The organism is Marinilabilia salmonicolor (assembly GCF_003003035.1).
GTDB lineage: Bacteria > Bacteroidota > Bacteroidia > Bacteroidales > Marinilabiliaceae > Marinilabilia > Marinilabilia salmonicolor_A.
On record NZ_PVTS01000020.1, the window covers coordinates 1 to 57671 of the forward strand.

At 40.7% G+C, this 57671-nt stretch carries 43 protein-coding genes and 1 rRNA gene (1 of these 44 running past the window's edge); 39 read left to right on the top strand and 5 right to left on the bottom strand.

Going from position 1 to position 57671, the window contains the following annotated elements:
• The first annotated feature begins 1 nt into the window (after window position 1).
• The 6 genes from rrf to BY457_RS16310 all read left to right on the top strand — a co-directional run bounded on the left by rrf (window position 2) and on the right by BY457_RS16310 (window position 8941).
• Window positions 2-112: ribosomal RNA gene (gene rrf, locus BY457_RS16285) — 5S ribosomal RNA — on the top strand.
• Between the two features lie 322 nt (window positions 113-434).
• Window positions 435-1322, top strand: coding sequence for a class I SAM-dependent methyltransferase (locus BY457_RS16290; protein ID WP_181256512.1), 888 nt, complete (start codon window positions 435-437; stop codon window positions 1320-1322).
• Between the two features lie 273 nt (window positions 1323-1595).
• Window positions 1596-2300, top strand: coding sequence for a DUF5020 family protein (locus BY457_RS16295; RefSeq protein ID WP_106154395.1), 705 nt, complete (start codon window positions 1596-1598; stop codon window positions 2298-2300).
• Window positions 2301-2320: 20 nt separating this feature from the next.
• A complete protein-coding gene (locus BY457_RS16300) occupies window positions 2321-3613 on the top strand; it encodes an NCS2 family permease (protein WP_106154396.1) in 1293 nt (430 codons plus the stop codon).
• Window positions 3614-4485: 872 nt separating this feature from the next.
• On the top strand, window positions 4486-8442 hold the full coding sequence (ileS, locus tag BY457_RS16305) for an isoleucine--tRNA ligase (protein WP_106154397.1): 3957 nt from the start codon (window positions 4486-4488) through the stop codon (window positions 8440-8442).
• Window positions 8443-8563: 121 nt separating this feature from the next.
• Window positions 8564-8941, top strand: coding sequence for a TraR/DksA family transcriptional regulator (locus BY457_RS16310; protein WP_010664259.1), 378 nt, complete (start codon window positions 8564-8566; stop codon window positions 8939-8941).
• On the opposite strand, the gene BY457_RS19070 is transcribed toward BY457_RS16310, so the two are convergent.
• The gene (locus BY457_RS19070; protein ID WP_181256513.1) at window positions 8932-9093 is read right to left on the bottom strand and encodes a hypothetical protein; all 162 of its coding nucleotides are present in this window, start codon (window positions 9091-9093) and stop codon (window positions 8932-8934) included. The two genes, BY457_RS16310 and BY457_RS19070, sit on opposite strands and share 10 nt — an antisense overlap.
• 301 nt (window positions 9094-9394) lie before the next feature.
• Between BY457_RS19070 and BY457_RS16315 the strand changes: the two genes are divergently transcribed.
• The 20 genes from BY457_RS16315 to BY457_RS16410 all read left to right on the top strand — a co-directional run bounded on the left by BY457_RS16315 (window position 9395) and on the right by BY457_RS16410 (window position 32044).
• Complete coding sequence (locus BY457_RS16315; protein ID WP_106154398.1) at window positions 9395-10012, top strand: lipoprotein signal peptidase; 618 nt, start codon at window positions 9395-9397, stop codon at window positions 10010-10012.
• A gap of 673 nt (window positions 10013-10685) precedes the next feature.
• Window positions 10686-13091, top strand: coding sequence for an SLBB domain-containing protein (locus BY457_RS16320; protein ID WP_181256514.1), 2406 nt, complete (start codon window positions 10686-10688; stop codon window positions 13089-13091).
• A 960-nt stretch (window positions 13092-14051) separates the two neighbouring features.
• Window positions 14052-14285, top strand: coding sequence for a DUF4160 domain-containing protein (locus tag BY457_RS16325; RefSeq protein WP_106154400.1), 234 nt, complete (start codon window positions 14052-14054; stop codon window positions 14283-14285).
• Entirely contained in the window at window positions 14266-14499 is a 234-nt protein-coding gene (locus BY457_RS16330) for a DUF2442 domain-containing protein (RefSeq protein ID WP_106154401.1), read from the top strand. Before BY457_RS16325 ends, BY457_RS16330 begins: the two co-directional genes overlap by 20 nt.
• 582 nt (window positions 14500-15081) lie before the next feature.
• On the top strand, window positions 15082-16215 hold the full coding sequence (locus tag BY457_RS16335; protein WP_106154402.1) for a Wzz/FepE/Etk N-terminal domain-containing protein: 1134 nt from the start codon (window positions 15082-15084) through the stop codon (window positions 16213-16215).
• 49 nt (window positions 16216-16264) lie between these two features.
• Window positions 16265-17248 (top strand): NAD-dependent 4,6-dehydratase LegB, encoded by a 984-nt coding sequence (locus BY457_RS16340; RefSeq protein WP_106154403.1) that lies wholly within the window; start codon window positions 16265-16267, stop codon window positions 17246-17248.
• A gap of 6 nt (window positions 17249-17254) precedes the next feature.
• Window positions 17255-18436 (top strand): LegC family aminotransferase, encoded by a 1182-nt coding sequence (locus tag BY457_RS16345; protein WP_106154404.1) that lies wholly within the window; start codon window positions 17255-17257, stop codon window positions 18434-18436.
• Window positions 18437-18472: 36 nt separating this feature from the next.
• Window positions 18473-19084, top strand: a complete 612-nt coding sequence (locus BY457_RS16350) for a NeuD/PglB/VioB family sugar acetyltransferase (protein ID WP_106154405.1) — start codon at window positions 18473-18475, stop codon at window positions 19082-19084.
• A gap of 46 nt (window positions 19085-19130) precedes the next feature.
• Window positions 19131-20138 (top strand): N-acetylneuraminate synthase, encoded by a 1008-nt coding sequence (gene neuB, locus BY457_RS16355; RefSeq protein WP_106154406.1) that lies wholly within the window; start codon window positions 19131-19133, stop codon window positions 20136-20138.
• A gap of 92 nt (window positions 20139-20230) precedes the next feature.
• Window positions 20231-21394 carry a UDP-N-acetylglucosamine 2-epimerase gene (gene neuC, locus BY457_RS16360; RefSeq protein ID WP_106154407.1) on the top strand — a complete coding sequence of 388 codons (1164 nt, stop codon included), beginning with the start codon at window positions 20231-20233 and terminating at the stop codon, window positions 21392-21394.
• Window positions 21395-21457: 63 nt separating this feature from the next.
• A complete protein-coding gene (locus BY457_RS16365; RefSeq protein WP_106154408.1) occupies window positions 21458-22501 on the top strand; it encodes a nucleotidyltransferase family protein in 1044 nt (347 codons plus the stop codon).
• 5 nt (window positions 22502-22506) lie between these two features.
• Complete coding sequence (locus tag BY457_RS16370; protein WP_106154409.1) at window positions 22507-23208, top strand: acylneuraminate cytidylyltransferase family protein; 702 nt, start codon at window positions 22507-22509, stop codon at window positions 23206-23208.
• A gap of 103 nt (window positions 23209-23311) precedes the next feature.
• Window positions 23312-24733, top strand: a complete 1422-nt coding sequence (locus tag BY457_RS16375; RefSeq protein ID WP_106154410.1) for a lipopolysaccharide biosynthesis protein — start codon at window positions 23312-23314, stop codon at window positions 24731-24733.
• A 1-nt stretch (window position 24734) separates the two neighbouring features.
• Window positions 24735-25292 carry an acyltransferase gene (locus BY457_RS19295; protein ID WP_106154411.1) on the top strand — a complete coding sequence of 186 codons (558 nt, stop codon included), beginning with the start codon at window positions 24735-24737 and terminating at the stop codon, window positions 25290-25292.
• On the top strand, window positions 25292-26332 hold the full coding sequence (locus BY457_RS16385; protein ID WP_106154412.1) for a hypothetical protein: 1041 nt from the start codon (window positions 25292-25294) through the stop codon (window positions 26330-26332). Before BY457_RS19295 ends, BY457_RS16385 begins: the two co-directional genes overlap by 1 nt.
• 91 nt (window positions 26333-26423) lie before the next feature.
• A complete protein-coding gene (locus BY457_RS16390) occupies window positions 26424-27422 on the top strand; it encodes a glycosyltransferase family 2 protein (protein ID WP_219885176.1) in 999 nt (332 codons plus the stop codon).
• A gap of 50 nt (window positions 27423-27472) precedes the next feature.
• On the top strand, window positions 27473-28657 hold the full coding sequence (locus BY457_RS16395; protein WP_106154413.1) for a glycosyltransferase family 4 protein: 1185 nt from the start codon (window positions 27473-27475) through the stop codon (window positions 28655-28657).
• Window positions 28658-28717: 60 nt separating this feature from the next.
• Window positions 28718-29896: a hypothetical protein gene (locus BY457_RS16400; protein ID WP_181256516.1), complete on the top strand. Its 1179-nt coding sequence runs from the start codon at window positions 28718-28720 to the stop codon at window positions 29894-29896.
• Complete coding sequence (locus BY457_RS16405) at window positions 29874-30929, top strand: glycosyltransferase family 4 protein (protein WP_106154415.1); 1056 nt, start codon at window positions 29874-29876, stop codon at window positions 30927-30929. Before BY457_RS16400 ends, BY457_RS16405 begins: the two co-directional genes overlap by 23 nt.
• Window positions 30926-32044, top strand: coding sequence for a glycosyltransferase (locus BY457_RS16410; RefSeq protein WP_106154416.1), 1119 nt, complete (start codon window positions 30926-30928; stop codon window positions 32042-32044). The genes BY457_RS16405 and BY457_RS16410 overlap by 4 nt, the downstream gene beginning before the upstream one ends.
• 212 nt (window positions 32045-32256) lie before the next feature.
• Here BY457_RS16410 and BY457_RS19370 read toward each other — a convergent pair whose 3' ends face one another.
• A complete protein-coding gene (locus BY457_RS19370; RefSeq protein WP_374956700.1) occupies window positions 32257-32424 on the bottom strand; it encodes an ATP-binding protein in 168 nt (55 codons plus the stop codon).
• Window positions 32425-32594: 170 nt separating this feature from the next.
• On the opposite strand from BY457_RS19370, the gene BY457_RS16425 reads away from it, so the two are divergent.
• On the top strand, window positions 32595-34130 hold the full coding sequence (locus BY457_RS16425; RefSeq protein ID WP_106154417.1) for a Fic family protein: 1536 nt from the start codon (window positions 32595-32597) through the stop codon (window positions 34128-34130).
• A 133-nt stretch (window positions 34131-34263) separates the two neighbouring features.
• Here BY457_RS16425 and BY457_RS19275 read toward each other — a convergent pair whose 3' ends face one another.
• Entirely contained in the window at window positions 34264-34392 is a 129-nt protein-coding gene (locus BY457_RS19275) for a hypothetical protein (RefSeq protein WP_258176773.1), read from the bottom strand.
• 146 nt (window positions 34393-34538) lie between these two features.
• On the opposite strand from BY457_RS19275, the gene BY457_RS16430 reads away from it, so the two are divergent.
• The 12 genes from BY457_RS16430 (at window position 34539) to BY457_RS16505 (ending at window position 55734) form a co-directional block, all read left to right on the top strand.
• Window positions 34539-35681, top strand: a complete 1143-nt coding sequence (locus tag BY457_RS16430; RefSeq protein WP_106154418.1) for an ATP-binding protein — start codon at window positions 34539-34541, stop codon at window positions 35679-35681.
• Between the two features lie 236 nt (window positions 35682-35917).
• Window positions 35918-37162, top strand: a complete 1245-nt coding sequence (locus BY457_RS16435) for an ABC transporter permease (protein ID WP_106154419.1) — start codon at window positions 35918-35920, stop codon at window positions 37160-37162.
• 1066 nt (window positions 37163-38228) lie between these two features.
• Window positions 38229-39878 carry a capsule assembly Wzi family protein gene (locus tag BY457_RS16445; RefSeq protein ID WP_106154420.1) on the top strand — a complete coding sequence of 550 codons (1650 nt, stop codon included), beginning with the start codon at window positions 38229-38231 and terminating at the stop codon, window positions 39876-39878.
• A gap of 690 nt (window positions 39879-40568) precedes the next feature.
• A complete protein-coding gene (locus BY457_RS16455) occupies window positions 40569-42035 on the top strand; it encodes a sugar transferase (RefSeq protein WP_258176774.1) in 1467 nt (488 codons plus the stop codon).
• Between the two features lie 472 nt (window positions 42036-42507).
• Window positions 42508-43623 carry a non-hydrolyzing UDP-N-acetylglucosamine 2-epimerase gene (gene wecB / locus BY457_RS16460; RefSeq protein ID WP_106154422.1) on the top strand — a complete coding sequence of 372 codons (1116 nt, stop codon included), beginning with the start codon at window positions 42508-42510 and terminating at the stop codon, window positions 43621-43623.
• A 616-nt stretch (window positions 43624-44239) separates the two neighbouring features.
• Window positions 44240-45100: a DUF4296 domain-containing protein gene (locus BY457_RS16465; RefSeq protein ID WP_106154423.1), complete on the top strand. Its 861-nt coding sequence runs from the start codon at window positions 44240-44242 to the stop codon at window positions 45098-45100.
• On the top strand, window positions 45090-45704 hold the full coding sequence (locus BY457_RS16470) for a hypothetical protein (protein ID WP_106154424.1): 615 nt from the start codon (window positions 45090-45092) through the stop codon (window positions 45702-45704). Before BY457_RS16465 ends, BY457_RS16470 begins: the two co-directional genes overlap by 11 nt.
• A 271-nt stretch (window positions 45705-45975) precedes the next feature.
• Complete coding sequence (locus BY457_RS16475) at window positions 45976-47235, top strand: phosphoglycerate kinase (protein ID WP_106154425.1); 1260 nt, start codon at window positions 45976-45978, stop codon at window positions 47233-47235.
• 692 nt (window positions 47236-47927) lie between these two features.
• Window positions 47928-49172 (top strand): 3-deoxy-D-manno-octulosonic acid transferase, encoded by a 1245-nt coding sequence (locus tag BY457_RS16485; RefSeq protein ID WP_106154427.1) that lies wholly within the window; start codon window positions 47928-47930, stop codon window positions 49170-49172.
• A 1013-nt stretch (window positions 49173-50185) separates the two neighbouring features.
• On the top strand, window positions 50186-52744 hold the full coding sequence (locus BY457_RS16490) for an adenosylcobalamin-dependent ribonucleoside-diphosphate reductase (protein WP_106154428.1): 2559 nt from the start codon (window positions 50186-50188) through the stop codon (window positions 52742-52744).
• Window positions 52745-53457: 713 nt separating this feature from the next.
• On the top strand, window positions 53458-54990 hold the full coding sequence (gene gltX, locus BY457_RS16500) for a glutamate--tRNA ligase (RefSeq protein ID WP_106154430.1): 1533 nt from the start codon (window positions 53458-53460) through the stop codon (window positions 54988-54990).
• A gap of 129 nt (window positions 54991-55119) precedes the next feature.
• Window positions 55120-55734 carry an NUDIX hydrolase gene (locus BY457_RS16505; protein WP_106154431.1) on the top strand — a complete coding sequence of 205 codons (615 nt, stop codon included), beginning with the start codon at window positions 55120-55122 and terminating at the stop codon, window positions 55732-55734.
• 218 nt (window positions 55735-55952) lie between these two features.
• Here the strand turns inward: BY457_RS16505 and BY457_RS16510 are convergent, their stop codons facing one another.
• Both BY457_RS16510 and BY457_RS16515 read right to left on the bottom strand, forming a co-directional pair.
• Window positions 55953-57380 (bottom strand): MltF family protein, encoded by a 1428-nt coding sequence (locus tag BY457_RS16510; protein WP_106154432.1) that lies wholly within the window; start codon window positions 57378-57380, stop codon window positions 55953-55955.
• 122 nt (window positions 57381-57502) lie between these two features.
• Window positions 57503-57671, bottom strand: the 3' portion of a protein-coding gene (locus BY457_RS16515) for a putative porin (protein ID WP_106154433.1). Its footprint extends 1910 nt past the window's final position; only the last 169 of its 2079 coding nucleotides appear in the window; its start codon lies beyond the right edge, outside the window; the stop codon is at window positions 57503-57505.

The following is a 57671-nucleotide window of genomic DNA, read 5'->3' on the forward strand; positions in this document are numbered from 1 at the left end:
TTAAGGTGGTTTTAGCAACAGGGTTCCACCTCTTCCCATTCCGAACAGAGAAGTTAAGCCTGTTAGCGCCGATGGTACTGCGTAAAAGCGGGAGAGTAGGTCGCCGCCGACCTTTAAAACAGAAAGCCGTTCCAATATATTGGAGCGGCTTTTTTTTGTTATAAGGAGGTGCGAATTCCATTTCGCACCATTTTTTGAAAGTGGCAAAGCCGAAAAACGGCTCTTTAAAACTTCCACAAGCTATTACCGTGTGGATTTGGAAATCCACACGAACAGGCAGTGTAGTCTTTAAAAGTATGTATCATAATAATAGAATAGGTTTTTTTGTTTTTAATCTTAATGTATGAGGTCTGTGAATTTGAATGTTTTTTAATCTTATTCGGTCAAAAAATCTTACCTTAGTCAACATTATTTCTTTTGAGATATTTGCCGTGATGTCAGACTTCAAAGAGCTTAGTTACAATTCCCATAAAGAACATTATAAAGATAATCCCGATATTCTGGGACGCCTGAAACGTAAAAGCAGCATTGATTATTGGCGCCATGAACGAATGTATCGTCTTTTGACACCTCTTTTGAATAGAAAGGGCGCCAAATGGCTGACTGTTGGAGACGGGTTGGGAACAGATGCCAACTGGTTACAGGGGAATGGCCAGAGTGTTGTGGCTTCCGATATCTCTGAATATGGTCTGAAAGCTGCAGCAGAAGGAGGTTATATTCAGGATTACAAGCTGGTCAATGCAGAATCAATTGATTTTGTCGATGATAGCTTTGACTATGTCTTCTGTAAAGAGGCCTATCATCACTTTCCCCGGCCATACTTGGCGGTTTATGAAATGTTGCGGGTGGCTTCAAGAGCTGTAGTTTTAATTGAACCAGTGGATATTGGCATTCAATTTCCGCTGATGGTTTTTTTGAAAAACCTTTTGGAGAAAGTTGCTCCGGGCATGGTGAACAAAGTTTGGAAAAATCGTTTTTCCTTTGAAACAGTTGGCAATTATGTATATAAGATTTCCGAACGGGAAATTGAAAAAGTAGCAATGGGGATTGGTCTTCCCATGGTTGCTTTTAAAGGCATTAATGATTTTTACACAACAAAATTCGATTTAAAGTCTTCAACCGGGAATAAAAAGCTCTTCCGTAAAGTCAAAGGAAGAATCAAACTGAAAGATTTCCTGAGTCGCCTGGGGGTAATTCCGTATGAACTGGAGGCTTGCGTTATATTTAAGAAACAACCTTCACCTGAGGTTGTTGCCAATATGAAAGAACAGGGATTTAAAGTTCTTTCTCTTCCTGAAAATCCATACCTGGAAGGGAAATAAGAGGGGAGATTGAGGCTAAGGTTAAGGCTAAGGTTAAGAGAATCTTGTTTAATGAAGCCATCTTATTTTCCAAATTATTATTTGAATAACCGGGTTACAAAGAAACATTCAGTGCACCTGCTCCTCTCAGCTTCAACCTCAATCTCTCCTTTTTTCAACTCTTTTCTTCCTTATTTAGGAGCATTCTTCCCTTAAATAAGCCGACTTCTTTAAAAAAATTCTATTTTTGCGGTTTAAAAAATAAGACCTGTTTTAATTTTAAACCACTTCAAAATGAAAAGATTTTTTACTGCTTTAGTAATTGGAATCATTTCCGTGTCCTCTTTTTCACAAAACCTTCAGGTTCACTACGACATGGGTGAAGACCGTGGATATGCCACTACTACCCTTGAAATGTTTAAACCCGATGAATGGGGTAGCACCTTTTTCTTTGTCGACTTCGATTATGATACCGAAGTTGGTGAGAGCGTTTCAATGGCTTATATGGAAATAGCCAGAGGTTTGAAGTTCTGGGACAACCCTTTTGAAATTCATGTGGAATATAATGGCGGATTTGGACAATTTGCGCCGGGCCTTGCTTATCAAATCAATGATGCCTGGCTGTTTGGTGGAAATTACACCTGGAACAGTCCTGATTTTAACCGGATTTTTACCCTTCAGGCTATGTATAAAGCTATTCGGGGCTATGATGATGCTTCTTTTCAGCTGACCGGGGTTTGGACTGTCAATTTTGCTGGAGGTAAGATGACCTTTTCAGGATTTGCTGATTTGTGGAAAGAGGAAAAAGTCTTTCAGGAATTTAACGGAGGTGGATTACCAGATATTATTGAAACAAATTATGTTTTCCTGACTGAACCTCAGCTTTGGTATAATGCTACTGATCATCTTTCGCTGGGTACAGAAATTGAAGTGGCCAGCAACTTCACAGTTGAAGGGTTTAAAGTATGCCCTACAGCTGCCGTTAAATGGAATTTCTAAGCTTATAAAAAACGAAAGTTATGTTTGAAAAGTTTTTCAATCTAAAGGCCAATAATACCAATGTGCGTACCGAAATCATTGCTGGTATTACCACATTTATGACCATGGCCTATATCCTGGCGGTCAATCCTGATATTCTTTCAGTAACCGGAATGGATAAAAGTGCTGTTTTTTCAGCAACTACACTTTCAGCCATAGTAGGAACCCTAGTGATGGCTTTGTGGGCTAAGTTACCCTTTGCTTTGGCACCCGGAATGGGGCTGAACGCCTTTTTTGCTTTTACCGTGGTGCTGGGGATGGGCTACAGCTGGCAATTTGCTTTAACTGCAGTATTTCTGGAAGGAATTATATTTCTGATTCTTACCGCTTTCAATGTGCGTGAACTTATTGTCAATGCAATTCCCATGAACCTCAAACATGCCATATCTGCAGGTATTGGTTTGTTTATTGCCTTTATCGGAATGCAGAATACTGGGCTGATTGTATCAAATGATGCCACGCTGGTTGCATTGGGAGATATGAGTTCTCATTCGGTTTGGATTACTTTATTTGGTCTGGTTTTGATTGGTGTATTGCTTGCCCTCAAAGTAAGAGGGGCTCTCCTGATTGGTATTTTTGCAGCCACCGTTGTTGGTATTCCTTTAGGCGTAACTCATTTGCCGGAAGGTTCATGGCTTACTCTGCCGCCGTCTATTGAGCCCATTGCTTTCAAATTTGAATTTTCCAGTATTTTCACAATCGATATGATGATTGTGCTGTTCACTTTCCTTTTTGTGGATATGTTTGACACAGTGGGTACTTTGATCGGAGTTTCATCGAAAGCCAATATGATAAAGGAAGATGGTTCTTTGCCTCGTGCCAAACAAGCTCTTTTTGCTGATGCCATTGGTACTACTGTGGGATCTTTACTTGGAACTTCCACTGTTACCACCTATGTGGAAAGTGCATCCGGAGTAGCAGAAGGAGGCCGTACCGGACTGACTTCGCTGTCAACTGCTGGTATGTTTTTATTGGCGCTGTTCTTCGCACCTATTTTCCTGATGGTTCCCGGAGCAGCCACAGCGCCGGCACTTATTTTGGTAGGATCCTTTATGTTGTCACCTGTTCTCAAAATTAATTTTGATGATTATACCGAATCTATTCCTGCGTTCCTTACCATTGTAATGATGCCTCTGGCATACAGTATTGCTGAAGGGATTGTTTTCGGGATGTTGTCGTTTGTTGCGCTGAAGTTATTGTCAGGAAAAACAAAAGACTTATCATGGATTATGTATGTGCTGACAGTCCTCTTCTTATTGAAGTTTTTTATGTAGAGATGATTTAGACTGTAGTTTATAGCCAGTAGTCAATAGAATGAACAAATGTCGATAATTCTGTCGGATTATAGGTTGTTTAGGCAATTGTACTTTTTAGCTGGCATCTGATAATATTAATTTCTTTTAGGGAGGCAGTTTTCGTTCATTCGGAAATTGCCTCTTTTTAATTCTTCCATAATTGGTAAAAAATAGTCTGACAACCAGTTTTTATCCGTACTTTTTACTGTTGCCGTACTCGTCCTGTTTCTGCATTTACATCTTTCTCATTTTTTTGCCAGATATGCCTTTAATGACTCCCTGTTCTGATTTAACCTGCATTATTCACAAATAATCTATTCCGATGTCCAACTACCTGTAAAATCCAACCGTCCTCAATAAAATGGATTTGAAAATAATCCATTATTTCCTGCATCCATTTTATCTGCGGTTGATTGTATTTCTTGATATTTGAACATCTCATAACGAAAACTCATGAATAAAGCCGGTTAAATGTTGCGATGCCAAAGACTTGCCTGTTCGCTATTGATACTTACGACTGACTACCGAATTAAGATTCTTTGAAGGTACAGAATGACACAATCTCTTTTTCTCAACCTCAGCCTCAATCAGAGTCCGATAAAGCTAAGTCTGAGGTTAAGGTTAAGGGAAGTTTTCTTATTTTAGTATTCTTTCCCTCTCAGTTTAAGTCTGATAAGAAAGTAACAAAGGATGAATTAATAAATCTGTTCCGCTCAACCTCAGCCTTAACCTCAATCTCAACCTTTCACCTCAATTTTCTCCCCCACTATCGTCATTTTCCATTTGCTTTTGTTTCAGTCAAGCGATATATTTGTAAACTTTTTAAAACTGAGGCAAAAATTTACATATAAATGAGCAAAAAATTTCCTGAATACAAAGGGTTAAACCTCGCTGATGTGAATCGGGAGGTTTTGAAAGAGTGGGAAGCCAATAAAACATTTGATAAGAGTCTGTCCAGCAGGGAGGGACGTCCGTCTTTTGTTTTTTACGAGGGACCGCCGTCGGCCAACGGAATGCCGGGCATTCACCACGTGATGGCGCGTACCATTAAGGATATTTTTTGCCGTTTTAAAACACAGCAGGGCTATCAGGTGCATCGTAAAGCCGGATGGGATACACACGGACTCCCGGTGGAACTTGGTGTGGAAAAGACCCTCGGAATTACCAAAGAGGATATCGGAAAATCCATCTCGGTGGCAGAATACAACGAAGCCTGTCGGAAGGATGTGATGAAATATACCGATATGTGGGAAGATTTGACCCACAAAATGGGATACTGGGTGGATATGGACCATCCTTACATCACCTACGACAACCGATACATAGAGACATTGTGGTGGATGCTTAAAGAGCTCTACAAAAAGGGACTGCTTTACAAGGGATATACCATTCAGCCATTTTCTCCTGCTGCAGGAACCGGATTGAGTACACATGAGCTGAATCAGCCCGGCTGTTACCGTGATGTGAAGGATACCACTTGTACCGGTCAGTTCAAAGTCGTTAAAAATAACGAGTCGGAATTTTTATTCAAAGATGCCGATGCGGATGTTTTCTTCCTGGCATGGACTACAACCCCGTGGACATTTCCTTCTAATACTGCGCTTGCCGTTGGTTCCAGTATAAAATATGTGCGTGTAAGGTCTTTTAATCCCTACACCGGTGAGCCATTAATCGCTGTAGTTGCCAAAGATCTCGTCAACTCATTCTTTAATCCTAAAAATGCAGAGTTGTCACTTGCTGACTATACTCCGGGTGATAAGAAAATACCATTTGAAATTTTGGATGAGTTCGACGGACAAAAACTTATCGGACTACGCTATGAGCAGTTAATCCCCTGGGTTAAACCTGACGGTGATGCATTTCGTGTCATTGCCGGAGATTTTGTGACCACCGAAGATGGTACAGGTATTGTGCATATCGCGCCTACTTTTGGTGCGGATGACAACCGGGTAGGAAAAGAGGCAGGAATTGCGCCCCTGCTATTGCTCGATAAGGACGGAAAGCAGCAACCGATGGTCGATCGCACCGGAAAATTCTTCCTGATAAAGGACCTGGATCCTTCATTTGTGAAAAATAATGTGGACATTGATACTTACAGTGAATTTTCCGGTAGATTCGTTAAGAACGGATACGATGAGAAGCTGACGGATGATGACCCCTCACTGGATGTGGACATCGCTGTTATGCTCAAAAAGGAAAATAAAGCCTTCAAGGTTGAGAAATACGAACACAGTTATCCGCATTGCTGGAGAACTGACAAGCCTGTGCTTTATTATCCGCTCGATAGCTGGTTTATCAAGACCACGGCAGTTAGGGATAAAATGATGGAACTTAACAATACCATCAACTGGAAACCTCAATCCACAGGGACCGGAAGGTTTGGTAAATGGCTGGAAAATTTGGTGGACTGGAACCTTAGCCGATCACGTTACTGGGGAACGCCCTTACCGATCTGGCGAACTGAAGACGGCTCTGAGGAGAAATGCATCGGATCGGTGGAAGAGCTGGTCAATGAAATCGACCGCTCGGTAAAGGCCGGTTTTATGGATAAGAATCCATTCGGCAGTTTTAATCCGGGTGATTTCAGTGATAGCAACTACAATAAGATAGATCTCCACAGACCTTATGTGGATGATGTGATACTGGTTTCAGAAACCGGGAAACGCATGGTTCGCGAAACCGACCTGATTGATGTTTGGTTCGATTCCGGGGCTATGCCTTATGCACAAATGCATTACCCGTTTGAGGGCCTCCCCCTAGCCCCCTCCCAAGGAGGGGGAACAAGGACAGAAACCCCCAATGATTCGGGAGAGGAAAGACCTGCCTATGAAACAGGACGACCTTCTACTTACAATGGATTAGCTGGCAAAATGAAGGAGATGCGCAAAGAGCCAACTGAAGCTGAGAATGTATTGTGGCAACAATTGCGTAATAAACAAGTTGACGAATGCAAGTTTAGAAGACAGCATGCTATAGACCAGTTTATTGTGGACTTTGTTTGTCTGTCAAAAATGGTAATTGTTGAAGTTGATGGAGGTTACCATGAAAAGGCAGATGTGAAGAAAGCTGATGAACAAAGGACAAAGATTTTAGAAAACTTAGGTTACAAAGTAATCCGTTTCTCCAATGAAGAAGTCATTGGCAATACAGGATCAGTTATTGAGAGAATTAAAAATGTTTTAAATACCAGAAAAGACTTCTCTGATAAAAGTACCCCATCTTCCCCCCTTGGGGGGGATTTGAGGGGGGCTGGACTTCCCCCCTTGGGGGGGATCGAGGGGGGCTCCCTTCCTTTTCCTGCTGACTTCATAGCCGAAGGCGTGGATCAGACCCGTGGATGGTTCTTTACCCTGCATACACTGGCAACAATGCTATTTGATAGTGTAGCCTTTAAAAATATCATCTCCAACGGACTTGTGTTAGATAAAAACGGCAACAAAATGTCTAAACGACTGGGCAATGCCGTTGATCCGTTCAAAACCATTGAGGAACATGGTTCCGATCCGTTGCGCTGGTATATGATTACCAATGCCCAGCCATGGGACAATCTGAAGTTTGATCTCTCGGGTGTGGATGAAGTGAAAAGAAAATTCTTCGGAACACTTTACAATACCTATTCTTTCTTTGCTCTTTATGCAAATATCGACGGTTTTGCCGGAAGTGAAGCCGAAGTACCTGTCGGTGAGCGTCCGGAAATTGATCGCTGGATTATTTCCCTGCTTAATACGCTGACCAAAGAGGTTACCGATGCACTGGAGAATTATGAACCAACCCGTGCGGGTCGGGCCATACAGAATTTTGTGACCGAAAATCTCAGTAACTGGTATGTGCGCTTGAATCGCAAGCGTTTCTGGGGTGGCGAAATGAGCCGTGATAAACTAGCTGCTTACCAAACGCTTTATCAGGCGCTGGAAACTGTCGCTATGCTGGCAGCACCCATTGCTCCGTTTTATGCAGACCGGTTGTTTACCGACCTGAATAAACTATCAGGTCGTCATTCGGAAGAATCTGTTCATTTAGCTGAATTCCCTGTGTTTGATGAAGCGATGATCGATAAGGCACTGGAAGAACGCATGGAGTATGCTCAGCAGATTTCATCCATGGTACTTGCGCTTCGTCGAAAAGTGAACATCAAGGTTCGTCAGCCGTTACAGAAGATAATGCTGCCTGTTTACGATGCCCATTTTGAAGAGCAGATTGAGGCAGTAAAAGATTTGGTGCTGACGGAGGTTAATATCAAGGAAATTGAGTATCTTAAGGATGCCTCAGGCGTTTTGGTAAAGAAAATCAAACCCAATTTTAAAACACTTGGACCTCGTTACGGAAAAATGATGAAAGCCATCAGTAAAGCTTTTGCCGAGATGTCACAGGAAGACATTGCCAAGTTTGAACAGGAGAATAATTTCACTCTGGTGCTTGATGGTGAAACAGTGGAACTGAATCGGGAGGATGCCGAAATTATAAGTGAGGATATTCCCGGTATGCTGGTGGCCAATGAAGGACGGATAACCGTGGCATTGGATATTACCCTTACACCTGAACTGAAGGCCGAGGGTGTTGCCCGGGAGCTGATCAACAGGATTCAAAACCTTAGAAAAGACAGTGGTTTTGAGGTGACCGATAAGATTGTGGTAAGTATTCAAAAAAACAGTGCCACGGATGTGGCCGTTGAACAACATAAAGAGTATATCGCCACACAAACGCTGGCAAATGAAATAAATCTGGTTGAATCATGTAACAGCAACGATGCTCTTTCCGTAGAGTTGGAGGAAGATGTGATTTTGTTGTTGGAGATTAAAAAAGTATAACCTTACCAAGCCTGTTTTATTGATTGCGTCGAATTTCGATTCATGAATAATCGCAATAGATGATGTGTGAATAAATCAGGATAGGTGTTTCACTCATTTTACACTAATAAATTTTGTCATTATGGCAGAAAAGACCCGATATTCAGATGAAGAGTTGAAAGAATTTAAAGACATAATTCTTGCCAAGCTCGAAAAAGCAAAACGTGATTACGAATTGCTTAGAAATACCATAACCCTCGAAGATGGTAATGATACCCAGGATACCTCGCCCACATTTAAGGTTTTGGAAGAGGGAGCTGCTGTTCTTTCCAAAGAAGAGGCCGGGAAACTGGCACAGCGTCAGCAAAAATTCATTCAGCATTTGCAGGCTGCTTTGGTGCGCATTGAGAATAAAACCTATGGTATTTGCCGTGAGACCGGAAAACTAATTGCCAAAGAACGGTTGAGAGCGGTCCCACATGCAACCTTGAGTATCGAAGCAAAGAAAGCTCAGAAGTAGAGTTCCGGAAGGAGTCTTTTCTTGAAAATGGTGATTTGTTCGTCAGGAAAAATTATGCTTTTGAGGGAGGGAGTTGATGCGTTGCAATATTTGATGTGCTGCGTTCCCTGATGGGTTACACGGCGCAGGGTGTATGGCTTATATGCGGTCATTCTGTAATTTTCTGTTGCAACGGTTGGAGAAACCCGAAACGTCAATCAACCATTACGGATAAAAAACAAAAAGCAATGATGCTTGGTGCTATATTTTATGCGTGATACGACACTTAGGCCGGAAATTTTGGCTTTTGCGGGCGGATAGGTTTAAACGGACTAGATTTTTTTGTTTCTTTTTGGAGCAATGCCAAAAAGAAAATCAATAAAGAGGTTAAAGTTGGTCTGCTGACTTTTTCAGCAGCTCCTAATTATTTTACAAACTGCTAAGAGCTACGAGCTAAGCGCTAACAGCTGAAATATGGGAAAATTAAAAACACCTGTAATCATAATTCTTGCGATTTTACTTGTTGATCAGGCGTTGAAGTTCTGGGTAAAAACCAATATGATGCTGGGAGACGAGTTTTCAGTTTTTGGCGATTGGTTTTACATTCACTTTGTTGAAAACAACGGAATGGCCTTTGGTATGGAGTTGGGAGGTGATTTCGGAAAAATTTTTCTGAGCATTTTTCGCATAGTAGCGGTGGTAGGTATTGGTTGGTACCTTTACAAACTGACTCTTAAAAATGCACCTGTGGGGCTGATTGTAAGTGTGAGCATGGTGCTTGCCGGAGCATTGGGAAATATCATCGACAGTGCTTTTTACGGAATGATTTTTAATCACAGTTACTCTCAGGTGGCAACACTTTTCCCGGAAGGGGGGGGGTATGCCTCTTTTCTTCATGGGCGTGTTGTGGATATGTTTTATTTCCCTCTTTTTTCCGGCACCTATCCTGATTGGTTCCCATGGCTCGGGGGACAGGAATATATTTTTTTCCGTCCCGTGTTTAATATAGCTGATTCCTCGATTACGCTTGGAATTATTTCCATCCTGATATTTCAAAAGAAATTTTTTGAACACGAAGAGGTGGATAAATAAAGCAAAAGAGCCGGTCGGAGCTGGTTTTTTTGTTTTATAATGAGCCTAATCCCCGGTTTTAACCGGGGGGCTGGTGCGACACACAGATCCGTATAGCCGGCTTCAATCCGGCTTTTCAAAAACTCCGTGATGATTTTGATGTTGTTGAGAAGCCGCCTCAAAGCCGGCTATTATGGAGGTGGGCCTGCATTGTACAATCCCCCGCCTAAAGACAGGGGCTAATCTCATGGGTTTGTTCATATTGTCTGATTCTGATGTTTATTGGAATTGATTGTTGTTCTCAACCTCACTTACACACTTAACCTTCATTCCTCCTCCGATTTCTAAACAATCAAAAAAACTTTTCCCGTTTCCGGGCGGTTACCCCGTATAAAATTAATAAATTTGCACACCTTTAACATGGGCTCTTTATTGAAGCCATCTTAAAGCAGGATGACCAGACTTTTTGAATAATTTTTTGTCATGGAATACGTTTATTTTGTAAATTGATATTCTGTGAGAATTATTCTGGTGGCCGAAAAACGGATGTAACCTGGTTTTTGGCTTATCTTGCTGAAATCATTGTGTTTACCAACTATACTCATTGTTGGTAAAAGGTGGCTCATGTGAGTCAGGAGACGGTAGTGTATCATATCCATAACTTCTTTTTGAGGTAATTCTTATTCTCTATTTTATGCGTAAACTTCTCTTATTCCTACTGATGGGACTGCTTTTGGGGGGAAGCCTCAGTAGTTCTGCCCAGGAAAATATCAATCCAAGGGAAATTAAAATTTCAGAACTTTCCGATAATCAGATTCGAAGGATTCATGATGAGATGATGAACCGGGGCCTCTCGGAACAACAGGCCATTTCGCTGGCCATGGCCCGCGGCTTCACTCGTCAGCAAATCAATGAATTACAACGGCGCTTTGAACAACTCGGGAGTACGACTCAATCTTCAGGCGGAAAGGAGCAAATGGTTTCTGATTCATTGTTTTGGGGTGAGACTTCCAAGAAAGAGGAGATTGAAAAAACTGCCGAAAGGAAGAAGTTGTTTGGTTTTGACTTCTTTAATTCAGAGCATCTGACTTTCGAGCCAAGTGTAAATTTGCCTGCATCCAAATCATATATCATCGGGCCCGGAGATGAGTTCTCCATTGATATCTGGGGTACCTCTCAGCAGAGCTATCAGCTTTCTGTTGACAACGGAGGGAACTTGAATATACCCAATGTCGGGCCAGTTTCGGTTGGATCCCTTACGCTTGAGGAGGCAGAAAAGAAGATTTTTAATAAGCTGACATTGATATACCGCGATCTGGCCGAAGAGAATCCGCAGACATTTGCGCACATCTATCTGGCACAGATTCGCCCCATCAAAGTTCATGTGATTGGAGAAGCTTTTGCTCCGGGTAGTTATACCCTGCCGGGATCTGCAACTGCTTTTAATGCACTGTACCTGGCGGGTGGCCCCAATATGAATGGTAGTTTCCGTGAAATTAAAATCATCCGCGAAGGGCGACAAGTAAAGACCCTCGATGTTTATGAATATCTCATCAGCGGGAAAACGGATGACAATATTTCTCTGCGTGATGACGATGTCATCATGGTGCCCTCTTACCGTTACAGAATAAGGATGAGTGGAGAGTTTAAGCGTACCGGTATTTTCGAGGGTAAGCAGGGAGAGACTGTGGCAGATATGCTGGCCTATGCCGGCGGATTTACCGATAAAGCATACCAGGAAAGGCTGGAGGTATTCAGAACTAATTCACGACAGAACTATTTTGAGGGCGTTGGTCGTGAGGATTTTGATAATGTGTTGATTCAGAATGGAGACAGCATTATTGCAGGCGAAATTCTTAAAAGGGTCGAGAATCGTGTGATTATTGAAGGGGCGGTGATGCGTCCCGGGAACTATGAACTGACCGAAGGCTTGTCGCTGACCACCTTGCTTGAACGTGCAGAGGGATTGCGCGAGGATGCTTTCATGGAAAGAGGTCAGATATTGCGTCTGGACGATCATTTTGAGTTGCAAAATATACCATTCTCCGTGAAGGAATTGGTGGCAGGAGATTTTGATATTAACCTGAACAGAGAGGACATCGTTACCATCTACTCCCGGGACAGCCTCCGCCAGGAGCGTAACCTTACCATCAAAGGAGAAGTGCAATACCCCGGAACATTCGATTACCGCGACGGCACCACTCTTTCCGACCTGGTAGCGATGGCCGGTGGTTTTACCGAGTCTGCTTCCAGCTCTTATATTGAAGTTGCCCGGCGCCTCAGTCATGATGAAAAAAGTGAGTACAGCAAGCGAACCGGTCATTTGTTTCAGTTCACCATTTCCCGCAATCTGGAGATGGATGAACAGGATGGTCGCTTTGAATTAAAACCATACGATCAGATATTTGTACGTCGTGCCCCCGGATTTGTGAACTCAGGAACCGTGCGTATTAATGGGGAGGTGTTGTATGCAGGTGAATACAATCTTTCCAATCGTGAAGAGCGACTCTCGAGCGTTATTGAACGTAGCGGGGGGCTCACTCCGGATGCCTATCCACAGGGTGCCATGCTTACCCGCAAGGTAGAGACCGATGCCAAAACAAAGCGTTTACGCGACCAGTTAATGGAACGCGACAGCACCCTTCAGTTCGACGATATGGGTTTTGAAGTCCTGGCCATTGATCTGAGAACAGCCTTGGAAAATCCCGGAACCCGTGACGATGTATTTCTTCAGGCGGGAGATGAGCTGTTTATCCCCCGGGAGTTACAAACCATTAAGATCAGTGGTGAAGTGTTGAATCCTGTCAGTGCACCGTTTGTGGAGGGTAAGTCGCTCCGTCACTACGTAGATCAGGGAGGTGGATTCTCCGATATGGCAAAGAAAAGTAAGGCCTATGTGATTTATCCCAATGGCAAGGCTGCAGCGACAACAAATTTCCTGTTTTTTAAGAATTATCCAAAAGTGCTGGCCGGAAGTGAAATAGTGATTCCTTCCAAGCCGCATCGCGACCCGCTGCCCGCCACCGCCTGGATCAGCATCGGCAGTAGCGTGGCATCACTGGCACTTACGGTGGTGACCATTAGCAATACGTTGAAATAGGGCCCCCTAAATCCCCCCCAAGGGGGACTTTGAGATTAGCTGGTAGCTATTAGTTATTAGGGGGTTAGGCGAGTAGGCAAGTAGAGGTAATAAACTGAACTCAAAACCCGAAACGCAGAATTCATGCCTCAACTCTGAACCACCTACCCGCTACCCCCTGACCCCCTGAAGGGGGAACCGGAACGCGCAAAACGTTCAACTTGTAATTTTTAATAATGAAACCGTTTTCAAGCTTGAATGCACCCCCGACCTTGGCAGATAAGCCTAAAAACAAGGTTCTTTGATCGAAAAATCGTCTCTGTTTGAATCTTGTGCGCGCAGCAAACGAGATGAGTTTTGACGATTTCGATAAAAGAACCGTAGTTTTTAGAGCGAAAGCTGGCTCAGTCTTGAAATATTGTGATAAGTGAGAGCAGTAGCCAAGCTTGCTTGGATAATGCCGAACGCAGCAATATTCATGAAATAAGTTCTTTGCCTACTTTCTTGTATCAAGACAAGAAAGTAGGTCAGGGTTTAAGGGATGAAATCTCTTTTTGAAGTAAGGAAAAAATCTTGGTTAATTAGCGATTAACAATTTAAACGGCGCGTGGGCCTGTCCGCTTTCCGGGCCGGCGGATGGCGGAAAGCCAAAATGGGCGAATTTTAGGAGCCTTGCGTCAGTGTTGTTTCATGTGTAAAATAATGTATAAGTTGAAGTTGGTTTTTGATTTTTTAGTAATGAGAAAAAGTGAGCATAGCCTTAGCTACGTGAATCTTTTTATCATGAATAAAAAACAAAAATCAACAATGCTTGGTGCAATATTTTATTCGTGATACGACACTACGGCCGGAAATTTTGGTTTTCGCGAGAGGATAGGATTAAGCGGACTAGACTTTTTTGTTTCTTTTTGGGGCAATGCCAAAAAGAAAAATAAAACGAAATCCCCTTTTAAGAAAATGTTTTGATCATAAGAATTTAAAATGCCAACAATATATCGACAAAACGGTTATCGGTTTTTCTTCTATTCAAATGATCATACTCCTCCTCACATTCATGTTGAAAAAGGAAGAGGTACTGCAAAATATTTATTGAATGACGCAACCCTGGTTGGGTCCCGACGTTTTAATTCTAATGAACTTGGAGAAATGAGAAAGATAGTTTTGGAAAATCTTTCTTTGTTTAATGATAAATGGGATGAGTATTTTAAAGATTAAAAAATCTACCAATGCAGTTAATCTGTGGTTCGATGACCAAAAACTGCATTTGGTTCTCGAAGATGGACGCGAGGTAAGTGTACCATTGGAATGGTTCCCTTTACTGAGAGATGCTTCTTCCAAACAATTAAACAACTGGCGTTTTATTGGAGACGGGGAAGGAATTCATTGGGAGGATCTTGATGAGGATTTGTTGGTTGAAGCACTTTTGTGAAGAAGAAATCAAAACTCAGCATCCTGAGCGCTACCCCTTATGAAGTATAATCTTCATAGGGTAAACCTGAGCCTTTCAATGGGGAACTGCCAACGCGCATTGCACAGAACCGGTACGATAAACCCTGAAATTGTTTTCAAGCTTGAGTGTTTACCCCGCGCTTGGCAGATACAAGGCTGAAGAGTATTAAAATTTTACAGTAATGAAATGTAAATCCGCTCTCGCTCTACCCCCTGATGGGGGAACTGTCAACGCGTAAAGCATTCAACTTGTAATATATATATTTGAACCCGTTTTCAAGCTTGAATGCACCCCCGACTTTGGCAGATAAGCCTAAAAACAAGGTTCTTTGATCGAAAAATCGTCTCTGTTTGAGGCTCACGGCGTAGCAAGTGAGATGAGTTTTGACGATTTCGATAAAAGAACCGTAGTTTTTAGAGCGAAAGCTGGCGAAGTCTTGACCTTTTTTTGATTACTTTTTTTGTGTCAAGACAAAAAAAGTAATTCAGGGTCTAAGGGATGAAATCCCTCAAAAAAGATTTGATTAAACAAAAAAGAAATCATTATCATACACCATAATTCATGGAACAAACCACCAAAGAAAATTCTGTGAACAAAACAGAACGCCCAATCATCAAAGACGACGAAATAGACCTCATAGCCCTGGCCCACACCATCTGGGATAACCGCAAAACCATCTGGTATTCCATAGCCGTTGCAGTTGTTATTGGCTTAATGGTTGCCATATTTAGCCCCGTAAAATACACTGCCTCAGCAACAATCCTTCCTCAGGCAGAAGGCAAAACCGACCTGGGAGGCCTCGGCGGACTGGCAAGTATGGCCGGCATTAACCTGGGCTCTATGATGGGAAGCGCTTCAGGCATTCAGCCCGATTTGTATCCCAAAGTAATCAACAGTTATCCGTTCCTCAACGAACTGGTACACCAGCCGTTTAACTTTGAAGAGGAAGAAACTCCGAAGTCCATTTATGAGCAACGAATGCAGGATTCTATTCCCGGGTTTGGGGCCACTTTGATGAAATATACTCTTCGTCTGCCCTGGACCATCAAGAATGCCTTGATGGGAGAGGACAAGAAAATTTCTGCTGGAGTACCCGGTCAATCTGCCATAGATGTCACAAGACTTTCGGAAGAGGAGACCGAAATATTAAAATCAATGACTGAAGTTGTTACTGTTTCTGTGGACAATGAAACAGGCCTGGTGACCATTGGTGCTGAGTTGGGAGAACCACTGCTGACAGCTCAGGTAACGCAAAAGACGGTGGAACTACTTCAAAAATACATCATCGAATACAAAACCCGACAGGCAACGCAGAATCTTGAGTTTATTGAAGCTCGCCTCAAAGAAAAAAAGGCAGAATTCGAAACAGCCCGTGAAGCCTTTTTTGAATATCGCGATCGCAACCGAAACATCATTGAGGAACGTACCAATATCCGCTATCAGGAGTTGAGTGATTCCTACAACCTGGCTTCGGAGGTTTATCAGAGTCTGGCGGAACAAAAGGAGCAGGCAGAGATTGCCGTGAAGAAAGATACTCCTGCTTTTTCTGTTATTGAACCGGTTAAGGTGCCTATTGAGAAGTCGGCTCCTAGGCGGACTCTTATTTTGATAATAAGCATTTTTCTTGGGGGATTTATTGGGATTGGATTGATTTTTGGAAGAATGGTTTGGAGTAAGATGAGGAATGCATGGTAGGTTTTAAATGTTAACCTTTGTAAAGAAAGAAAGACAAAAAAAAATATCAATGAAAGAGAAAGTATTAGTTACAGGTGCTGATGGTTTTATAGGATCTCATTTAACCGAATTTTTACTTGAGGAAGGGTATCAGGTAAAAGCTTTAGCACAATATAATTCATTTAATAATTGGGGGTGGTTGGAAGACGTTCCTGAAAATGCGAATATAGAGGTTATTACAGGAGATATTCGTGATTCACATTTTTGTAAAGAAATCACTAGAGGTGTTGATGTTATTTATCATTTAGCAGCTTTGATAGCTATTCCTTTTTCTTATGTTGCACCCGACAGCTACGTGGATACTAATGTGAAGGGGACATTAAATATATGCCAGGCTGCAAAGGAAAACGGCAATATACGTGTTATTCATACTTCTACCTCTGAGGTATATGGAACTGCTCAATATGTTCCTATCGACGAAAAACATCCCAAACAAGCTCAATCTCCATATTCCGCATCAAAAATTGGAGCAGACGCCATGGCAATGAGTTTTTATAATGCTTTTGAGCTTCCTGTTACCATTGCTCGACCTTTTAATACATACGGTCCACGTCAGTCCGCCCGAGCAATAATACCTACTATTATTACCCAAATAGCAAACGGGATTAAAGAAATAAAACTGGGAGACCTGAGTCCAACCAGAGATTTTAATTTTGTAAAAGATACTTGCAAAGGATTTGTAGCCTTAGCTGAAAGTGAGGCCACCATTGGTAAGGAGATAAACATCTGTTCCAATTTCGAGATCTCAATGAAGGATACACTTAATCTGATAAAAGAAATAATGAAATCAGATGTGGAGTTTATTACTGATGAACAGCGTCTAAGACCTCAAAATTCAGAAGTATTCAGGCTTTGGGGAGAAAATAAATTGATTAGAGAACTTACCGGCTTTAAACCTGATTACAATATTGAGAAGGGACTTGCCGAAACTTGCAAATGGTTCTCTGACCCAGAGAATCTAAAAAAATACAAAGCAGGAATCTATAATGTTTGAGAACTTATGCAGGATTATTCATCAGTAATAGAATTTATACGCGAGACTTTTCATACTCCTGAAGCATTTATTCCGCTTCATGAGCCCCGTTTTTTGGGGAATGAAAAAAAGTACTTGGAGGAGTGCATTGATTCAACTTTTGTTTCCAGTGTAGGAAAATTTGTTGATCGCTTTGAGGAAATGGTTACAGAATTTACCGGAACGAATAAAGCTGTTGTTTGTGTGAATGGAACAAATGCGTTGCATTTAGCATTGCAACTTTCAAATGTTAGGCCGGATGATGAAGTTATTACTCAACCTCTGACTTTTATTGCAACAGGGAATGCCATTAGTTATTGTGGAGCCAGTCCTGTTTTTGTAGATGTTGACAGAGATACTTTGGGGTTGTCACCGCAAAAGCTGGAAGAGTGGCTGGAGGAGAATGTGGATATGAGAAATGGCAAGGCTGAGGTTAAGAATAATGAAGCTCAACCTTACAATAAGTCGACTGGTAGGCGTATTGCTGCCTGCGTACCCATGCACACTTTTGGTCATCCGTGCAGGATTGACAAAATCGTTGAAGTATGTAATCGCTACAACATCAAAGTTGTCGAAGATGCTGCTGAAAGCCTGGGAAGTTATTACAAAAACCAACATACAGGAACATTTGCCGATATTGGTGTTTTAAGTTTTAACGGAAACAAGACAATTACAACAGGTGGTGGAGGAATGTTGTTGTTTAAGGATAAAGCCATGGGAGAGTATGCAAAACATTTGACTACTCAGGCTAAAATGCCTCATAAATGGGAATTTAGACATGACCATATCGGCTATAATTATCGGATGCCTAATATAAATGCCGCTTTGGGGTGTGCTCAGATGGAACAATTGCCAAAATTCCTGAAAGTAAAGAGAGAATTGGCCAAAAGATATGACAGGTTTTTCTCATCGTCTTCCTTTAACTCAGTTTTCGTCAATGAACCATCTCATTCCAACAGTAACTACTGGCTCAATGCTATTTTGTTGAATAACAAAGAGGAACGTGAGCATTTTTTGGAACAAACCAATGAAGCAGGCGTTATGACTCGACCTGTTTGGGAGTTAATGAATACCCTCCCGATGTTCAGGAAATGTGAAAAGGGAGATTTGTCCAATGCCGAATGGCTGGCAGACAGGTTGGTCAATATTCCAAGTAGTGTCATCCTTTGATTTTTTTCAATTTTTGCCTAATCTACTTTTTAACTTATGAAACCATTACTTCTTATTGGGGGAGGCGGACACTGTAAATCCTGTATTGATGTAATTGAACAGGAGGGTAAATATCAAATTGTCGGGATTGTAGATGTAAAAGAAAAAGTGGGACAGTCCATTCTGGGATATCCGATTGTTGGAACCGACGATGATTTGTCTAATTTGGTTCAGCAATATAAAAATGTATTAATTACCATAGGTCAAATAAAATCGGCAAGCATACGAATCAAAATATATGAACAATTAAAGCAGCTCGGAGCTGAATTTCCGGTTGTTATGGCCCCTACTGCTTATGTTAGTAATCAAGCTTTAGTTGAAGAGGGGACAATTATTATGCATCATGCTTTAATTAATGCAGAAGCCAAAGTTGGATTTAATTGCATTATTAATACAAAAGCACTTGTCGAACATGGAGCAACAATTGGAAAGCACTGTCATATATCGACAGGAGCGATAGTAAATGGACAGACCATTGTTAGTAGCGAATGTTTTATCGGGAGTGGAGCAACTTTAGTTAATAATATACATCTAACTGAAAAAGTAATTGTTCCCGCGGGTGCTAAAGTAATGAAGGATATTATGAGGCCAGGCATATATATACAGTGATTTCCGTATCTGTTCAAAGTCAATTCCACAAACTTTTAAATATAGCATGCACACAATTATTATAGCGGAAGCTGGAGTCAACCACAACGGCGAAATAAATAAAGCAAAAAAACTAATTGATGTAGCGGCAAAAGCCGGTGTTGATTATGTAAAATTTCAAACTTTTAAAGCCGATAAGTTAACTAGTAAAACAGCAAAAAAGGCTTCGTACCAATCCCAAAATATAAATGATGGGGATGATACTCAGTATTCCATGTTAAAAAAACTGGAATTAAGTGAGAATGATCATTTAGAATTAATGAGTTATTGTACTCAGAAAGGTGTCCAATTCCTTTCAACGGGCTTTGATGAGATTAGTATTGATTTTTTGGACAAATTGAATATCAAATTATTTAAAGTTCCTTCAGGCGAAATTACCAATAAACCATATCTGCAACATATTTCATCCAAAAAGAAGCCTGTCATTTTAAGTACTGGGATGGCAACGATCTCTGAAATTGAAAATGCATTACAAGTTTTGACTACAGAAGGTATTCCAAAAGACCAAATAACCGTTTTACACTGTAATACAGAATATCCTACTCCCATGGAGGATGTCAACCTTAAGGCCATGGAAACGATAAAGAATGAATTAAAGGTTAAAATTGGGTATTCTGATCATACTTTAGGCATTGAAGTGCCAGTTGCAGCCGTGGCTCTTGGGGCCTCAGTAATTGAAAAACACTTTACATTAGACAGAAATCTTCCAGGACCTGACCATAGAGCATCACTTGAGCCAGATGAATTAGAACAAATGGTCAAAGCCATTAGGAATGTGGAATTAGCATTGTCAGGCTCAGGAAGGAAGGAACCAAGCCCAAGTGAACAAAAAAACATTAGTGTCGCCAGAAAAAGCATTGTGGCTGCAAGAAGGATTAGTAAGGGTGAAAAGTTTTCGCCTGAAAATATTACTGTAAAAAGACCTGGTGATGGAATTAGTCCAATGTTATGGGATGATGTTATAGGGAAAGATGCTAAACAGAATTTTGAAGAGGATGAATTAATTAAAATATAATCTACATGTAGGGTTAAGTGGGATTACAAAATAATCAAGAATTATTTTTGTCTGGTTTTGAATCTCATTTGTGATAATTGTGGAAATTAATTATGAAGAAAATTGCTATCATAACTGCCACGCGTGCTGAATATGGGCTTTTAAGGCCTCTGATTGAATTGGTACATAAAGATCCGGAACTTGAACTTCAACTTTTGGTAACAGGAGCCCATCTTTCTCCTTACCACGGAAATACATGGCAACAAATCGAAACAGACGGTTACCCCATTGATAAAAAAATTGAGATCCTTCTATCTTCTGATACTCCGGTAGCTGTCTCAAAAGCTATGGGATTGGCACAAGTTTCCTTTGCAGAGACTTTTGAAGAACTGAAACCTGATATTGTAGTTATTTTAGGTGACCGTTACGAAATGCTGGCCATAGCATCTACCTCTTTATTGTTTAATATTCCTATTGCTCATCTTCATGGGGGAGAATTGACTTTTGGTGCTATTGACGACTCCATAAGACATGCCATTACAAAAATGAGTAGTTTACATTTTACCTCAACAGAAGAATACAGGAAACGGGTTATTCAAATGGGGGAAGCTCCTGGATCAGTTTTCAACACAGGTGCCATTGGATTAGACAACATTAGAAATCTTAAGCTATTTAATCGACAGGAGTTAGAATCAGCCATTGGAACAAAACTTAAGAATAGAAATTTCTTAATAACTTATCATCCTGAAACCCGCAACAATGAATCCATAATATATCAAATGGATCAGTTATTGGGTACATTAGATGGATTTGATAACGACACGCTACTCCTCTTTACCGGGGCCAATGCAGATGTTCACGGTAATGAAATCAATGCCATTTTTAAAGAGTTTGTTACAAACCATCCTAAAAAGTCTCTTTTTTTTGAGTCATTAGGACAGATAAGATATCTGTCATGTCTCAAACATTTTGATATGGTAATCGGGAATTCATCAAGCGGTATTATTGAAGCCCCTTCCTTCCGCATTCCGGTCGTAAACATTGGAGAGAGACAGGCTGGACGTATTATGGCCCAGAATGTAATTAGTTGTCAAAATAGTAAGGCTGAAATAAAAAGTGCTATACGCAAAGGGTTGTCTGCATCTTTTCGAAAAAGCATTGAATTTTTAATATCTCCTTATGGAGAAGGAAATGCTGCCCCTCAAATAATAGATATTTTAAAAAAATCGTGTATTCAAGGTGTAAAGAAATTTCATGATTTAAAACCTCAACCTTAGTATCAGGCGAATCACTTATTTTCAAAGCACCTGCTAATTTGGTTATCTAATTACTTAAAAAAAATGATTAACCACACTAAACACATCATACATTCCGGGGTACCCCTTAAGGAAGCACTAAAAATGCTCAATGAAGTTCCTAAAAATCTCTCCCTGTTTGTTGTTAACGAAAAAAAACAGTTGATAGGAACACTAACCGATGGAGATATCCGCCGGGGACTACTTGCCGGTATTCCCGTTGATTCTAACGTTGACGAATTTATGTTCACCTCTTTCCATGCTCTACATGGAAGCCCTGAACCAAAAGACATTCAAAAATTGAGAGAATTGGGGATTAAGCTTGTTCCAATATTGAACGAGGAAAAGAAGATTATTAAAATACTTGACCTGAAGCAAATAAAAACCAGTCTTCCTGTTGATGCTGTTATCATGGCGGGTGGCCGGGGCGAAAGGCTGCGCCCGCTTACCGATAATGTACCTAAACCCATGTTGCCGCTGGGCGATAAACCTATCATTGAGCACAATATTGATAGGCTTAAGGAGTACGGTATAAGTAATATTCATATATCGATTAATTATCTTGGTCAGCAAATTATTGATCGTTTTGGAGATGGAGAATCCAGAAATTTAAATATCAAATATGTCGCAGAAGATAAGCCATTAGGAACTATTGGCTCCATCAGTTTGATTGAAGAATTTGAAAATCCTTACATTCTTGTTATGAATTCTGATCTTTTTACTGATGCTGATTTTGAAGATATGTGGTTGTCAATGCAAGAACGGAATGCGGATCTATGCGTTGCTTCCATTCCTTATACAGTTAATATTCCGTTTGCTATAATGGAACGAACAAACGACAGTATAACAGGACTTAAAGAGAAACCCAGCAATACTCATTATGCTAATGCGGGTATTTATATGTTTCGTAAAGATGTATTAAAACAAATTCCTCACAACCAAAAATTTAATGCAACTGATTTAATTGAGGCAGTAATCGCAAAAAAAGGGAAGGTAATTGATAATCCAATCACGGGTTACTGGATTGATATTGGAAGGCATGAAGAATATCATAAAGCGAAAGAGATAATTAAGCATCTTAAACATTAGAGAATATGGATTATGAGATTCGTGAGAGATTAGTGGTTATTCCAGCTAGGGGTGGTTCCAAGGGACTTCCAAAGAAAAATATTAAAATACTAAATGGAAAGTGTTTGATTTATTATTCTATTGATGCGGCAAGGGAAGTAGTTTCGGATGATGATATTTGTATTACAACAGATGATATTGAGATTAAAGAAACTGTTGAAAATTATGGGTTAAAAGTTCCATTTTTACGACCTGCTGAGTTGGCAACAGATTCTGCTGAAACCTATTCAGTTTTATTGCATGCATTAAATTATTATGAAAGTTTAGGGATAAAATATAAGCGACTTATTTTGCTTCAACCGACTTCGCCGTTACGGAAAGGAAAACATGTTAAGGAAGCGGATCAATTATATTCATCTGAAATAGATATGGTTGTTTCGGTAAAAGAAACTAAGAGTAATCCTTATTATTTATTGTTTGAAGAAAACGAAAAAGGCTTTTTGGTTAAGTCAAAAGATGGTGATTTTGTGAGAAGACAAGATTGCCCCAAGGTTTGGGAATTTAATGGTGCTGTTTATATTATTAACTCCGAATCTCTTCGGCAAATGCCATTGAATAAATTCAAGAGAGTTGTGAAGTATGAAATGGATGAGTATAGTTCATTTGACATAGATGATGAAATGGATTGGAAAATTATTTTGGAATATACAAAACAAAATGGTATTTGAACAAATGTGAATCTATGAAAGTATGATATTTTTTCTATATGGCGCATGATAACATTAACTTAATGAGATTGATATGTAACGAATTTAATGAATAAGAATCCTGATGCCAAGCCTCTTAAAAAATACAGTAATATATACAATTGGAAGAATGTTTCCTCAAATGGCTAATTTTATTTTGTTGCCACTCTATACTCGCTATTTAAGTACTGATGGTTATGGGATCGTTGAGTCCATGCTTGTATTTGGAATGATATTGTCCATTTTTTTATCAATGGCTTCCGAAAGATCAATGTTTCGACTTTATTATGATTATGGAAGTATAAAGGGGAGAATGTATTTTGTTGGAAACGTCTTCTTGCTAATCTTGATGTCCTCAACCTTTTTTACAGTTGGACTTTTTCTTTTTGATGATTATGTGACTATAATATATGAATCAATAGAGTTTAATCCTTATTATGTGTACACTATTGTAAGTTCTTTTTGCCTTTCCTACTCATTTATTCCAATGACTTTATTTCAAGTAGAGGGGAAAGCTATAAACTTTATTTTTCTCAATATTGGGATATTTCTCCTTAATACAGCATTTATTGTTTTTTTTGTTGTTATAGAAGAACAAGGTTCTGAGGGATATTTGAAAGGGAAAATGATTGCGAGTATTATTTTGTTGCCTGTCTTTTTATGGATAATATTTAAACGTTCGATTGTTAAGTTTAAGTTTGAAGTATTGAAAAACATTTTAAGTTTTTCAATACCAATGATACCAGTATTGATCATGGCTTGGGTTTTAAATATGTCAAATAGGATTTTTATTGAGCAGTATTATAGTCTTGAAGAGGTGGGGGTCTTTTCTTTAGCCTTTAAAATAGCTAGTTTGGGAAGTATAATCTTAGCTGCTTTATTTACATCATATAATCCTGTTTTTTATAAAATTGCAAACGAGAAAGGTGTAAGAGATGCAAAACCTGAATTAAAAAAAGTTAATAACGTAATTATTATTGCGGTGTTTGCTGTGTTGGGCGTAATTGCTTTTTTATCAGAAGAGTTAATTATGGTGGTGTTTGATTCAAGATATCATTTAGCCGGGAAATTGATTCCAGTTCTCTTGCTATCAGTATTATTTGTTCAATTAACCGGTCTTCTAAACCTAATGATTTACCAGCAAAAAAAAACATATTTGGTAACAATTGTATCTGTTGTTGGAGCATTTACGAGTGTAGGTTTGAATTTTATACTTGTTCCCAATTATGGAATGTGGGGAGCTGCATATGCAAGTGCTTTAACGTCATTTTTTATGTTTTTGCTGGAGTATATTTTCGCTACAAAAGCATACTTTATCCCAATGCCTATTTTTAGAATATCAGGTTGGCTGGTAGTATTATCTGTTGTAATATACGTAGGAAATTATTTTCTTTCTGAAACGATTTGGTTAAAGCTATTGGTTAAATTGCTATTGATTGTTTTGATGATTGCATTTTTTTACCAAAATAATAGGGGAAAAATACAATTTTTGCTAAAGGATTTTTGATATGGGAGGTTTGTTAAATGTATTTTTACGCTTTAGGGTCTACCGAGTTTTTGAACATTTATCGAATTTAAATTTAAAGTTAAGAATTCGGCAATTTGAAATTGAATCAGGACAGAAGATTAATTTTATAGCTCAGGGAAGTAATAATCTAGCTTTATTGGGAGATTTAAGCAAGTTTAAAATACACTCTACAAGTCATATTAAATCAGATGCTTTTATTGAATGTAGTGGAGGAGTCGAAATTGGTAAGTATTTTCATACAGGAAGAGGATTAACAATTTTTTCCACGAATCATAATTATGATAGCAAGTTAAGTATTCCATATGATGAAATAAGTATACTGGCTCCTGTTAAAATAAAAGATTTTGTCTGGTGTGGTGCGAATGTAACTATAGTTCCTGGGGTGACAATAGGGGAAGGAGCTGTAGTTGGTGCTGGAGCGGTTGTGACAAAGAATGTTCCTCCGTGCGCTATTGTAGGGGGTAATCCAGCAAAAATAATCAAGTATAGAGATGTGGAAATATTTAATATATTAAAAAGAGAAGGAAAATACTTTTAATGGAATTTGATGCTTTAATCTTTATTCAAGCCGCTGGAGATACCTTATATGCTTTAGATTTGCTTAAGAAATATCAGGGAAAACGAGTCCATTTGTGCGTTATTAATATTGAGAATGTATACTTTTATTTAAAAAAAATCTCACTTGAGAATGTACAACTAGATTTTTATCCATATATTAATTTTAATCATAAAAACATAATTTCAATTTGGAAGTCTAGAAATAACATTAAGGAAGTATTTGAATCGTACTTTGAAAGAAATAAATATCAAGAAATTTATTTCTTTTCTCGTTTTTTTGATTGGTTAACACCTACTTTAATAGGAAAATATAATGAAAAATATCCTGTCAAGGTTCATTATTTAAATTACAACGATGAGTACGCAGTTCGGACGGATAAAAAATTATATCTATCCTCCAAAAGTTTTTTCGCTCATAAATATTTTATTTCAATAGTTCAATTCATCACTGGAATTAGTTTTTTTGCACGGTATGAGAGAAGAACTATAGAGTTTGACTATAAAAAATATGGTATAGAGAGTCGTGAGGTTTCATACTCACCAAGAGTGCCCATTGAATATCAAGTAAATTTCGAATACATTGATGATAGATCTATCTTATTCTTAATATCACCTGTTGAATTTGAACTAATAACATCTTCGTCTGTCGTTAAGTTAAAATCTTTTTTAGGTGAGTTAAGGAAAGACGGGTTTAATTTAATTGTTAAAGGCCATCCACGGTTGGGCATTCCAAAGGAATTGATTAATTGTTTTGACAATGAAATTCCAATGGAAATCCCTGTAGAAATTATAAATTTTGAGAAGAAGAAGTTTACTCTAGGAGTTTTTTCTTCCGGACTGTCGTTTTTGTCTCTTTACTCTAATGGACCTGTTTTTTCTTTAATAGATTCATTGCATTTTAAGAATCCTCAAGTTGTCTCTGGATATAAAAAATACCTGTTAGAGCGCTCAAATCAAAAAATTTCTTTCCCTTCAAGTTTTGATTGTCTTAAGAGTCTTATGGTCCCGGGAAAAGTTTAATGATTTTATTTATAGGTTACCTACGGCTGGAATTGACTGTTGTCAGCCCGAATTTTCATAGGAGTATTCAATATTTTGAAATAAAAGATTGATGGAAAGAATTGAAATCATAAATGATTCTTATTCAACAACGAAAAGGTTATTTAAAAGTCGTGCTTACATGGAGTTAAGAGGAGCTGATTTGGAAGTAAAAGAGGGAGGACTTCGCTTAAGGGGATTCACTAAAGAAAACAGTGAAAAGTTACCATTGATTTCTGTAATTACAATTGTTTATAATGCTGCAAGTGTATTAGAATCTACAATTAAGAGTGTTTTATTTCAGGATTATTCAAATGTTGAATATATTATAATTGATGGTGAATCCATAGATGGAACATCATATGTAATAAAAAAATATGATAAGTGTGTTGATTACTGGATTTCTGAGAAGGATAAGGGTATTTATGATGCAATGAACAAAGGGGCTGAATTTGCAAGAGGCCAGTGGATTATCTATATGAATGCTGGAGACAGTTTTTATAATTGTGATACTTTAAAAAAGTTTGTTGCTTCAATTTCAGAAAATGAAAATGCTGAGATTATTTATGGCGATACTTATCTGCATTCCGAGTTTGGGGAGAAAGCATTTAAGATGAGTGATCATCGGTTATTAAGAATATTGAATTCTCATAATACCATATGTCATCAATCAGCATTTGTAAGAAGAGAAGTTGTGCAAAATTTAATGTTTAGGGATTTTAAATATTCAATGGATCTTGAATTTTGGACAAGATGTCTTCAAAATGGACTGAAATTTAAGCATATTAGTGAAATAGTAAGTAATTATTATGTAGGCGGTATATCTTCAAGCCCTAATACTGCTCTTTCTGTTTTGATTGAACATCGAATTGTAAAGATGCTTTGGTTGCGAAATTATTCCACGAAAGCTTTAATTTCTCTTGTGTTCGATTATTACAAACTTTATTCTAAATTATTTTTAAGGTCTTTTTTAGGGAATAAGAAATATTACAAACTCAAAAAAAGTTTAAAAGCGTTAAATAAAAGAAATGTTATTGTGATTCTTGTAGTTCTAAGTATCCTTTTGTTTTGATGAGGTGTATTGCTATTTGATGTCCTGCCAAGTAACCCAGCTGAAGTTATATGAAAATATTAATATTTAATACGCTTTATTATCCAAATATTACTGGAGGCGCAGAGAAGTCCGTTCAACTTTTAGCTGAAGGATTAGTAAAAGCGAATTATACTCCTATAATAGTATCTAGTTCAGACCAAACATCTGTAAGTTATGTAAATGGCGTAAAGGTATATTATGTAAAAACATCTAACTTGTATTGGGCATTTCATGCAAAGCGAGAACCGAACCATAAAAAGTATATTTGGCATATATTAGATGCTTACAATCCTTTAAATAATCAGATAGAGAAAATTTTAAAATATGAAAGGCCAGACCTTGTTCATACAAATAATTTGGCTGGTTTTTCTGTTTCAGTTTGGAAGCTGGCCCAAAAATATAAGATTAAGATTATTCACACTTTAAGAGACTATTATTTATTATGTCCTTCTTTGACAATGTTTAAAAACGGCCATAATTGTGATCGTCAGTGTAGAACTTGCCAAATGCTTTCCATTCCGAAGAAGATGTTATCCCAAAATATTGATGCTGTTGTTGGAATAAGTCAATATATCTTGGAAAAACATTGTAAGGAAGGGTATTTTTTAGATTCCAAAAAGGACATAATATTTAATAGTGTTTCTACCCGCTTATCAGAAATAAAAGAGAATCCGACCGGGGAAACAGTTGTTGGATTTGTTGGAACGCTAACCCCTAGCAAAGGAATTGAAACTCTATTAAAGGGTTTTGTAAAGCTTGAACAAGAGGATGTAAAGCTTTATGTTTATGGAAAAGGAGCTGAACCAAATTATGAAAGTTATTTAAAAAAAACATATTCAGATGATAGAATAGATTTTAAAGGCTTTCGTAATGCAGAGAATATTTATGGTAATATAGATTTACTCGTTGTACCTTCTCTTTGGAACGAACCGTTTGGAAGAATTGTTCCGGAAGCTAATTCCTTTCATGTTCCAGTATTGGCATCGAGTAAGGGAGGTTTACCAGAACTTATAAAAGTTGGGGAAAATGGTTATTTGTTTGATGTTGATAATGTCAATGAATTAACCGAAAAATTATCAACCCTTATCAAAGAGGTAAAAAGCCGGACATTCTCCTTTGATGTAGAAATGTTTTCTCAGGAAAAAATAACTCGTCAATATGTAGAGTTGTTTGAAAGGGTTAGTATGGTAGATGATAAAAAGTCTTTGGTTTGATTTAAAATGGAAATACTCTTTAAAAAAAATATTAGTTATATTATTTTGTTTTATTTCTTCATGAAGGCATTTGATGGGGCTATACGTTATTTCCTTAGTTTGTTTCAATTGACTATTTTAGCATATCTGCCTATTGTTTTAATGGCTACTGCATTAATTGTAAACGTGCTTTATGTTTTTTATAAAATGAGAGTTAAAGTTTCAGGAGCAATTATTATTTCATTAATATTTCTGTTTGTAATAAATGCATTTTTTAATATTTCCTCATTAAAACAAATTATTTGGGGGCTATATATTTTAATTCCTTTTTTATTTGGTTTTACTTTTACTGATTCCATTATTAATGAATTTCAACAAAATAAAAAAATTATATTTATTTTGGCTTTAATAGCAGGAATTGGGGTGGTTACTAACTATTTTATTAGCTTTCCGTGGCAAGGCTTTACCTATGAAATACAAGGTCAAAGCATTGAAGGTTCAAGGCAATGGAGTACTCATGGTATTTCCAGACTTGCCGGCCTCGGCAGGACATCTTTTTCATCTGCAGTGACAATCTGTTCGCTAAGTTTAATTGTATTTACTTTTAAAAAGTGTAAATTAAGTTGTTTGTTATTGTGGATAATTAGTTTTATTGCGATAATATTGACAACTACGAAAGGCATTATTGCTGTTTACACAATTTTGACTATTATTTTAATTTCCAGAAACTGGATTAATGTATTTTTTTTAAGAAGGCTCCCGGTTTTTGTTTTATTAGTTATGATTCTATTGCCTTTTGGATCGGCATACTATTTTCGTAATACTTTTTCGCCACAATTAGGAGAAAATCATTTAGATTCATTTTTTATCAGAATAATTTCAACTTGGCCTCAGGGGGTTCATGCGATTTCGGAAAACGGAAATTTCTTGTTAGGGAGAGGAATTGGAGGATTAGGAATTCCTGCAGGGAAAATGAATGACATAATTAGTGCAGGACCTGGAGATAATATGGCTGTTTATGTCTTTGGTATTGGTGGTATCTTAGGTTTGTTTTTATTATTAAAGTTGGCCCTTAAAGCTTCTAAAGCAGCTGTTACTTATTGGAGGAGTGAGTACTTATTTATCTACTTGTCTGTCCTAATGTTATTTTTATATGGAATTACTACTAATATAATTGAATCCGCAATCTTGTCAGTATTTTTAGGGTTAGTCACTGGGAAAAAAATTGAAATAAGAAATGAACGGTATGTTTGTTATTAATGGACGTTTCCTATCCCAAAAAGTGACTGGTGTTCAGAGGTTTGCTATTGAGTTGACCAAGAGGTTGAAGGAGGTTGAGAAAAATATAATTGTATTGGCACCAAAGAATATAATTCAGCAAGAACTAGCTATAGAATTGGGGGTTAAGATAATTGGGAGAAATGTAGGACATCTTTGGGAGCAGTTAGATTTGCCATTTTATTTAAGGAAAAATGGCAATCCTCTTTTGGTAAATTTCTGTAACACGGCTCCGCTTCTTTATCCTAATTCAATTGTAACGATACATGATCTTGCATTTTTAGAAAATCCTGGCTGGTTCTCTCGAAAGTTTTATTTAGGTTATAGATTTTTGATTCCGCTAATAGCCAGAAAATCCAAGCGAATTTTCACAGTTAGTGAGTTTTCCAAATCGGAAATTTATAAAAAGTTGAAAGTTGATAAACCGGTGGATGTAATCTACAATGGTGTTGAACATATTACAACCTTAAATAAAAGTGAGGAAGTCTATCCCAATCAACCATATATTCTTTTTGTTGGCTCTTTGGATCCTCGAAAAAATATGGGGAAATTGATTGAGGCCATGAAATTTATCCGCCAAGGAGTTGTGTTAAAGATAGTTGGAGGTAATAATGGACTGTTTAGTCAACTATACTCGGACATAAAACTGTCAGATCGTGTTCATTTTTTAGGATATGTTTCAGATGCGGAGTTATCTACCTTATATCAATCTGCTGTTTGTTTTGTTTATCCGTCTTTATATGAGGGTTTTGGTATCCCTCCGTTAGAAGCTCAAGTTTCTGGCACCCCTGTTGTCGCCTCAAATATTAGAGTATTTAATGAAGTATTAGGTGATTCAGCATTATATTTTGATCCGCAAAATTCAAAAGATATTGCTTCAACAATTTGTAAGCTTCTTGCTTTAAATATATCTGAACGAAATCAGTTAATTGAGAAAGGTTATAATAATATTAAAAGATTTAATTGGCAAAATTCTGCTAATAGAGTAATTGAAAAGGTAAAATTAAGTAAATGAAGGTGGCAGTTGTTCAGGATTGGTTAACGGAAATTGGGGGTGCAGAGAAAGTGTTTTCAGGTATTTTGGAATTGTTTCCTGAAGCTGATATTTATACACTTGCAGCTCATGAAAGAGTACTAACCGATTTGAAAATTGATAGAAATAGAGTATATGAATCTTTCATCGTGAAGCTGCCCTTTGGACGGAAAAAATATAGAAATTATCTTCCTTTATTTTCAAAAGCGATAGAAAGTTTTGATTTATCTGATTATGACTTAATATTATCTTCTTCTTCTTCCGTTGCAAAAGGGATCCTCAAACAGTCAAATCAATTGCACATTTGTTATTGTCATTCACCGGTCAGATATGCATGGGACTTATATCATCAATACCTTAAAGAAGCGAGTTTACAAGGTTTTGGGCCAAAAGCCTTATTTGTAAGGCATGTATTGCATAAGTTAAGAATTTGGGATGTCATAAGTGCTAATCGGGTAGATCATTTTATAGCCAATTCAAAATATATAAAAAGACGCATCAATAACGTTTACAGAAAAGATTCAACTGTTATTTATCCTCCTGTTGATATTGAAAAATTTCGGTTGGAAGAGGAGAAATCCGATTATTATTTTACCGCGTCCCGAATGGTTCCTTATAAAAAGATTGATCTAATCGTAAAAACATTTAGTGAGCTTCCTGATAAAAAACTAAAAGTAGCTGGGGTGGGGCCGGATTTCGAAAAGATTAAAAAACTTGCAGGTTCGAATGTGGAATTTTTAGGTTTTGTAAGTGATGAAGAAATGCAAATTTTAATTAGCCAAGCTAAGGCCTTTGTTTTTGCTGCAAATGAAGATTTTGGAATAATTCCCGTTGAAGCCCAGGCATGTGGGACTCCGGTTATCGCTTTGGGCAAAGGGGGCACAAAAGAAACTGTCATTGACGGCATAACAGGGGTTCATTTCGAAAGTCAAACGGAAGAAGCTTTAAAGGAAGCAATCCATAAATTTGAGGCAATTAAGTTTGACTTTCAAAAAATAAGAGAAAGTGTTGAGAAGTTTTCGAAAACACGTTTTATCAATGAATTGAAACAATTTATTAGTGTTAAACTTCATGATTTTCATGAAGAAATCAAATGATTTGGAATGATCTTCTACACCCTCCTCCGCCTCCACAAGCGCATCAAAAGCCGAAGGCTAAAGCTCTTGGGGTTGTTTGCCGCCTCTCATTTAGGGCTTCGACTGTTACCGGCAACTAAATATGTATGATTTTCGGCAAATAAGGATGTATCAAAATCGGTAAATAAGGATGCATGATTTTGGTTTAAAAATAGGATGATTAATTGTTAAATTCAAAGAAATTTTTCCGGTTTGCCATTCTGTATCCTTTTCCTTGTAATTTTATCACAGCGAAAAAGAATTTGTAGCCTTATCCTTCTGTCAAGAATGGCGGTAACAATCACGCTGTCTTCCAGGAACTCAACCCAATCTTTAGGCGACTTATTTGTTGTGATAATCAAAGAAGTTTTCCTTTTTTTGGGAGGGTGTAAACAAACGCATCTTTCTATTTCTATGCTTCCGGAGAGACCTCTTAATTATCTTTCACGCACCATTGTCTTTTTTAATCACTTTTCATGGGAAGTAATCGATTTTCACCTATATTTGTGATGTTAGTTTTTCATGACGCTGTATGGAAAACATAAATTTTTCACAAGTAGTAACTGTTTTTCATGGCCGGACCCTTCCTGAAAAGGCCAGGATTGCAGGTTATGGGGCTGTTATTGATAAACTTGGCCTTTCAATGCCAATGCCGGAGCGACTTGCTTTGATTAGTTCTAAGAACCGTCAATACGTGTACGGTAACTGGCGGGTATTTACTTCCCGTCACCTTCCGGATAATGATCTTTACAGTCACTTGATTTTTGCCATAAAGTATGAAGGAATCAATCTGTTGTTTTTTAAAAAGTTGTTTCTGAAGATATCAACCTCCGAGGTAATCTCAATAATATCCGGAGAGCCAACCGGACAATACAGTCGAAAAATCTGGTTTTTGTATGAATGGCTGATGACGGATCTTTTGGATGTGCCAGATATTCAGCAAGGGAATTACGTGCCTCTATTGGATGAGAAAAAGCAATTTGCAACCCGGGGCGTTCGTTCAAAGCGTCATAGAATCATCAATAATTTGCCCGGGACACGAGATTTCTGTCCGCTTGTATTTAAAACCGAAAAATTAATAAACTATTGTAGTTCCGCATTATCCGAGCAACAGGATAAACGTTTGAGCAGAGTCGGTAAAGATCTTTTACAAAGAGCCTCCGCCTTTTTATTATTGAAGGATTCTAAAGCCTCTTTTTCCATTGAAGGAGAAAGTCCTAAAAGCAAACGGGCTGCCCGGTGGGGCAACGCAATAGGTCAGGCTGGAACCAATGCACTTAGCAAGGATGAACTGCTTCGATTACAACAAATGGTGATTGAAAATACACGGTTTGTAATGTTGGGTTTTCGCCGTGAAGGTGGTTTTGTCGGGGAGCATGACCGGTTAACAGGAGAACCGGTACCTGAACACATTTCTGCTCGTTGGCAGGATTTGGAACAACTTATGTCAGGGCTCACCGCTACAAGTTATTTGTTGGAAGAGGAAGAGATTGATGCTGTTGTTGCTGCTGCAATCGTGGCCTTCGGCTTTGTTTTTATTCATCCGTTTCAGGACGGCAATGGGCGTATTCATCGTTATTTGATACATCACATCCTGGCAAGAAAGGGGTTTACCAAACAGGGGGTGATTTTTCCTGTTTCTACATCTATTTTGGACCACATAACTGATTACAGGAATATTCTTCAACAATATTCCCATCCGCTTCTTGATTTTATTGATTGGGAGCAAACAGCCGACAATAATGTGACTGTGCAAAACGAAACCATTGATTTCTATCGTTACTTTGATGCAACCCCTCAGGCAGAATTTCTATACGATTGTGTTGCTGATACTATTTTTAACATCATTCCTCAGGAGGTGAAATACCTGGCCCAATATGACAGATTTAAACATTTTTTGGATGATGAATTTGAAATGCCGGACAAAACGGTGGCACTTTTAGTTCGTTTTTTGGAACAAAATGAAGGAAAGCTGTCTAATAGAGCCAAAGATAAAGAATTTTCGGATTTATCAGATTCAGAGTTAGAGGTCATAGAAAAGAGGTTTGCAGATATTTTTTATGATTAAAGGGTTATCGTAGATTTTTCTAAAATGCCTTTGTTTGGCAAAACGGCAGAACCGAGTAAAGGTTCGTAATGGAAATATAGTTTTATAATGAGCCTGGCCCCGTCTTTAGGGGGGGTGTATTACGGAATACAGTTCACGAGAGCCGGCTATCAGCCGGCTTTTCCGATAAATGCACGATGATTTTGTTGTCTTTTGGAAGTTGGCTGATATGGACTGTGCTATATGCCAAAACCACCGGACTAAAGACCGGTGCTAATCTCATAAATAGCTATTTTTCAATATATAGCCGTATGCTAAATCCCCCTCCCTGGGAGGGGTTAGGGGAGGCCCCCCACTTGCAAAAAAGTTAAATTATCAATATCTTGCTTCTAAATATCATGACAATCCAAGCTGGCACTTTTAATTATCATGTATAAAAGAAGTCAAATATTTGAAAAATCAGGAAAGGAAAGTTTCTTTTTATGGGGAGCCCGTCAGACAGGGAAAAGCACTTTGTTAAAAACTGTTTATCCGGAATCATTATGGTTTGACCTTTTGCAGACAGACGTATTTGAGAGGTTACACAGAGAACCATCACAGTTGAGGGAGATCGTAATGGCTTCAGATCTGCGTAAGCCTGTCGTGATTGATGAGATTCAAAAAATTCCTGCATTATTAGACGAAATCCACTGGTTGATAGAAAACAGTGCGGCTCAATTTATTCTGAGTGGTTCCAGTCCCCGGAAAATTTTATTTTCGAAGGCAAATCTATTAGGAGGTAGAGCGTTGAGGTATGAGTTATATCCATTGGTGAGTTGTGAGATTCCTGACTTTGATCTTATACGGGCATTAAATAATGGTTTGTTGCCGCGACATTATTTGTCAGATGAACCTGAAAGACTTATTTCTGCATACATAGGAAGTTATCTTCAGGATGAAATAATGGCGGAGGCCAGAATAAGAAAAGTTTCGACATTTTCCAGATTTCTTGAAACGGCTGCTTTTTCAAATGGAGAAATGGTAAATTATTCCAGGATTGCTTCAGAGTGTGGGGTAAGTGCTCCGACGATTAAAGAGTACTTCCAGATTTTGGTAGATACTTTAACCGGTAGTTTTCTGCCTTCTTTTCAAAAGAGGCCCAAAAGAAGAGTGATACATGCGCCTAAATTTTATTATTTCGATGTTGGGATTGTCAATTATTTGTTGAAACGCGGAGAAATAAAACCTCGGAGTGAGATGTTTGGAAATGCTTTTGAACACTTCATATATCAGGAAATTCGTGCGCACAGGCATTACTCAGGTATTGAATATCCCATTTATTACTGGCGGACAGCGTCTCAGATAGAGATTGACTTTGTCCTGGGAGATCATGAAATAGCAATTGAGGTTAAATCAACCGATAATGCCGGGAAAAGACATATCAAAGGCTTACAATACTTTGAAGAGGAATATAATGTTAAGCATTCAATACTGGTATCGAACGATCCATTTCCACGAAAGATAGGAAGTGTAAGTATAATGCCCTGGAAAATATTCCTTCAGAAACTTTGGAATGGTGAACTGATAAAATAAGGGTTTGTTGGATATGGGGGAGGCCCTCAGTCCCCCTCCCTGGGAGGGATTAGGGGAGGCTCCTCAATCATTTTTCCTTCCCGTTTCTATCCAACCAACCATCAAAATTATATCTTTGACTAAATTTTATAGAATACAAATCTTTTAATTAAAACGAAGCATCCCCCCTCCTTGGGAGGGGACCGTTTTAAGTCAGTCCGTCTTAAACAGGCAGTCGGGGGAGGCCCCCATATAGTATGAACTTAGAACTTTTCATAGCCAACAAGATCAAGTCCGGAGGTATTTCCGGAAAGCGCCTTGCCGGACCGGTGGTGAAGGTGGCGGTGGCAGGTATTGTGCTGGGTATGGTTGTAATGATTATTTCTGTGGCTACCGGTATGGGGTTTCAGAAAGAGATTAGGGAGAAAATCATTGGCTTTGGCAGTCACATACAAGTGGTGAGCTATGATTTCAACATGAGTTACCAGACCAACCCTGTTGAGCAGGATTCCATGCTGGAGCAGCAGATGCTCAGTGTTCCCGGGGTGGAGCATGTGCAACGGTTTGCCACCAAACCGGGACTTATCAAAACCCGTGATGAGATGCAGGGGATTGTGTTGCGCGGTGTGGGGCCCGAATTTGACTGGTCTTTTTTTCAAACTATCCTTACGGAGGGTGGACGGCTCAGTCTCAATGAAGAAAAAAGTTCCAACGGAGTGCTGATCAGCGACGACCTGGCCTCGGTGCTCAACCTGGAGGTGGGTGACAGAGTGCCTATGTACTTTTTTGAGGATCAGATACGTGCTCGTAATTTCACCATTGAAGGGATATTTGACAGTCATTTGCCCGAACTGGACGAAACATTTGTGATGGTTGATATTCGTCAGGTTCAGCGACTCAATAACTGGAGTGAGAATAAAATTTCGGGCTATGAATTACTGGCCGGTGATTTTGAGGATTTGATGATGACCGGAAGCAACGTGGCTGAAGTGGTTTCAGGACATATCAGCGAGGATGGCACCATGCTGCGCACCCGTACCATTCAACAAACACAGCCGCAGATATTCGGATGGCTCGATTTGCTGGATATGAATATCATTGTCATCATTGTTCTTATTGTCTTGGTGGCAGGTTTCAATATGATAACAGGTTTGCTGATTTTAATTCTGGAACGCACCAATATGATCGGAGTGCTAAAAGCCATGGGGATGGCCGACCGCCCGCTTCGCAAAGTATTCCTGACGCTTGCGGCAAACATCACCATCAAAGGTCTTTTCTGGGGTAATCTTCTGGGACTTGGATTCTGCTTTGCTCAGAGTTATTTCGGTTTTGTGAAACTCGACCCTGCAAATTATTTTCTGGATACCGTGCCTATTCATCTCTCCGCCCTGCACATCATCCTGTTGAATGTCGGGGCTGTACTGACCATTTTCCTGATGATGATCGGACCGTCCTATCTGGTGGCGAGGATATCTCCGGTAAAAGCGATTCGGTTTGAGTAAAAGAAGCCCCCTATATCCCCCCAAGGGAGAGAAGAGCCCCCTATATCCCCCCAAGGGGGAGAAGAGCCCCCTATATCCCCCCAAGGGGGACTGGTCGGTAATTTGTTTTGTTTTTCCGGGAAGTTTGTGAGGGGCGGGGATATTAAAACATCGTACAGATAAGGAGAACCGATATCAGTAAGTACGGTTTGCTGAAAAACAATTAAAGAACTAATATAAAGATTATTATGGTTGATAATCGTGCAAGGTTTTTCAAGTAAATCTTTTAAAAAGTTTGCATCTGTGGTGATTAATAGTCAAAATATCACTGTTCAAAATATTTTTCTAGGTTAAGCGATTTTTTCTATTTAAAAGGCGCGGGGGCCTGTCCGTTTTCCGGGCCGGCGGATAGCGGGAAGCCAAAATGGGCGACTTTCAAGGCCTTGCGCAATGGCCGGAAATTTTGGATTTCGCGGGCGGATAGGTTTAAACGGACTAGATTTTTTTGTTTCTTTTTGGAGCAATGCCAAAAAGAAAATCTATAAAGAAATTAAAAAATGGTCTGCTGTCTTTTTCAGCAGTCCCTAAATACGGTTTTATAATGAGCCTAGCCCTCCGTTTTAAGGGGGGGGATCATTAACGCTTCACACAGTTCATGGAAGCCGGCTTCAAGCCTGCTGAAATAGGGTCGGCCGTATATCAAACACACCGGTCTGAAGACCGGTGCTAATCTCATACATATCCATGTTTTAACATGCAACTTTCCCCCCTCCTTGGGAGGGGAATGCCAAACGTATCTTTTTATTTCAATGTTTTGGGGGAGGCCTTTCCCCCTCCTTGAGAGGGGCCAGTGGAGGCTCCCTTTTTCGTACACCTCGTGTTCGATTTCGAACACATTGAAGGTTGTTGTGTAATGGCTCTGGAAACTCCATTAGGCTTAAAATGAGTAAGGTAGTGAAGGTGAAAGATTAAAAAACCTTAAAAAAGGAAGCCTTTCTGCCTTTTGGCATGCTTTTCTCATGGTATTGGTTGGTTTAAAATTAAAAAATAGGACAATAAGGAAGCCATTCGGTCAAACGTGACATGAATGGCTTTCTTCTTTTCAGGAGGGAATAAAAAAACTATCTTTGCACCCGAATACCAACCCCAGGACAAAATGACTACTTCACACAGGATAGCATTCGTCACCATTTGTTGCCTTGCCCTTGCTTTTCAGGCTAAGGGGCAGTCTGATGTCAATGTTCACGGAACTGTTTCAGGCCGAACCATTCTTCATAACGGAGAACTGCCACCCTTATGGTCAGTGGCATTACAGGAAGGCCGGTGGAACAATCTTGAGGGCAGTCAGACGCTCCTCACAGCAGCGACCGGTATTTCCGGTAATCTAAAAAGCGGATGGAAACTTTCAGCCGGTTTGGAAATGGATTATTCTTCCGGATATGATGATGCCTACCTGCATGCCGGTTGGGGCGAAATTGCATGGAAGAACTGGTCTCTGAAGGGTGGAAAACATATCTTCGATCCTGTCTTTACTGAATCCAATATGGGCACCGGAAGTTATCTTTTCGGAACCAATTTTCGTCCGGTTCCCCGCATTACCTTTGAACTTTCAGAATACACATCCATTCCTTTTACAAATGGTTTTGCCGAAGTGCGCGGAGGGATCTCGCAAGCCTGGTTGTCGGATCAGCCATCCAGCGGCGATGTGTTGCTGCATGAGAAGTATGCTTACCTGCGCATTCGCCCGGGCAATTGGAATCTCTATGGTGGATTGAATCATAGCACCCTGTTTGGCGGGCGACGAAACGGAGTGGATATTCCCATCGATTTCTGGCCCACCTTCTTTGGAAAGGGCAGTTCAAAAATTGGCGGAGGCGAAGCAACCAATGCTGCCGGGGCCCATATGGGGATGTACGATTTCGGAACTCAGTTGGAAACCCCAAACGGGCATATCAATATTTATTATCAGATACCTTTTTCCGATGGTTCCGGAATGCTATTCTGGCAGGGCAACAGCGATCATATACTCGGAGTTGACTGGCATCTCAATGAGCCCTCCTGGCTTTCCAATATTACCTTTGAATGGTTTCAGACCGCTTATCAGAGTGGCAACGGGATGCCGGATCCATACCTGAACGGGATTATTTTTCCCAAGCAGGTGGAGGATAAGAACGGTTTTGTGGAAGAGAATTTTGGGATAGTGCCCGATCATCCTTTATCGCTCGAAGAGTTTAAAACTATTCTGGAAGACGAAATTAACCACGGCAACGATTTTGGTGGTCGCGACGGCTACATGAACAACGGGATGTATACCGCCGGATGGAGTCGTGACGGCCATATCATGGGAAGTCCGATGAATCTGACCCGGGAACAAATGCTGGAAGTGCGGCCCGACATGGAATTTAACAGCAGTGTAGGAATAAAAAACGATCGTTTCAGCGGATTGCATCTTGGAGGTCGGGGAGATTTGAATGCAGAGCTTTCCTGGAAAATGAAAATCACCTGGACGCGCAATTTCGGAACCTATTTTGAGCAGTATCCCAGACGATATACCTGGAATGAAGATGAAGATTACTGGTTCAAAGGAGGACGTGACCAATGGTACACCATGGCCGGAGCAGAGTGGACTCCTGAAAAAATAAAAGGACTTTCAGTAGGGGTTGACCTTTTTTACGATGGAGGGGATATTTATCATTCTTTTGGGGCTAAAACTGCTGTTACCTTTAGGTTGTTTTAGCGTCAATGTGGTGGTGCCTATTTGACCAGGCGTTGTAGGAGGAGGTGTTGTTACAAGTTGCCAGGGGTGTTTAATGTGCCGGTTGTGAACGATCTATCGTCAAAGTGTGAAGTTCAAGGATTTTTATTTTAGATAAGTCTGAGTTTGAAAAAAGCAAGGTGTAAAACTCTGATATTTAGGGGTCTATTTTGTGGTTGACGGAATATTGCTGTTTGAAAAGCGGGTGGGCCCGTCCGCTTTCCGGGCCGGCGGATAGGTTTATACGGGCTAGACTTTTTTGGTTTCTTGGGGCGTTGCCAAAAAGAACAATAAAAAATGAAATAAAAATAGGGCTGCTGACTTTTTCACCTGCTTTATTCATGAATTATCGTTATGGGATGTTCAAATATCAAGAAATACAATCAACCGCAGATAAAATGGATGCAGGAAATAATGGATTATTTTCAAATCCATTTTATTGAGGACGGTTGGATTTTGCAGATAGTTGGACATCGGAATAGATTATTTATGAATAATGCAGGTTCAGTAGCCTCTATATAGTGCCCGTCTATAAAGTCGGGATAGTTTCTGGCTGGAGCTGTGTCTGTTCAGAAAGTGACAGTTACAAGGCTTGCGAAGTCCGAAAATACGGAGTTTACTTTTCGTAAATGAGTACTTTTCGGACAAGCGTAACGCAGTAAATGGTACTTTATGGACAGACACTATATAGGGAATAAGCGAAAAAAAAAGCATAAATTTGAATATTCTGATCAAAGGGAAAGTATGTTAAGGGAAAAAGCGAAAGTCGTTAACCGGTTGCTCGCCATAGTGGATGTCTTCATCGCATTGGTGAGTTTTAATATTGCTGTCTTTATTGATAAGGGGGAGTTTCTGCCTTTTCAAAACAAGGACTCCATTATTTTGCATTTTGTGATTTTGGCTATTTGGTATGTGCTGGCCCGAACATTTCGGCTGAACCAGCTCTATCGATCCAGACCTTATTCAGCAGTGCTTTTTGCCTGTTTGAGTCTGGCCGTTACGGGAACAGCGTTTCTGGCTGTTTCGGTGTGGGCCTTCAACCTCTTTTCTATTGGCTTGCGCCTCTTGCTTTATTTTGGGGCCATAGATCTTGGACTTACCTTTCTTTTTAAGGTTTTCAATTATGCCTTCCTGAAGAATGCCCGTGCCAAAGGACATAACACTTCCAACGTGGTGGTGATCGGGGATAATAGTGCCCGCAGTTTTTTACGTCAGATTGTGAAGATGAAAGAGTGGGGCTATCGGGTAACTGCAATTATGGGTACTGAAGAGTTGGAGCAGGAGTTTGGTGCTGTGGCTCCTTTTCTGCCTGACGATACAGATGTGGAAGCACTTCTGAGAGAAAAGACCATTGACGAATTGATATACTGTAAAGAAGGTGCCGATCAGAAGGAGATAGAACGGTTGCTGTCCATTACCTCCGAGGTTGGGGTGGTATTTCGTATGTATTCTTCTTTCTTTAATATGCTGACTAATAAAACGCATCTGCACTATTTTGGTACCACCCCTTTGTTGACCATTTCCAATACGCCACTTAATTATCTGGAGCTTAGAATAAAAGATTTGTTTGACTTTGTTTTTTCGTTGTTTGTGGTGGTCGTGTTTTCCCCTGTTTTTGTTTTATTGGCACTTGCTATTAAGCTTGACTCCAAAGGTCCTGTATTTTTCTCCCAGAAGAGGGTGGGCTTACGTGGCCGGAAATTTAATGTCTATAAATTCCGGACTATGGTTACCAATGCCGAGGAATTGAAGAAGAAACTGATGGAACAGAACGAAATGGACGGGCCGGTATTTAAAATTACCAAAGATCCGCGTATTACCAGGGTTGGCCATTTTCTTCGTAAAACAAGTCTGGATGAATTACCGCAGTTTTTCAATGTGCTTACCGGGGATATGTCGGTGGTTGGTCCCCGTCCGCCACTGCCCGATGAGGTACGGCAATATGAGAGCTGGCAGGTAAGGAGGTTGTCTATGAAACCTGGTATTACTTGTATTTGGCAGGTCTCCGGACGCAATAATATTCCTTTTGATGAGTGGATGAAGATGGATCTTCAGTACATCGATAACTGGTCACTGAAACTGGATTTTGTGATTTTTCTGAAGACCATTCGTACCATGGTGCGGGGAGACGGGAAATAATGAGGGGATGTTAAGGGTGAGATGTCTGAAGCTCCTGACATAGATGATAACCATCTCCCTTTAATAATGATTAATTAGAGTCTGTCCCTAAGCTAAGCGTTTTTCAAGTAAATCATTCAAAAAGTTTGCAGTGTTGGTGATTAATAGTCAAAAGATTACTGTTAAAAAGATTTTGCTCGGTTAAACGACTTTTCCTGGTTAAGAGGTGCGGTGGCCTGTCCGTTTTCCGGGCCGGCGGATAGCGGGAAGGCTTAATGGGCGACATTAAGGCCTTGTGGGCCAGCTGGAAATTAAGCCTGATGTGGGCGGATAGGTTTAAACGGACTATATTTTTTTGTTTCTTTTTGGAGCAATGCCAAAAAGAAAATAAATAAAGAAATTAAAATTGGTCTGCTGAATTTTTCAGCTGCCCCCAATTAAGATACAGCATTTTTGCGCAGTTTTCACCAAACTCAGGAAGCAGAATTTGATTATGCAAAAAATTATCCTCGTAGCCGGTGCACGTCCTAATTTTGTAAAGATAGCCCCCTTGTGGCGGGCTTTTTCTGCGATTAAAGGAGTGGAAGTAACACTGGTGCATACCGGGCAGCACTACGATGATGCCATGAGCAAGGTGTTTTTTGAAGATCTCGGGCTTCCGGAACCGGAGTACAATTTGAATGTGGGCAGTGGCAGTCAGGCCGGACAAACGGCGGATATCATGACCCGGTTTGATCAGGTGCTGGATGAAATGATGCCTCATGATGTGATTGTGGTAGGAGATGTCAATTCCACCCTTGCCTGTTCTCTTGTATCTGTAAAGCGCGGTATCCGCACCTCTCATGTGGAAGCTGGCCTGAGAAGTTTCGATCGCTCCATGCCCGAAGAAATTAACCGGCTGGCCACGGATGCCATTTCCGATTTGCTTTTTGTTTCTGAGCCATCAGGAATCGAAAACCTGAAAAGAGAGGGGGTGGCTGATGAGAAAGTGCATTTTGTGGGAAATGTGATGATCGATAGCCTTGTTTTTGCTTCTGAGGCTATTAAGGAGTCAGACGTCCTGAGCCGTTTTCTGCTTGAGTCGTATAAATATGTGCTGGTCACCATTCATCGTCCCTCAAATGTGGACCATCCACCCCGGTTGAGAGAACTGATAAACTGGCTGAAAGAGCTTTCCTCCAAAATGCCTGTGGTTTTTCCGGTTCATCCCAGAACCCGAAACCGTCTTGTTGAGGCCGGCCTTGATCCGGCTCAGATAAAGCAACAATTTCCCAATCTGAAATTGGTTTCGCCTCAGGGATACATTGATTTTCAGAAGCTGGTCAGTCAGGCCCGCCTGGTAATCACCGATAGCGGAGGCCTGCAGGAGGAGACTACCTGGCTTGGAGTACCCTGTGTTACTTTGCGTGAAAATACCGAACGACCTGTAACGATAGAGCAGGGCACTAATTATCTGGCAGGTTTTGATTTTGCAAAGGCTGATGATGTGGTTAATGCCTGCCTTGCCGGAAAATCCCCAAAAGGTCAGGTCCCGGATTTATGGGATGGGCATGCGGCCCAACGAATCGTTGATGTATTGTTGCGTAAACATAAAGCAAGGAATGTGTAAATACGGAGATTGCTCATTATAAATGAGTAATTTTCGGACGAGCGTAACGACGCAAGTGGACCTTTATGGACAGAAACTAAATAAATAATCGTGATCAAAATAAGTGTTTAACAGGCTTGCCAGGGACTGACCTTGGCAATTAAACATATCCTCTTGTGATATAAATGCTTAAGAAATAACTTGTCCGTTTCATTACGAAAACTTATGAATAAACCAGGTTAGAACTACCGATTTGTTCTAAATTTGCAACATTGATGGATCGAATATGGCGATAAATGCATCAAAATAATATGCTTAAGTTCTCTAAATAGGATCTGCTGAAAAATACTTAAAAAAATAATATTTAGTTGTTTAAAGGAATGTTATTATAGTGAAGGACTGTTACTATTTGAAGGGCGGGGAGGCCCGTCCGTTTTCCGGGCCGGCGGTTGGAGAGAAGGCTTAATGAGCGACTTCAAGGCTTTGCGGGCCAGCCGGAAATTAAGCCTGATGCGGACGGATAGGTTTAAACGGACTAGACTTTTTTGTTTCTTTTTGGGGTAATGCTAAAAAGAAAATCAATTAAGAAATAAATATAGGGCTGCTGATTTTTTCAGTAGCCTCTAAATAAGACTTCATGATACGACCGATTGTAATAATTATCTTCAGTGCCTCTTTGCTGATTTCGGGATGCAGTCCCAAAGAGCCAATTCCCAAAGAGTTTCCGGACAAGACTGAGATGGCGGAAATACTGGCCAAACTCTATTTCGCAGAAAGTGTGTTGTCTAATCGGAAGTACAGTCCCGGAAGCAGTGATGAAGGAGAGGTGGCCCCTGCGTATTATAAATATGTGCTTGAGGACTTCGGACTCACCACCACCGAATTTGACACCATCCGTCAGTGGTATGTCTCGCACCCCTATCACTATCAGGAGGTTTATGAGCAGGTGGTGTTGCTGATAACCCAACGGGAAGCTGAACTGAAAAAACAAATTAAAGCGGAAGAAGCAGCTGCTGACAGTTTGCCTGAGGTAAAGGATTTATGGAACAGTGAGCGAAAAATGGTTGTCAATTCCCTTGATACCGCCGATCGTCGACTGCCTTTCCGGATCAAAGTTGATTCAATCGAAAGAGGACGAATAAGACTGTCTGCGTTTTACCGTTTTTTACGCCCTGACAGAAGCCGGGATGGGAGGACTGAGATGGTTACACTGTTTGCCGACAGCACCTCCGATACACTCTCTGTGGAGTTGACCAAAGTTTTTGAAAAGAAACCATTTTCTTTGATTGCACCATTGGATACAATGCCTCCGGTTATTGAAATTTCCGGTTATCTCTTTCTTCATGACACTACCGCCACCGGTGCAGTGGAATTTTCTGATATCAGCCTTGAACATCAGGAAAATAATGACAATGATGATAGTGAGGAGGAAGCAGAACCGGAAGATGCCGTTAACAGAGATCTTGAACTTTTAAAATCGGGACCCGATGTCCGTTAATCGTTTTGCTTCACATTTTATGCTTTCTCCGGATGGAGAGTTGCTGCGTTGGCCGGTGATTACAGTGAATGATGAGGGAGTCATTGAATCTGTGGAGCATTTTGAGAATGGGTTTCAGGAACGGCCGTTTACCCGGTTTTTTGCAGGAATTCTGTGTCCGGCTTTTGTGGATATCTTTGCAGAAGTTACCACCGATGAAATTGAGCGGCATAAATCTGTGAAAAATCGTCACTTTCGTGATGGGACAATTTTATTAGGGGTTAAGGCTGACGACAACCCGGTTTCAAAGGCTAACGATGGTTTGCCCGTGGTGATGGAAAAAAAGCAGGACCATGCAATCTCCCCCTTGTCGTCCGGGTTAAGTGGGCAAGGGACATTGCTCGAGCGGATGAAAACGCATTCTTCAGATGTTTCGATGACAAAAATGCTCTTGGAAGTTACCATGATTGCTGCCCGGAGCACCGGTTTTTTAAGTCTCGGAAGGCTCGAAAAGGGGGCCTCTCCCGGTATCTTGTTGTTGCAAAGTATTGATCTGGTGTCTAAACGATGGACGCCTTCTTCTTCAGTCAGATGGCTGAGTATTCCCGCCGTGATTGGTGCATAATAAAGTATGGGGCCATTCTCATCCCTTCCGTTCAGAGCCAAGAGCCAAGAGCTCACCTCTCCTCGTTCACCTCTTCTGCCTTCTAACTACCCACTACTGGCTACTGACTACTCACTATCGGCTACTGACTACAGCCAACTCACAAATTACCAAATCCCATTCAAAAATATTCCCGATTCCATGTGGTTTTTTGTATCTTTGTGTGTCCGAAAAAGAACTGTAATGCCTGCTTCAGTCAGGCCAGGATAGAAACTCTATAATTCTTAATATTATGTCGAAAATCGAAGCTTACAATTTCTCAGGTAAGAAAGCCATTGTTCGTGTGGATTTCAATGTTCCTTTCAACGAAAAGTTTGAAATTACTGATGATACCCGCATTCAGGCTGCTTTGCCAACTTTAAAGAAAATTATTAAAGACGGCGGTTCTGCAATTGTGATGTCTCATTTGGGGCGTCCAAAAGGAAAAGCCAACCCTGATTTTTCCATGAAGCATGTTCAGGGGCGTTTGTCTGAACTGCTGGGAGTGGACGTGGTATTTGCCAAGGATTCAGTAGGACCCGATGCAAAAGAAAAAGCCTCTTCTTTGCAACCCGGTCAGGTATTGATGTTGGAGAATCTGCGTTTTCATCTTGAGGAAGAAGGTAAGCCAAAATTGGCCGACGATGCTTCAGAAGACGAGAAAAAAGCTGCCAAGGCAGAAATGAAAGAGAAGCAGCAGCAATTCTCGAAAGATTTGGCTGCACTGGCCGATGTATATGTGAACGATGCATTTGGTACAGCCCACCGTGCGCATGCTTCAACTGCTGTGATTGCCGACTTTTTTGATGCTGACAGCAAGATGTTTGGTTACCTGATTGAACGTGAGCTCCTGAGCCTTGATAAGGTGCTTAAGGCTCCTGAAAGACCATTTACCGCTATCATGGGTGGTGCAAAGGTTTCTACCAAAATTACCATCATCGAAAATCTGCTGGATAAGGTGAATAACCTGATTTTGGGTGGAGGTATGACTTATACATTTATCAAAGCCCATGGTGGTAACATCGGTAGTTCTATCTGCGAGGATGAATATCTTGACCTGGCGTTGAAAATTGAAAAGCTGGCTAAGGAGAAAAATGTTAAGCTTTATCTGCCCGCTGATGTGCTGGCTGCCGATGCATTTGACAACAATGCAAATACCAAAATAGTGCCGGTGGATGAGATTCCTGAAGGATGGATGGGGTTGGATGCCGGCCCGGAGAGTATCAAAACCATGCAGGAGGTAATCGAAAATTCAAAAACCATCTTGTGGAACGGCCCTGTTGGTGTGTTTGAAATGGAGACTTTTGAGAAAGGTTCAAAAGCTGTGGCGGAGGCTATTGCTGCCGGAACTAAGAAAGGTGCCTATTCTTTGATTGGCGGAGGGGACTCTGTGGCTTGTATCAACAAGTTTGAGAAAGCTGATGAGGTTTCATACATCTCTACTGCCGGTGGTGCGCTTCTGGAATATCTGGAAGGCAAAGAACTGCCCGGTATTAAGGCCATTCGCGGATAATATTTTCTGAATTTTGATACAAAAAGGGCACGGGCTCATTTTGTGAAGACTATATGATCTTGCCGCCGGACACTGCATAGAAGGCTTTGTTCGGCGGTTTTTTTTGAATTGTATAGCGAATCCGTTAAAAGTCGCATTTTTTTTGCGACTAAAATTCGTTTAATTCGGGTCTGCTTGAAGACGTATAATGTAAAGATTATGAATGATTTAATGGCTGTGTTTTCATTTGAAGTGCAAGGTTTTCAAGCTAATCACTAAAATAAGTTTGCAATTAAGAAGACTTAAGACGGTAATTATTAACAACTTACCAGTCAAAAGAATGTTTTTTGTTTGAATGAGTTTTACTGGTTGAAAGGGGGGCGGGCCTGTCCGTTTTCCGGGCCGGCGGATAGCGGGAAGCCAAAATGGGCGATTTTCAAGGCCTTGCGCAATGGCCGGAAATTTTGGATTTTGCGGGCGGCTAGGTTTAAACGGACTAGATTTTTTTGTTTCTTTTTGGAGCAATGCCAAAAAGAAAATCAATAAAGAAATTAAAATTGGTCCGCTGACTTTTTTAGCAGCCCCTGATTCGAATAATTTGTGGACCCAAAATAATTAAATGGCGCAGCCATTTCATTATCACCTTTTAGAAAATCTTTTGTCAAACAAACACGACCATCAGGGTTAAGACATTAAAGAAAAAATAGAATATTATGCAGTTCCTTTATACCATCGGAGTTCGACTCTTCTCATTTGCCGTAGCACTTGCAGCTCCTTTTAACGAAAAAGCAAAATTGCTTTATAAGGGAAGAAAAGAGATCTGGCAAAAATTGTCGGCATTGAAGGGCGAATCTTCCGTAGTCTGGATTCACTGTGCTTCTCTTGGGGAGTTTGAACAGGGAAGGCCGGTGATTGAGGCGATCCGAAAAAATGTTCCCGGTAAAAAGATTCTGCTAACTTTCTTCTCTCCATCGGGCTATGAGGTGCGAAAGAACTATGATTTGGCAGATGTTGTCTGCTATTTGCCTGCGGACACTCCTCGAAATGCCCGTCGCTTATTGAAAGTGGTGCAGCCTGAGTCAGCTTTTTTTGTGAAGTACGAGTTTTGGCCCAACCTTTTTAAGGAACTGGCGCTCCGCGATATCCCGCTCTATAGTATCTCTTCTATTTTCAGAGAAAACCAGGTGTTTTTTAAATGGTATGGAAAATGGTTTCAGAAATCCCTGAAAGCTGTAACACACTTTTATGTTCAGGATGAGACTTCCGGAAAGCTTCTTCAGAGTATAGGGATAAAAAATTATGAGGTAGCAGGAGATACCCGGTTCGACAGGGTAAAGGCTATTGTTGATGCCGCCACCGAGGTGCAGATGGCCGCTCAGTTTGCTGCAGGGGCTGATTTTGTGTTGGTTGCAGGAAGTACCTGGCCCCCCGATGAAGATTTGCTTTGCCGTTACATCAACGAGGCTCCCGATGGCGTGAAGTTAATTATGGCACCGCATGAAGTACATGAAGGCCATGTTCAGGAGATTGAGCAAAAGCTGAAGGTTCCGTATTTTCGTTTTACCCGCAATGGGGATGCTGAACCCGGGGGTAGTCGGGTGCTGATCGTGGATACCATTGGGCTGTTGTCTGCAATTTATCGCTACGGGCAGGTTGCATGGATTGGCGGAGGGTTTGGAAAAGGCATTCACAATACACTGGAGGCTGCCACTTATGGGATTCCTGTTGCCTTTGGTCCCGAATATCATAAGTTTAAAGAAGCCCGCGATTTGATTGAAGTGGGCGGTGGTTTTTCGGTAAATGACTATGAAGGCTTTTTTTCGATGTTAGAAAATTTCAGGACCAATGATGCCCGTCGGCAAGAGTCCGGAAAAGCTGCCGGGTCCTATGTGAAATCTATGTGCGGAGCAACCGGTATGATTATGGAGCAGGTGTTTGGAGTGAAGGCAGAGGTGTGATCTTCGATGAGTTTGGTTTGCAAGGAGGCAAAGTCGCAAGTGAGCGACTCAAAAGGAAATGCTATTGTTTTACCGGACAATAGTGATTATTTATGAATAATTCAGTCCTCCCCAAAACGAGGCTTTTTCCTTTTAAAGGAATACATAATGTTGTTGCGTTTTTTTAAGGCCGAAGGTCTTTAAGCAATAGCCTGGGGCAACGCCCCAGGGAAATTGAAACATTCTCCCTCCCCCCTCTCATTATTGGTCGCGTCGCGACCAATAATGAGAGGGGAGTGGGGGATGCCTCAAAACCCAGGGCGTTGCCCTGGGCTATTGCTCTCAGGCTTTCAGCCTGTTTACACCATACCTGTTTTATTACGTAAATGAGTATTTTGGTAGCGAGTATAACGAAGCAAGTGGTACTTTATGACCAGACACTGACTACCGAATTGTGCTGTTTTCTGTTCTGCTCCCAAAAGCAGTTCTCCCAATCTTTCCCTGAAGTTATCAACAATCTGTTAATGGTTTTCCAAAATTTGGAAAAATCAGTTGAGTGCCTTTGATCGAAATGTTAATAAATGTAGCCAAATCCCTGTTTTACTGTCTGCTTCAGAGGGTTTGATATCTGCAATTTTTTAATCAAAAAAAATTCTAAAGATTTGTGAAGTTTTCCATTTTGGGAAACTTTTTAAATTTTTAAAAACTTCAAGTAGAAGAAAATCAATAAATAAGACTTTCTTTTTGGGAAACTTTTGAGATTGTTGATAAAAAATAGTTGTCTCAAAAGAAAAGCTTTTCTAACTTGCACTCGTCAAACAGGAATTATTAAAAATTATTAATAAACAATTTATCAAACCGTTAACCAGATTGATGCATTTCTTTTTGCGACGGAATGTTCAGGAATTCGGGTAAATCTGATAAAAAGCCGGCCGTGGGGTTGTTTTGCCGGTATGACAGATATATGATCCAATTAAATTCCGGCATTACGCAGCAAATTGTTGTGGATTAATCAGAATAAAAAAATAACCATCATGGCAGAAACAGATGTTGACCTGAAAACCCGGGTGAAAGACGGAAAAACTTTCACTCATGAGGATGCTTACCAAAAGGCGCTTGAGTACTTTGAGGGGGATGAGCTTGCAGCCCGCGTGTGGGTAAATAAGTATGCTCTGAAAGACTCTCAGGGATGTCTTTATGAAATGACTCCCGATGAAATGCACTGGCGATTGGCCAGGGAGGTTGCCCGTATCGAAAAGAAATATCCGAATCCTATGTCGGAAGAGCAGCTTTTTGGGCTGTTTCAGCGCTTTAAGTACATCGTGCCGCAGGGAGGTCCTATGGCAGGTATTGGTAATAAATATCAGGTGGCATCGTTGTCAAATTGCTTTGTGATTGGCAGTGAAGGTCCTTCCGACTCTTACGGGGGCATAATGAAAGTGGACCAGGAGCAGGTTCAGTTGATGAAACGCCGTGGTGGAGTGGGGCATGACCTGTCGCACATTCGGCCTAAGGGTTCTCCGGTGAAAAATTCTGCCCTCACGTCAACAGGAATCGTGCCTTTTATGGAGCGTTTTTCCAATTCTACCCGTGAAGTAGCCCAGGATGGTCGTCGTGGCGCCCTGATGTTGAGTGTCTCTGTCAAACACCCCGACTCTGAGAAGTTTATTGATGCCAAAATGGAGCAGGGAAAAGTTACCGGTGCCAATGTTTCTGTGAAGATTGATGATGGTTTCATGGAGTCTGTGGTAGATGGTACCGAATATCAACAACAGTATCCGGTGGATGCCGCGGAACCTAAAGTGCGTAAAAACATCAATGCCCGTAATTTATGGGAAAAGGTGGTGCACAACGCCTGGAAATCTGCCGAGCCCGGTATCCTTTTCTGGGATACCATTATTCGGGAGTCTGTGCCGGACTGCTATGCCGATCTGGGGTACCGCACCATGAGTACCAATCCATGTGGTGAAATTCCTTTGTGTCCTTACGATAGCTGCCGTCTCATTGCCATAAATCTCTATTCATACGTCGATAATCCCTTTACGGATAATGCCAGCTTTAACTTTGAGCTGTTTAAAGAACATGCCGGCTATGCTCAGCGCATAATGGACGATATAATTGACCTGGAACTGGAGAAAATTGATGGTATCCTCGAAAAAGTCAATGCTGATCCCGAAACAGAGGAGATTAAGAGCGTTGAAAAGAATCTGTGGCTCAATATCCGCAAAAAAGCGGAAGAAGGTCGCCGTACCGGAATAGGTATCACAGGCGAAGGTGATATGCTGGCTGCACTGGGACTTCGTTACGGAAGCGATATTGCTACCGATTTTTCAGTGGAAGTTCATAAATCACTGGCCGTTTCGGCTTACAAATCGTCTGTTGAACTGGCTAAAGAGCGTGGTGCTTTCCCGATTTTTGATGCCGAAAAGGAGAAAAACAATCCGTTCATCCAGAGGTTGGCAGAAGCCGATCCAGATATGTATGAGGAGATGAAGAAACATGGTCGCCGTAACATTGCCTTGCTGACCATTGCCCCAACCGGAACCACCAGTCTGATGACACAGACTTCCAGTGGTATTGAACCGGTGTTCCTGCCTGTGTATAAGCGTCGCCGTAAGGTAAATCCCAACGATCCGGAAGTGAGAGTGGACTTTGTGGATGAAGTGGGCGACAGCTGGGAAGAGTACATCGTTTTCCATCATAAGTTTGTGACCTGGATGAAGGCCAACAACATCGATACTACAAAAAATTACTCGCAGGAGGAGCTGGATAAACTCATTGAGAAGTCTCCTTATTATAAGGCCACTTCCAATGATGTGGACTGGATGAGCAAAGTGCGCATGCAGGGTCAGGTGCAAAAATGGGTGGATCATTCCATCAGTGTAACCATAAACCTTCCTTCTACGGCCACAGAGGAGCTGGTGGGACAGTTGTATGTGGAAGCCTGGAAAAGCGGTTGTAAAGGTGTGACGGTTTATCGGGATGGATCGCGTGCCGGCGTTTTGCTGAACAATTCAGAAAAGAAAGAGGACGAGGGATTTAAATTCCCCAAAAAACGTCCCGAGGTTCTGGAGGCTGACGTGGTTCGTTTCCAGAATAACAAGGAAAAATGGATTGCTTTTGTGGGATTGCTCGATGGACGCCCCTATGAGATTTTTACCGGTTTGGCTGATGATGAGGATGGAATTCTCCTGCCCAAATCAGTTCAGAAGGGATACATCATTAAGAGCAGAGACAACGATGGCACTTCACGCTATGATTTTCAGTATGTAAACAAGCGCGGATACAAAACGACCATAGAAGGTTTGTCCTTTAAGTTCCATAAGGAATTCTGGAACTATGCAAAACTTATTTCAGGGGTGTTGCGACACGGCATGCCCATCGAAGATGCATTGCACCTGGTTGCCGGTTTGCAGTTGGACAACGAGAATATCAACAACTGGAAAAATGGTGTGGAACGTGCCCTTAAGAAATACATTCCCAATGGCACCAAAGTAAAGAAAGGCCATTGCGAAAATTGTGGCTCCGACAAGCTGGTTTATCAGGAAGGTTGCCTGATTTGTCAGAGTTGCGGAACCTCTAAATGCGGATGATTTATTTTGCCAATTTGTAACCTTGAAGGCCTGTCGGATTTTATTCGGCAGGCTTTTTTGGTAAGATGGGGAAAGTGTAAAAGAATTACTGTTGTTCGGAAAACTATTATTTTTAAAGAAGCTTGCTTCGCACTGCTCGCAAAGGTCTGTTCATTGCGACCGTAATGAAGCAACCTCAATTATTTAACCGGACAACAATGAAAAACAATGCAAGAATATTGATTTTTATCATGTTTTGGTGTGTGTTTTGTTTAAGGTAGAAGCGATAAATATTTTACAAACCCTAATCTGAATAATGGAAACTGTGAATTCTTAATTAGCCTGTCTATAAACTAAGCAAATTCTGTTTTTAGAGCTGTTTCTGGTTAGAAAGTGCCAGTTACAAGGCTTGAGAAGCCCGAAAATCCGCAGTTTTCTTGAGTAAATGAGGAATTTTCGGGCAAGCGTAACGCAGTAAATGGCACTTTATGGACAATCACTATTTAAGAGTTTTCGTTAGGAGATGTTTAAATGTCAATATATTCAGGCAACCACAAAGAAAAGTGATGAAGGGAATAGTGAAATATTTCCAAGTCAGCTTTATTGAGGTCGCCAGAATTTATCAGGTAGGTGAAAATTGTAATAGATAATTTATAAAAAATACAGGTTAACTGTTCCTGAAAAAATCCTCTTCGTTTTTCTATCTTTGCAGCAGAAAATAAAAAAATACAAATATGAGTAATCAACCATCCGTTCGCGTCCGTTTTGCCCCCAGTCCTACAGGTCCGTTGCACATGGGAGGTGTCAGAACAGCCTTGTTTAATTATCTTTTTGCCCGTAAAAACGGGGGGACTTTTATTCTGCGTATTGAGGATACAGATCAAACCCGCTATGTCAAAGGTGCTGAAGATTATATTATTGAATCCTTAAAATGGTGCGGACTGGAGTTTGATGAAGGACCTGTTCAGGGTGGAAATTATGGCCCCTACCGGCAAAGTGAGCGCAAGGCCCAATACCGGGAATATGCCGATTTGCTGATGGAAAAGGGACATGCTTACATTGCATTTGATACAGCTGAGGAGTTGGATCAGGCACGTAAGGAGGCAGAGGCCGATGGTAAAACATTTTCCTATGATGAGCACTCACGTATGTCGATGAAGAATTCCTTGTCTATGCCCAAAGAAGAGGTTGATAAACTGCTTCTGGAGAATGCTCCTCATGTGATTCGCTTCAAGATGCCGGAGCAGGCAGAGGTGGTGGAAGATGAAGATATGATACGGGGCAGGGTCTCTTTTCGTACTTCAGACCTGGATGACAAGGTGCTTTTTAAGGCCGACGGAATGCCCACTTACCATTTGGCGAATGTTGTGGATGACCACCTGATGGAAGTAACGCATGTGATTCGTGGTGAAGAGTGGCTGCCTTCTATGCCGCTTCATGTATTACTTTACCGTGCTTTTGGGTGGGATAAACCGATTTTTGCTCATCTGCCTTTGATACTGAAGCCCCAGGGGAAAGGAAAATTGAGCAAGAGGGATGGAGATAAGCTTGGATTCCCCGTCTTCCCGCTGAAGTGGACCGATCCGGAGACACAGGAGGTGGCCGCAGGTTATCGGGAGGATGGTTATTTTCCGGAAGCTTTTATCAATATGTTGGCACTGCTTGGATGGAATCCCGGAACCGAACAGGAGCTTTTTACCAAAGATGAGTTAGTGAATGCGTTTTCTTTTGATCGCGTAAATAAGTCCGGGGCTCGTTTTGATCCCGAAAAAGCAAAGTGGTTCAACCATCAGTATCTTATTCAGAAAACGGATGAAGAACTGGCAGGACTTTTTGGACCGGTACTCGTGGAGAAAGGGGTTGTACCTCCCCCGGTTGATCATCTGGCCAAAATAGTGGCTCTGGTAAAGGAACGGGTGAGTTTTGTACATGAATTGTGGGAGCAGAGTTCCTTTTTCTTTGTTGCCCCGGATGCGTACGATGCTAAAGTGGTCAAAAAACGTTGGAAAGGAGAGATTCCTGCTTTTATGGACAAATTGGCCGTTTTCTTCAAGAATGACAATGGTTTATGGAGTGCCGCTGTATTAAAAGAGGAAGTTTCCAAACTTATTGAAGAAAATGAGATGAATTTCGGGGGCGTGATGAATGCTCTTCGTCTGGCTCTTGTGGGAGGGAGCTTTGGCCCCGATTTGTTTACCATTGTTGAGATGCTTGGCCAGGATGAGGTGGTGACCAGAATTAATAAAGCGGTGAGTGAACTCGGATAAGGGTGGAAATTGAGTGGAACCATTCTTGCAGTAGAGTAGGGGAGTTGTCGGAGCACTATCTCATCCAAAACTCCGAACCCAAAACTCCGAACCCGAAACCCTCAACTCAAAACTCAAAACTAAAATCGCGTGCAAATAGAAAAATTAAAACAACTGCTTAATGGGCCTTTGCCCGGTGAACCAGCTCACGAGCTGATGGCGCCCAGTGTCCGGTTTACGGGAACACGGATGCCTGATCCTGCTCTGGCTCGTCCAAGCAGTGTTTTGATTTTGTTCTACCCCCGTAGCGGCAATTGGTATCTTCCTTTTATTCAGCGTCCTGTTTATGATGGTGTTCATAGCGGGCAAATCAGTTTTCCCGGTGGCAAATGCGAGGAGGAAGATGCTGATTTTTGTTCCACTGCTTTGCGTGAAAGCCATGAAGAGATTGGGGTTGTTCCTGAGGATGTCCAAATTATAGGATCGCTGACCCCTCTGTATATTCCCAATAGCAATTTTCAGGTTTATCCGCAGGTAGGATGGCTCGATTATGAGCCTGCTTTTTCGCCCGATTCCACCGAAGTGGACGAAATAATAGAAGTCCCGTTGGAGCTCTTGCTCAAAAGAGAGAATGTAAAGCAGCTGAACCGGAATATCAACGGAACAACGCTGATAGCACCGTACTTCGAAGCAGGAGATCGTGCAATTTGGGGCGCCACAGCTATGATTCTCAGCGAAATGCTGGAGGTGCTTCGGAAAATATAGAAGGTGTAAAGACTAACTAGAGTCCGTCTATAAAGTCGGGAAAGTTTCTGGCGGGAGCTGTGTCTGTTCAGAAAGTGCCAGTTACAAGGCTTGCGACCGCGTGTCGCCTAAAGCTTTAGCGGTGGCGCAAGTCCGAAAATACGGAGTTTACTTTTCGTAAATGAGTACTTTTCGGACAAGCGTAACGCAGTAAATGGTACTTTATGGACAGACACTAACTATTCCATCACATTCTTGTAATGCTCATATCGTTCAAGTATCTCCGTAACATAATGGTAGGGCTCTTCTCCCCGGCAGTAACCAAATTTCACCACCGGGTCATTGAAAAATTTGGGCTCTGATTTGTGCAGCAGGTAGTAATCCACATTGTTTTCCCAGACCAGGGGATCTTTTCCGTATTTTTCTGCCAGGTTCATGGCATCCAGTACATGGCCAAGCCCTACATTGTATGAGGCCAGTACAAACTTGATTCGCTCTTCAGGATCGGTGACTCTTGATTCCAGCCGTTCATCAAGCCATTTGAGAAATTCCACTCCGCCACGGATGTTTTGTCTCGGGTTTTCCGGATTTACCACTCCGAAGCGATCAGCGGTGCCCGGCATTAGTTGCATAAGTCCCTGCGCTCCTGCCCAGCTTTCCACCTTTGGAAAAAAGCGAGATTCCTGATAAATCAGGGAGGCAATCAGTCGCCAGTCCCAGTTAAACTTGTTGCTTTCCTCTTTTATCATCTCATCAAAATCCGAAACCTGACCTCCCTTGATCGAATGAAATCCCTCATCCACCAGATGAACCGACCGTTTATTGAGGTAATATTTCTGATAAATCTGATTGTATCGGGCTGTTTTTTTGAAGCTGATGAGCCAGTTGTCGATGACATTTAACAAGTCGGGCGATGTGGAGCGCACAGCCCACGAAAGTTTTTGCGGAAAACTGATGGCCGTTTCCACATCCAGATTGGGATAGTAGTTGAGGTTTACCCGGGCCAGATTTTCGTCACACACCGTATATTTTATTTCTCCGCTGGCAACCAGGCCAATGAGTTGTTCCACTTCATAATCTGCAATTTCCACGATGTTAATGCTGTCACCGATTTCTTGTGCCAGATTTCTCAATCGCTTGGCGTAGGCCGATTCTTTTTGTACGTAGATGGTTTCTCCAGCCAGGTTTAGCTGGTTGCGAATAAGTTTGTTGTACTCCCTGTTGCCTGTATTGCCATTGTCGGGTTGGTAGCGCTGTTGCACCAGTATTTGCCGGCTGAAACTATGCGGCTCGCTGAACCGGATTCCATCGTTTTTCTCAAGGGTGGCTGCCAGATTGCTTGCTATGATGTCGATGGCCCCCTTTTTTAGGTTCCGATAGTTGGTGGAGAGATCGTTGTTGATTGTTACATCCAACTTCAATCCCATATAATTGCTAAACTCCTGGAGCAGCTCCAGCTGGTAGCCCATGGGGGTTCCTTTGTACACAAAATAGTTGGTGGAGTTGTAGTTGGTAACGACTCTGACCACCCCTTCTTCCTTAATTTCGTTCAGGTCCCGTTCCGAGAGTTCAATGGAAGTATCCTTGGCATCGTTTTCTTTTTCCTGAAAACATGCGGATAGCAGGAGGGCTAAGGCTGATAAAATTACAGTAAAAATCTTTCCCATAAAGTTTCATTTATGACCGGCCTTCCTCGCTGTGTTTCGGAATCTAAAGTGGTGTTTGTGGCGGTCAATATGATGGGCAAAGATACTAAAATGTTGACATGCAGAAAAAAACGGTTCCGGCATTAGTCGTAAAAATTCCACGAAACGCCAAACCTCAGGCCTCCGGGATTGATCGGATAGCCGATTGTGTGGAAGTAATCGCTGTTCATCAGCCCCTGGTTTACGTGATCATATTTGACGAAGATGTTTGCTCTTTTGAGATGAAAATTGACAAACGGATCTACAACCGGA

Excerpts from the sequence above, each read along its gene's own strand:
- BY457_RS16290 (WP_181256512.1), top strand. The coding sequence starts at position 435 with ATGTCAGACTTCAAAGAGCTTAGTTACAATTCCCATAAAGAACATTAT.
- BY457_RS16295 (WP_106154395.1), top strand. The coding sequence starts at position 1,596 with ATGAAAAGATTTTTTACTGCTTTAGTAATTGGAATCATTTCCGTGTCC.
- BY457_RS16300 (WP_106154396.1), top strand. The coding sequence starts at position 2,321 with ATGTTTGAAAAGTTTTTCAATCTAAAGGCCAATAATACCAATGTGCGT.
- ileS (WP_106154397.1), top strand. The coding sequence starts at position 4,486 with ATGAGCAAAAAATTTCCTGAATACAAAGGGTTAAACCTCGCTGATGTG.
- BY457_RS16310 (WP_010664259.1), top strand. The coding sequence starts at position 8,564 with ATGGCAGAAAAGACCCGATATTCAGATGAAGAGTTGAAAGAATTTAAA.
- BY457_RS19070 (WP_181256513.1), bottom strand. The coding sequence starts at position 9,093 with ATGACCGCATATAAGCCATACACCCTGCGCCGTGTAACCCATCAGGGA.
- BY457_RS16315 (WP_106154398.1), top strand. The coding sequence starts at position 9,395 with ATGGGAAAATTAAAAACACCTGTAATCATAATTCTTGCGATTTTACTT.
- BY457_RS16320 (WP_181256514.1), top strand. The coding sequence starts at position 10,686 with ATGCGTAAACTTCTCTTATTCCTACTGATGGGACTGCTTTTGGGGGGA.
- BY457_RS16325 (WP_106154400.1), top strand. The coding sequence starts at position 14,052 with ATGCCAACAATATATCGACAAAACGGTTATCGGTTTTTCTTCTATTCA.
- BY457_RS16330 (WP_106154401.1), top strand. The coding sequence starts at position 14,266 with ATGAGTATTTTAAAGATTAAAAAATCTACCAATGCAGTTAATCTGTGG.
- BY457_RS16335 (WP_106154402.1), top strand. The coding sequence starts at position 15,082 with ATGGAACAAACCACCAAAGAAAATTCTGTGAACAAAACAGAACGCCCA.
- BY457_RS16340 (WP_106154403.1), top strand. The coding sequence starts at position 16,265 with ATGAAAGAGAAAGTATTAGTTACAGGTGCTGATGGTTTTATAGGATCT.
- BY457_RS16345 (WP_106154404.1), top strand. The coding sequence starts at position 17,255 with ATGCAGGATTATTCATCAGTAATAGAATTTATACGCGAGACTTTTCAT.
- BY457_RS16350 (WP_106154405.1), top strand. The coding sequence starts at position 18,473 with ATGAAACCATTACTTCTTATTGGGGGAGGCGGACACTGTAAATCCTGT.
- neuB (WP_106154406.1), top strand. The coding sequence starts at position 19,131 with ATGCACACAATTATTATAGCGGAAGCTGGAGTCAACCACAACGGCGAA.
- neuC (WP_106154407.1), top strand. The coding sequence starts at position 20,231 with ATGAAGAAAATTGCTATCATAACTGCCACGCGTGCTGAATATGGGCTT.
- BY457_RS16365 (WP_106154408.1), top strand. The coding sequence starts at position 21,458 with ATGATTAACCACACTAAACACATCATACATTCCGGGGTACCCCTTAAG.
- BY457_RS16370 (WP_106154409.1), top strand. The coding sequence starts at position 22,507 with ATGGATTATGAGATTCGTGAGAGATTAGTGGTTATTCCAGCTAGGGGT.
- BY457_RS16375 (WP_106154410.1), top strand. The coding sequence starts at position 23,312 with ATGCCAAGCCTCTTAAAAAATACAGTAATATATACAATTGGAAGAATG.
- BY457_RS19295 (WP_106154411.1), top strand. The coding sequence starts at position 24,735 with ATGGGAGGTTTGTTAAATGTATTTTTACGCTTTAGGGTCTACCGAGTT.
- BY457_RS16385 (WP_106154412.1), top strand. The coding sequence starts at position 25,292 with ATGGAATTTGATGCTTTAATCTTTATTCAAGCCGCTGGAGATACCTTA.
- BY457_RS16390 (WP_219885176.1), top strand. The coding sequence starts at position 26,424 with ATGGAAAGAATTGAAATCATAAATGATTCTTATTCAACAACGAAAAGG.
- BY457_RS16395 (WP_106154413.1), top strand. The coding sequence starts at position 27,473 with ATGAAAATATTAATATTTAATACGCTTTATTATCCAAATATTACTGGA.
- BY457_RS16400 (WP_181256516.1), top strand. The coding sequence starts at position 28,718 with ATGAAGGCATTTGATGGGGCTATACGTTATTTCCTTAGTTTGTTTCAA.
- BY457_RS16405 (WP_106154415.1), top strand. The coding sequence starts at position 29,874 with ATGAACGGTATGTTTGTTATTAATGGACGTTTCCTATCCCAAAAAGTG.
- BY457_RS16410 (WP_106154416.1), top strand. The coding sequence starts at position 30,926 with ATGAAGGTGGCAGTTGTTCAGGATTGGTTAACGGAAATTGGGGGTGCA.
- BY457_RS16425 (WP_106154417.1), top strand. The coding sequence starts at position 32,595 with ATGGAAAACATAAATTTTTCACAAGTAGTAACTGTTTTTCATGGCCGG.
- BY457_RS19275 (WP_258176773.1), bottom strand. The coding sequence starts at position 34,392 with ATGAGATTAGCACCGGTCTTTAGTCCGGTGGTTTTGGCATATAGCACA.
- BY457_RS16430 (WP_106154418.1), top strand. The coding sequence starts at position 34,539 with ATGTATAAAAGAAGTCAAATATTTGAAAAATCAGGAAAGGAAAGTTTC.
- BY457_RS16435 (WP_106154419.1), top strand. The coding sequence starts at position 35,918 with ATGAACTTAGAACTTTTCATAGCCAACAAGATCAAGTCCGGAGGTATT.
- BY457_RS16445 (WP_106154420.1), top strand. The coding sequence starts at position 38,229 with ATGGCTTTCTTCTTTTCAGGAGGGAATAAAAAAACTATCTTTGCACCC.
- BY457_RS16455 (WP_258176774.1), top strand. The coding sequence starts at position 40,569 with ATGGACAGACACTATATAGGGAATAAGCGAAAAAAAAAGCATAAATTT.
- wecB (WP_106154422.1), top strand. The coding sequence starts at position 42,508 with ATGCAAAAAATTATCCTCGTAGCCGGTGCACGTCCTAATTTTGTAAAG.
- BY457_RS16465 (WP_106154423.1), top strand. The coding sequence starts at position 44,240 with ATGATACGACCGATTGTAATAATTATCTTCAGTGCCTCTTTGCTGATT.
- BY457_RS16470 (WP_106154424.1), top strand. The coding sequence starts at position 45,090 with ATGTCCGTTAATCGTTTTGCTTCACATTTTATGCTTTCTCCGGATGGA.
- BY457_RS16475 (WP_106154425.1), top strand. The coding sequence starts at position 45,976 with ATGTCGAAAATCGAAGCTTACAATTTCTCAGGTAAGAAAGCCATTGTT.
- BY457_RS16485 (WP_106154427.1), top strand. The coding sequence starts at position 47,928 with ATGCAGTTCCTTTATACCATCGGAGTTCGACTCTTCTCATTTGCCGTA.
- BY457_RS16490 (WP_106154428.1), top strand. The coding sequence starts at position 50,186 with ATGGCAGAAACAGATGTTGACCTGAAAACCCGGGTGAAAGACGGAAAA.
- gltX (WP_106154430.1), top strand. The coding sequence starts at position 53,458 with ATGAGTAATCAACCATCCGTTCGCGTCCGTTTTGCCCCCAGTCCTACA.
- BY457_RS16510 (WP_106154432.1), bottom strand. The coding sequence starts at position 57,380 with ATGGGAAAGATTTTTACTGTAATTTTATCAGCCTTAGCCCTCCTGCTA.